General features: G+C 71.3%; 45 protein-coding genes, 1 tRNA gene and 2 pseudogenes (1 of these 48 running past the window's edge). 15 read left to right on the top strand and 33 right to left on the bottom strand.

Annotated features, from left to right (window positions below):
• Positions 1-31: 31 nt before the first annotated feature.
• The 5 genes from ACWZEH_RS24870 to ACWZEH_RS24850 form a co-directional block, all read right to left on the bottom strand.
• A tRNA-Gln gene (locus ACWZEH_RS24870) sits at positions 32-103 on the bottom strand.
• A 91-nt stretch (positions 104-194) separates the two neighbouring features.
• Positions 195-926, bottom strand: a complete 732-nt coding sequence (locus tag ACWZEH_RS24865; RefSeq protein ID WP_456193324.1) for an HAD family hydrolase — start codon at positions 924-926, stop codon at positions 195-197.
• 75 nt (positions 927-1,001) lie between these two features.
• Positions 1,002-2,501, bottom strand: a complete 1,500-nt coding sequence (gene gltX / locus ACWZEH_RS24860; RefSeq protein WP_456193323.1) for a glutamate--tRNA ligase — start codon at positions 2,499-2,501, stop codon at positions 1,002-1,004.
• A complete protein-coding gene (locus ACWZEH_RS24855; protein WP_456193322.1) occupies positions 2,485-3,270 on the bottom strand; it encodes a fumarylacetoacetate hydrolase family protein in 786 nt (261 codons plus the stop codon). Before ACWZEH_RS24855 ends, gltX begins: the two co-directional genes overlap by 17 nt.
• Positions 3,271-3,504: 234 nt before the next feature.
• Positions 3,505-3,678, bottom strand: coding sequence for a hypothetical protein (locus tag ACWZEH_RS24850; RefSeq protein ID WP_456193321.1), 174 nt, complete (start codon positions 3,676-3,678; stop codon positions 3,505-3,507).
• 632 nt (positions 3,679-4,310) lie between these two features.
• Here ACWZEH_RS24850 and ACWZEH_RS24845 point away from each other — a divergent pair.
• The 8 genes from ACWZEH_RS24845 (at position 4,311) to ACWZEH_RS24810 (ending at position 15,044) form a co-directional block, all read left to right on the top strand.
• Positions 4,311-8,174: a sensor histidine kinase gene (locus tag ACWZEH_RS24845; RefSeq protein WP_456193320.1), complete on the top strand. Its 3,864-nt coding sequence runs from the start codon at positions 4,311-4,313 to the stop codon at positions 8,172-8,174.
• A 9-nt stretch (positions 8,175-8,183) separates the two neighbouring features.
• On the top strand, positions 8,184-8,597 hold the full coding sequence (locus ACWZEH_RS24840) for a roadblock/LC7 domain-containing protein (RefSeq protein ID WP_257850117.1): 414 nt from the start codon (positions 8,184-8,186) through the stop codon (positions 8,595-8,597).
• Between the two features lie 111 nt (positions 8,598-8,708).
• Complete coding sequence (locus ACWZEH_RS24835) at positions 8,709-9,104, top strand: DUF742 domain-containing protein (RefSeq protein WP_042167979.1); 396 nt, start codon at positions 8,709-8,711, stop codon at positions 9,102-9,104.
• On the top strand, positions 9,085-9,675 hold the full coding sequence (locus ACWZEH_RS24830) for a GTP-binding protein (protein ID WP_266073989.1): 591 nt from the start codon (positions 9,085-9,087) through the stop codon (positions 9,673-9,675). Before ACWZEH_RS24835 ends, ACWZEH_RS24830 begins: the two co-directional genes overlap by 20 nt.
• Before the next feature lie 374 nt (positions 9,676-10,049).
• Positions 10,050-13,391, top strand: a complete 3,342-nt coding sequence (locus tag ACWZEH_RS24825; RefSeq protein WP_456193318.1) for a sensor histidine kinase — start codon at positions 10,050-10,052, stop codon at positions 13,389-13,391.
• Positions 13,392-13,401: 10 nt separating this feature from the next.
• The gene (locus ACWZEH_RS24820; protein ID WP_042168317.1) at positions 13,402-13,815 is read left to right on the top strand and encodes a roadblock/LC7 domain-containing protein; all 414 of its coding nucleotides are present in this window, start codon (positions 13,402-13,404) and stop codon (positions 13,813-13,815) included.
• Between the two features lie 94 nt (positions 13,816-13,909).
• A complete protein-coding gene (locus ACWZEH_RS24815; protein WP_456193316.1) occupies positions 13,910-14,482 on the top strand; it encodes a DUF742 domain-containing protein in 573 nt (190 codons plus the stop codon).
• The gene (locus tag ACWZEH_RS24810; protein WP_266073984.1) at positions 14,463-15,044 is read left to right on the top strand and encodes a GTP-binding protein; all 582 of its coding nucleotides are present in this window, start codon (positions 14,463-14,465) and stop codon (positions 15,042-15,044) included. Before ACWZEH_RS24815 ends, ACWZEH_RS24810 begins: the two co-directional genes overlap by 20 nt.
• A 152-nt stretch (positions 15,045-15,196) precedes the next feature.
• Here ACWZEH_RS24810 and ACWZEH_RS24805 read toward each other — a convergent pair whose 3' ends face one another.
• The 3 genes from ACWZEH_RS24805 to ACWZEH_RS24795 form a co-directional block, all read right to left on the bottom strand.
• A complete protein-coding gene (locus ACWZEH_RS24805; protein ID WP_456193315.1) occupies positions 15,197-15,391 on the bottom strand; it encodes an acyl-CoA carboxylase subunit epsilon in 195 nt (64 codons plus the stop codon).
• Between the two features lie 92 nt (positions 15,392-15,483).
• Entirely contained in the window at positions 15,484-17,067 is a 1,584-nt protein-coding gene (locus ACWZEH_RS24800; protein WP_456193314.1) for an acyl-CoA carboxylase subunit beta, read from the bottom strand.
• A 221-nt stretch (positions 17,068-17,288) separates the two neighbouring features.
• Complete coding sequence (locus tag ACWZEH_RS24795; RefSeq protein WP_456199805.1) at positions 17,289-18,146, bottom strand: SDR family NAD(P)-dependent oxidoreductase; 858 nt, start codon at positions 18,144-18,146, stop codon at positions 17,289-17,291.
• A 230-nt stretch (positions 18,147-18,376) separates the two neighbouring features.
• On the opposite strand from ACWZEH_RS24795, the pseudogene ACWZEH_RS24790 reads away from it, so the two are divergent.
• A pseudogene (locus ACWZEH_RS24790) lies at positions 18,377-18,793 on the top strand (cobalamin B12-binding domain-containing protein); the annotation flags it as partial.
• 456 nt (positions 18,794-19,249) lie between these two features.
• Positions 19,250-19,855, top strand: coding sequence for a YceI family protein (locus ACWZEH_RS24785; RefSeq protein ID WP_456193313.1), 606 nt, complete (start codon positions 19,250-19,252; stop codon positions 19,853-19,855).
• A gap of 361 nt (positions 19,856-20,216) precedes the next feature.
• Here ACWZEH_RS24785 and ACWZEH_RS24780 read toward each other — a convergent pair whose 3' ends face one another.
• The 7 genes from ACWZEH_RS24780 to ACWZEH_RS24750 form a co-directional block, all read right to left on the bottom strand.
• Positions 20,217-21,566 (bottom strand): hypothetical protein, encoded by a 1,350-nt coding sequence (locus tag ACWZEH_RS24780; protein WP_456193312.1) that lies wholly within the window; start codon positions 21,564-21,566, stop codon positions 20,217-20,219.
• A gap of 157 nt (positions 21,567-21,723) precedes the next feature.
• Positions 21,724-23,328: a citramalate synthase gene (cimA, locus tag ACWZEH_RS24775; RefSeq protein WP_456193311.1), complete on the bottom strand. Its 1,605-nt coding sequence runs from the start codon at positions 23,326-23,328 to the stop codon at positions 21,724-21,726.
• Between the two features lie 463 nt (positions 23,329-23,791).
• Positions 23,792-24,880 (bottom strand): branched-chain amino acid aminotransferase, encoded by a 1,089-nt coding sequence (locus ACWZEH_RS24770; protein ID WP_456193310.1) that lies wholly within the window; start codon positions 24,878-24,880, stop codon positions 23,792-23,794.
• Positions 24,881-25,130: 250 nt separating this feature from the next.
• Positions 25,131-26,174 (bottom strand): 3-isopropylmalate dehydrogenase, encoded by a 1,044-nt coding sequence (locus tag ACWZEH_RS24765; protein WP_456193309.1) that lies wholly within the window; start codon positions 26,172-26,174, stop codon positions 25,131-25,133.
• Positions 26,175-26,278: 104 nt separating this feature from the next.
• Positions 26,279-26,410, bottom strand: coding sequence for a hypothetical protein (locus ACWZEH_RS24760; RefSeq protein ID WP_456193308.1), 132 nt, complete (start codon positions 26,408-26,410; stop codon positions 26,279-26,281).
• Positions 26,411-26,750: 340 nt separating this feature from the next.
• Positions 26,751-28,391 carry an L-glutamate gamma-semialdehyde dehydrogenase gene (gene pruA / locus ACWZEH_RS24755; protein WP_456193307.1) on the bottom strand — a complete coding sequence of 547 codons (1,641 nt, stop codon included), beginning with the start codon at positions 28,389-28,391 and terminating at the stop codon, positions 26,751-26,753.
• 54 nt (positions 28,392-28,445) lie between these two features.
• A complete protein-coding gene (locus ACWZEH_RS24750) occupies positions 28,446-29,372 on the bottom strand; it encodes a proline dehydrogenase family protein (protein ID WP_456193306.1) in 927 nt (308 codons plus the stop codon).
• Positions 29,373-29,511: 139 nt separating this feature from the next.
• On the opposite strand from ACWZEH_RS24750, the gene ACWZEH_RS24745 reads away from it, so the two are divergent.
• The gene (locus ACWZEH_RS24745) at positions 29,512-30,759 is read left to right on the top strand and encodes a PucR family transcriptional regulator (protein ID WP_456199803.1); all 1,248 of its coding nucleotides are present in this window, start codon (positions 29,512-29,514) and stop codon (positions 30,757-30,759) included.
• Positions 30,760-30,774: 15 nt separating this feature from the next.
• Here the strand turns inward: ACWZEH_RS24745 and ACWZEH_RS24740 are convergent, their stop codons facing one another.
• Positions 30,775-31,371 carry a TetR/AcrR family transcriptional regulator gene (locus ACWZEH_RS24740; RefSeq protein ID WP_456193305.1) on the bottom strand — a complete coding sequence of 199 codons (597 nt, stop codon included), beginning with the start codon at positions 31,369-31,371 and terminating at the stop codon, positions 30,775-30,777.
• A 78-nt stretch (positions 31,372-31,449) separates the two neighbouring features.
• Here ACWZEH_RS24740 and ACWZEH_RS24735 point away from each other — a divergent pair, with 78 nt between their 5' ends.
• Positions 31,450-33,015: an MFS transporter gene (locus ACWZEH_RS24735; RefSeq protein ID WP_456193304.1), complete on the top strand. Its 1,566-nt coding sequence runs from the start codon at positions 31,450-31,452 to the stop codon at positions 33,013-33,015.
• Positions 33,016-33,247: 232 nt separating this feature from the next.
• Here the strand turns inward: ACWZEH_RS24735 and serA are convergent, their stop codons facing one another.
• The 6 genes from serA to ACWZEH_RS24705 form a co-directional block, all read right to left on the bottom strand.
• The gene (gene serA, locus ACWZEH_RS24730; protein ID WP_456193303.1) at positions 33,248-34,837 is read right to left on the bottom strand and encodes a phosphoglycerate dehydrogenase; all 1,590 of its coding nucleotides are present in this window, start codon (positions 34,835-34,837) and stop codon (positions 33,248-33,250) included.
• A 264-nt stretch (positions 34,838-35,101) separates the two neighbouring features.
• Complete coding sequence (ilvC, locus tag ACWZEH_RS24725) at positions 35,102-36,100, bottom strand: ketol-acid reductoisomerase (RefSeq protein WP_456193302.1); 999 nt, start codon at positions 36,098-36,100, stop codon at positions 35,102-35,104.
• Positions 36,101-36,218: 118 nt separating this feature from the next.
• Positions 36,219-36,743: an acetolactate synthase small subunit gene (gene ilvN / locus ACWZEH_RS24720; RefSeq protein ID WP_042167943.1), complete on the bottom strand. Its 525-nt coding sequence runs from the start codon at positions 36,741-36,743 to the stop codon at positions 36,219-36,221.
• 28 nt (positions 36,744-36,771) lie between these two features.
• Positions 36,772-38,664 (bottom strand): acetolactate synthase large subunit, encoded by a 1,893-nt coding sequence (locus ACWZEH_RS24715; RefSeq protein ID WP_456193301.1) that lies wholly within the window; start codon positions 38,662-38,664, stop codon positions 36,772-36,774.
• A gap of 228 nt (positions 38,665-38,892) precedes the next feature.
• Positions 38,893-42,021: a putative bifunctional diguanylate cyclase/phosphodiesterase gene (locus ACWZEH_RS24710; RefSeq protein ID WP_456193300.1), complete on the bottom strand. Its 3,129-nt coding sequence runs from the start codon at positions 42,019-42,021 to the stop codon at positions 38,893-38,895.
• 332 nt (positions 42,022-42,353) lie between these two features.
• Positions 42,354-43,304 (bottom strand): 2-hydroxyacid dehydrogenase, encoded by a 951-nt coding sequence (locus ACWZEH_RS24705; RefSeq protein ID WP_456193299.1) that lies wholly within the window; start codon positions 43,302-43,304, stop codon positions 42,354-42,356.
• 75 nt (positions 43,305-43,379) lie between these two features.
• On the opposite strand from ACWZEH_RS24705, the gene ACWZEH_RS24700 reads away from it, so the two are divergent.
• Complete coding sequence (locus tag ACWZEH_RS24700) at positions 43,380-44,378, top strand: aldo/keto reductase (RefSeq protein ID WP_456193298.1); 999 nt, start codon at positions 43,380-43,382, stop codon at positions 44,376-44,378.
• 344 nt (positions 44,379-44,722) lie between these two features.
• A complete protein-coding gene (locus ACWZEH_RS24695) occupies positions 44,723-45,886 on the top strand; it encodes a PQQ-dependent sugar dehydrogenase (RefSeq protein ID WP_456193297.1) in 1,164 nt (387 codons plus the stop codon).
• 72 nt (positions 45,887-45,958) lie between these two features.
• Here the strand turns inward: ACWZEH_RS24695 and ACWZEH_RS24690 are convergent.
• From ACWZEH_RS24690 to ACWZEH_RS24665, 6 genes and pseudogenes are all read right to left on the bottom strand, one after another.
• Positions 45,959-46,036: pseudogene (locus tag ACWZEH_RS24690) on the bottom strand (DUF6191 domain-containing protein); the annotation flags it as partial.
• Between the two features lie 15 nt (positions 46,037-46,051).
• Positions 46,052-46,201: a hypothetical protein gene (locus ACWZEH_RS24685; RefSeq protein WP_456193296.1), complete on the bottom strand. Its 150-nt coding sequence runs from the start codon at positions 46,199-46,201 to the stop codon at positions 46,052-46,054.
• A gap of 407 nt (positions 46,202-46,608) precedes the next feature.
• Entirely contained in the window at positions 46,609-47,223 is a 615-nt protein-coding gene (locus ACWZEH_RS24680; RefSeq protein ID WP_456193295.1) for a hypothetical protein, read from the bottom strand.
• Positions 47,224-47,258: 35 nt separating this feature from the next.
• Positions 47,259-47,828 carry a GNAT family N-acetyltransferase gene (locus ACWZEH_RS24675; RefSeq protein WP_456193294.1) on the bottom strand — a complete coding sequence of 190 codons (570 nt, stop codon included), beginning with the start codon at positions 47,826-47,828 and terminating at the stop codon, positions 47,259-47,261.
• Positions 47,806-50,052 (bottom strand): MMPL family transporter, encoded by a 2,247-nt coding sequence (locus tag ACWZEH_RS24670; protein WP_456193293.1) that lies wholly within the window; start codon positions 50,050-50,052, stop codon positions 47,806-47,808. Before ACWZEH_RS24670 ends, ACWZEH_RS24675 begins: the two co-directional genes overlap by 23 nt.
• A gap of 155 nt (positions 50,053-50,207) precedes the next feature.
• Positions 50,208-50,546 (bottom strand): hypothetical protein, encoded by a 339-nt coding sequence (locus tag ACWZEH_RS24665; RefSeq protein WP_456193292.1) that lies wholly within the window; start codon positions 50,544-50,546, stop codon positions 50,208-50,210.
• Between the two features lie 188 nt (positions 50,547-50,734).
• On the opposite strand from ACWZEH_RS24665, the gene ACWZEH_RS24660 reads away from it, so the two are divergent.
• Positions 50,735-51,541, top strand: a complete 807-nt coding sequence (locus ACWZEH_RS24660) for an SAM-dependent methyltransferase (RefSeq protein ID WP_456193291.1) — start codon at positions 50,735-50,737, stop codon at positions 51,539-51,541.
• A gap of 126 nt (positions 51,542-51,667) precedes the next feature.
• Here the strand turns inward: ACWZEH_RS24660 and gatB are convergent, their stop codons facing one another.
• The 5 genes from gatB to ACWZEH_RS24635 all read right to left on the bottom strand — a co-directional run.
• Positions 51,668-53,182: an Asp-tRNA(Asn)/Glu-tRNA(Gln) amidotransferase subunit GatB gene (gatB, locus tag ACWZEH_RS24655; protein ID WP_456193290.1), complete on the bottom strand. Its 1,515-nt coding sequence runs from the start codon at positions 53,180-53,182 to the stop codon at positions 51,668-51,670.
• 15 nt (positions 53,183-53,197) lie between these two features.
• On the bottom strand, positions 53,198-53,437 hold the full coding sequence (locus ACWZEH_RS24650) for a hypothetical protein (RefSeq protein ID WP_456193289.1): 240 nt from the start codon (positions 53,435-53,437) through the stop codon (positions 53,198-53,200).
• Positions 53,434-54,927, bottom strand: a complete 1,494-nt coding sequence (gene gatA, locus ACWZEH_RS24645) for an Asp-tRNA(Asn)/Glu-tRNA(Gln) amidotransferase subunit GatA (protein ID WP_456193288.1) — start codon at positions 54,925-54,927, stop codon at positions 53,434-53,436. The genes ACWZEH_RS24650 and gatA overlap by 4 nt, the downstream gene beginning before the upstream one ends.
• A 5-nt stretch (positions 54,928-54,932) precedes the next feature.
• Entirely contained in the window at positions 54,933-55,229 is a 297-nt protein-coding gene (gene gatC, locus ACWZEH_RS24640) for an Asp-tRNA(Asn)/Glu-tRNA(Gln) amidotransferase subunit GatC (protein ID WP_042167914.1), read from the bottom strand.
• Between the two features lie 271 nt (positions 55,230-55,500).
• Positions 55,501-57,671, bottom strand: partial view of a putative bifunctional diguanylate cyclase/phosphodiesterase gene (locus ACWZEH_RS24635; protein WP_456193287.1) — the 3' portion only. It continues 175 nt past the right edge of the window; only the last 2,171 of its 2,346 coding nucleotides appear in the window; its start codon lies off the right edge, out of view; its stop codon occupies positions 55,501-55,503.

The following is a 57,671-nucleotide window of genomic DNA, read 5'->3' as shown; positions in this document are numbered from 1 at the left end:
AGATCCGCACTTTGCAGATGAGCTCTGCGAGCTGGCCTACCTGGACTCGAACCAAGACTAACTGAACCAGAATCAGTCGTGCTGCCAATTACACCATAGGCCACTGGAACGCAAGCCCCGGAGGGTTCTTGTTCTAGCTGTGCGCTTGAGGGCTTCAACCTTCCGGCCCGGGCCCCCTCGACGCAGGAAGAACATTACCCGATGCCGGTCGGGGCTCCAAAACGGGTATCCGCGCGGAGGAGCGCGGGGAGTTCGCCGAGGGAGACGATCCGGCGCGGGCCCACGGGCGGTTCGGCGGTCGCGTACGCCCCGCCCCGGTCGATCCACACCGACAGCAGCCCGGCCTCCGCGGCGCCCCGGCCGTCGATCTCGGGATGGTCGCCGACGTACGCGACCTGGTCGGGCGGCAGCGCCAGGGCCTCGCAGGCCGCCAGGAACGCGCCGGCCTCGGGCTTGGAGACACCCAGCTCGGCGGCGCACAGGATGGCCTCGAAACGGTCGTGGACGCCCAGGGCACGCAGCTTGGGGTCCTGGACGTGCAGGCTGGAGTTGGACAGCACGGCGTGCCGGTGACTGTCGGCGAGCGCGTCGAGGACCGGCAGGACGTCCGGGAAGAGGGACCAGGCGGACTCGTAGTGCACCAGGTAGCGCCGGAACCAGTCGTCGGCCTCGTCGTCGCTCAGCTCGCGCCCCAGGAAGACCCGGGTACGGTCGCGCCGCTGGGTCTCGAAGTCGACCTCGCCCGCGGCGAACCGGGCCCACTGGAGATCGGTCACCTCCCGCCAGCGCAGCAACGCCTCCTCCACGGAGGCGTGCCCGGCGAGCAGCTCCTCGGCGAGGAGATGTGCCCGCATGCCTTCGCGGTCGGCGGAGGTGTAGTCGAAGAGGGTGTCGTCCACGTCCCAGACAACTGCTCGGATCGCCATGCAACCGACGGTACCCACAACGGCCGAGGGGCGGCACCCCGTACTTCCGGGTGCCGCCCCTCGGCCGGGACGGGACTACGCGTCGAGCTTCGCCAGGGCCGCGTCGATGCGGGTCAGGGTCTGCTCCCTGCCCAGGACCTCGAGGGACTCGAAGAGGGGCAGGCCGACCGTGCGGCCGGTGACGGCGACGCGGACCGGGGCCTGCGCCTTGCCGAGCTTGAGGCCGTGGGCCTCGCCGGCGGCCAGGACGGCCTCCTTCAGGGACTCGGCCGACGTCCAGTCGGCCGCGTCCAGCTTCTCGCGGGCGGTGCGCAGCAGGGCGTCGGAGCCCTCCTTCATCGCCTTGGTCCAGGAGACCTCGTCGAAGACCGGCTCCGGCAGGAACAGGAAGTCGACGTTGTCGGTGATCTCGGAGAGGACCTTGAGGCGGGTCTGCGCGTGCGGGGCGACGGCCTGCCACTTGGCCTCGTCGAAGGCCTCCGGGGCCCAGGGGGCGACGGGGGCCTTCAGCCAGGGGCGGCAGCGCTCGGTGAAGTCCTTCACGTCGAGCATGCGGATGTGGTCGGCGTTGATCGCCTCGCACTTCTTGAGGTCGAAGCGGGCCGGGTTGGGGTTGACGTCGGTGACGTCGAAGGCCGCGACCATCTCCTCGACCGTGAAGACGTCCTGGTCGGCGGAGAGCGACCAGCCGAGCAGGGAGAGGTAGTTGAGCAGGCCCTCGGGGAGGAAGCCGCGCTCGCGGTAGAGGTTGAGCGAGGACTGGGGGTCGCGCTTGGAGAGCTTCTTGTTGCCCTCGCCCATGACGTAGGGCAGGTGGCCGAAGGCCGGGGTCCGCTTCGCGATGCCCAGCTCGGTCAGCGCCTTGTACAGGGCGACCTGGCGGGGGGTGGAGGAGAGCAGGTCCTCGCCGCGCAGGACGTGGGTGATGTCCATCAGCGCGTCGTCGACCGGGTTGACCAGGGTGTACAGCGGGGCGCCGTTGGCGCGCACGATGCCGTAGTCCGGGACGTTCTCCGGGGTGAAGGTCAGCTCGCCGCGGACCAGGTCGGTGAAGGTGATCGTCTCGTCGGGCATCCGGAAGCGGACGATCGGCTCGCGGCCCTGGGCCTTGTACTCCTCGACCCGGGCGTCGGTCAGCTCACGGCAGTGGCCGTCGTAGCCGGAGGGCCTGCCGGCGGCGCGGGCGGCCTCGCGGCGGGTGTCCAGCTCCTCCTGGGAGCAGTAGCAGCGGTAGGCGTGACCGGCGGCCAGGAGTTTGTCGGCGACGTCCCGGTAGATGTCCATGCGCTGCGACTGGCGGTACGGCGCGTGCGGGCCGCCGGTCTCGGGGCCCTCGTCCCAGTCGAAGCCGAGCCAGCGCATCGCCTCGAGCAGCTGGTCGTACGACTCCTCGGAGTCGCGGGCCGCGTCGGTGTCCTCGATGCGGAAGACCAGTGTGCCCTGGTGGTGCTTGGCGAACGCCCAGTTGAACAGGGCGGTACGGACCAGGCCCACGTGGGGGTTGCCGGTGGGCGACGGGCAGAAACGGACGCGTACGGGGGAAGGGGAGCCTGATGCGCTAGCCACGCTTGACAACCTTGTTGGTGAGAGTGCCGATGCCTTCGATGGTGACGGCGACCTCGTCGCCGACGTTGAGGGGGCCGACGCCGGCCGGGGTGCCCGTGAGGATCACGTCGCCGGGGAGGAGCGTCATCGCCTCGGAGATGTTGACGATCAGATCCTCGATGGAGTGGATCATCTCGCTGGTGCGGCCGAGCTGGCGCTGTTCGCCGTTGACCGTGAGCTGGACGGTGAGGTCGCCGGCGGCGGCGATGTCCAGGTCCGTCTCCACCCAGGGGCCGAGGGGGCAGGAGGTGTCGAAGCCCTTGGCGCGCGCCCACTGCTTCTCGCGCCGCTGGACGTCGCGGGCGGTGACGTCGTTGGCGCAGGTGTAGCCGAAGATCACGTCCTTGACGCGCTCGCGCGGGACCTCGCGGCAGAGCCGGCCGATCACCACGGCCAGTTCGGCCTCGTGGTGCACCTCCTCGGAGAAGGAGGGGTACTGGATCTGGTCGCCGGGGCCGATCACCGAGGTGGCGGGCTTGAAGAAGGCGAACGGGGCGTCGGGCGCCTCGCCACCCATCTCCCTCGCGTGTTCGGCGTAGTTGCGGCCGAAGGCCACCACCTTGTTGGGAAGCACCGGGGGCAGCAGCCTGACCTTGCTCACCGGGACCTTCGTACCGGAGAGTTCGAAGTCCGTGAACGGGATGCCCTTGATGATGTCCAGGACGAGCTCGTCCTGCTGGTCGCCCTCGACCGCGCCGAAGGCGACGTTCCCGTCGATGGAGAATCTGGCGATGCGCACGGGATTCTTGGCCCCTTGACCTTGACTGAACTGGCTGGAGTCTGACGCCCCAGGCTAACGCGGCAGGGGGCGCGTGCCTCGCGCATCACCCGCGTGCAGCACGGAGCGGCGCCCCCTGGGGAGGGGACGCCGCGGGGCCTCTTTGGCCGCTCGGAATGTCTCCGGGGCCTTTGAGTGTTCCGGGGCCGGTGCCCGTACCAGTCGGTGCCGGTACCGGAAGGCCGGAAGGGGGGACTAGCTCGCGGCGCCGGCCGCGGTCGGCATCTCCATGAGGATGGTGCGCCTGGGGTTGGCGGTCTGGGCCGGGAGCTCGACGGTGTGCTCCTGCTGGACCGGCGTCTGCAGTTCGGCGGCGCCGTCGAGGTGGGCCAGCGTCGTGCGTCGCGGGTTGGCGATCTTGTGGAACATCGTCGTCTTCACTGTTTACTCGGCCCTGTCCTGTTCACGGGCGTCCGGCGGGGTCCGGGGACCGCCCCTCGGGCGCGGGTTGTCTGTTTGCCATCTCTGTAAAGCGTCAGGCTAGACATGCGTTTCCCATCGACCGCCACGGGAGACCATCACGGACGTGTGAGTTTGCTCACGAATTGGGGGGCAAATCACACAATCCGGGCCGCTTTCCCGCGTGAGTGAAACGGACATTGGGCGCCTGAAGCAGTCATTCCGCTCCTGATCATCGCGACTGGGACACCGGATCGACCCCGGATCCACTCGGCGCAATCACCCCTCTTCACCCCCTTTGTTCGAGATCATTTCCCACGGGGGGTCACCTCTCCCTCACGCGGTGTCATGTAAGTCACTGCATACCCCGTGGGCCTTGTTGGGAGATCCCGCACTGTGCTGGAATTCCAGCGACCGCCGCAGATTCCGATCCGGCGCACAGGGGGCGCACGAACGCGCCATCGTGGCGGTGAGCCAAGGGGGAACCCGCGCCGGTCACTCACGACCACCACGGGGGCGTATTCAGGGCGCCCCTATGACGCCGACACCGTGTCCCGTTCCGTTCACGCGGAGGGGCGCCTGGTCCAGAGGTTGCGACGCTAGTGCAGGGACGTTTCAAGAGGGATGGCAGCGCTTCGGCGGAGCCGGAGCACGGCGGGAATGGCCCCATGCCCGCCGGCTCCTCGCCCCAGCACGCCCAGAACCAGAACCAGGGCCCGGCGGTGAACGGTGAAGGCGGCGAACGCCCCGGCGCCAGGTCCGCGGGACCGGAGGGTGCTCCCCCGGCTCCCTCGAAGCCTCCGAAGAGCTCCACCGGCCCGGGGCCGCGCATAGCCCTGCGCAACTGGCGGATCTCCACCCGACTGGTGTCGCTGCTCGCGCTCCCGGTGGTCGCGGCCACCTCGCTGGGCGCCCTGCGTATCAACCAGTCGATGGACGACATCCAGCAGCTCGACAACATGAAGCTGCTGACCGACATGACCCAGCAGGCCACCGAGCTCGCCGCCGCGCTCCAGGAGGAGCGCGACCAGTCGGCCGGCCCGCTGGCGCACGGCGGCAAGGCCACCGACTTCGGGGTCAAGGGCCACCGCGAGAAGACCGACCGTGCCCGGAAGAACTTCCTCGACAGCTCCGAGGAGATCAACAACGCCAGCCGGGACGGCAATCTCACCGGTGTCCGCGACAACCTTGTCCAGCTCGCCGGCGACCTGGGCGACCTCGAGAAGATCCGCAACACGGCCTATGTGTCGGAGGGCAACTCCACCCAGACCGTCGAGGCGTACCACCGTCTGATCGAGAACCTGATCGGCCTCTCCCAGGACATGGCCGAGGCGACCAGCAACTCCGAGATGATCCAGCGCACACGCGCCCTGGGGGCCTTCTCCGCCGCCAAGGAGTACGCGTCGATCCAGCGCGCGGTCCTCGCGGCGGCCCTGCCCGCCAACAACACCAGCTTCGGCGACCTCGCCGAGAACGACCGGCTCTACGCCGAGTCGGCGCTGGAGAGCCAGAAGTCCGAGGTGCGCAGCTTCAAGAGCATCTACGGCGAGGACTCGGCCACCGAGCTGCTGCTGCCCATCGAGGACGGCAACGCCACCATCCAGGCCACCGACAAGTACGCGGGCCGGGCCCTGGCGTCGGCCAGCGGCCTGGAGTCGATGGACAAGCGGTCCTACCGGGACTGGCTGGACGACAGCTCCACCAAGCTCCAGCAGATGAAGAACGTCGAGCACACGCTGCTCGAGGAGATGGAACAGAAGGCCCGTGAGCTGCGCAGCGCCACCGAGCGCGACGCGATCATCTCCGGTGCGCTGATCCTGATCGTGCTCGGTGTCTCGCTGGTCGGCGCCTTCGTCGTGGCCCGCTCCATGATCCGCTCGCTGCGCCGCCTCGAGGACACCGCGACCAAGGTCGCCCAGGAACGTCTGCCCGAGCTGGTCAAGCAGCTGTCCGAGACCGACCCGCAGGACGTCGACACGTCCGTGGAGTCGGTCGGTGTGCACTCCCGGGACGAGATCGGCCGTGTGGCCGCGGCCTTCGACGACGTGCACCGCGAGGCGGTCCGCCTCGCCGCCGAGCAGGCCCTGCTGCGGGGCAACGTCAACGCGATGTTCACCAACCTCTCGCGCCGCTCCCAGGGTCTGATCCAGCGCCAGCTGTCGCTGATCTCCGAACTGGAGTCCCGCGAGGCCGACCCGGACCAGCTGTCCTCGCTGTTCAAGCTGGACCACCTCGCCACCCGTATGCGCCGCAACGGTGAGAACCTGCTGGTCCTCGCGGGTGAGGAGCCCGGACGACGGTGGACCCGCCCGGTCCCGCTGGTCGACGTGCTCCGTGCCGCCGCCTCCGAGGTGGAGCAGTACGAGCGCATCGAACTGGCCTCCGTGCCGGGCACCGAAGTGGCCGGCCGGGTCGTCAACGACCTCGTCCACCTGCTCGCCGAGCTGCTGGAGAACGCGACGTCGTTCTCCTCCCCGCAGACCAAGGTCAAGGTCACCGGTCACGCGCTGCCCGACGGCCGTGTGCTGATCGAGATCCACGACACCGGTATCGGTCTGTCGCCGGAGGACCTGGCGGCGATCAACGAGCGGCTCGCCTCGCCGCCCACCGTGGACGTCTCCGTCTCCCGCCGCATGGGTCTGTTCGTGGTCGGCCGGCTGTCGCAGCGACACGGCATCCGCATCCAGCTCCGCCCGTCCGACTCCGGTGGTACGACCGCGCTGGTCATGCTGCCCGTCGATGTCGCGCAGGGCGGCAAGAAGCCCCAGGGCAAGCCCGGTCAGCCGAGTGCCGGCGGTCCCGCCGCCGCGCAGGCCGCGGCCGGTGCCGCGGCGGCCCGCCGGGCCGCCGGTGGCGGTCAGTCCGGCGGCGGTGCCCTCGGTGCCGGTGCGTCCGGCGGTGGCCGGCTCGCCGCCGGCCAGGGTCCGCGGGCCGCGCTGCCCGGACGGGACGGCCAGGGCCGGCCGGGTGCCCCGGGAGGGGCGCGTGGCCAGCAGGGCAGGTCGTCCGCTCCGTCGCTGTTCGAGCAGGGCGGCGCTCCGTCGCAGGGCCGACCGGCCCCGGCCGGCGCGGGTGCCGGCTACGGCGGCCAGGCTCCGGGCGCCCCGCAGGGGATGCAGTCCCCGGAGCAGGGCGGTGCACAGGGCCAGGACATGTTCGGCGGCGGCCGGGGCGACGTGCCCCAGCAGCGGAGCAACGGCAACGCCGAGCGGGGCCGTCGTCCGCAGTTGCCGCCCCGCGACAACGGCCCGCGCGCCGAGCTGCCCGGCGGCGACCAGCAGCCGCGGGTGCCCAGCTGGAGCGACGAGAACGCCCAGCCGCCGGTGCCCCGGGCTCCGCTGGACGCTCCGCGCGGCCACGACGAGCCGGACGCCGCCCGGACGAACGCCATGCCGCGGTTCGACGACCAGCACGGCGCCGGTGCGACGGCCGAGATGCCCCGGTTCGACGACCGGCAGGGCTCCGGCGCCCCCCGTCACGGCGCTCCCGGTGGCGACGCCCCGCAGCACACCGGCCAGTACGGCCGGCCCGGTGCGAACGATGCCCAGGACCCGGGCCAGTTCGTCCGCGGTGACCTCTACGGCGCCCCGGCGGACCGCTACAACGGCCAGGGCAACGGACAGAACCCGTCCCACACCGGTCAGTTCCCGGGCCAGCAGGGCTACGACACCGGGGCCTACGACACCGGGGCCTACGGCGACGGCTCGTACGACAACGGTTCCACCGGTCAGTACCCGGCCCAGCAGGGCGACGGCGCTCCCGCGCGCTACCCCGCCCCGGAGCGCCCGAACCTCGCGGATCCGGCCTCCACCGGCCAGTTCGAGCGTCCGCAGACGAACGGGACGCAGGGGGCCGGCTACGGCAACCAGCGTCCTGCGGCACCGCAGCAGCGGCCCGACCGCCCCCAGCAGGGGCAGGGGGCCGCCGCCCCGCAGCGGCCCGACAACGGCCGCGGGCAGAGCGACGCCTGGGCACTGCCTCCGGCGTCCGGTCCCGGCGACGGGCGCACCCCCCTGTACGACACCCTGGAGACCAACTGGTTCCACGGTGCCCGGGAGGAGCAGGGCAATCCCCCGGCTCCGGCCCAGCAGCCGCAGCAACAGCAGCAGCCGCAACAGCAGCCATCGCAGCAGCCGCAGGGGCCGACCGGTCCGCAGCGGTCCGTTGCAGCCACCTGGCGCAGCTCGCCCAACGACGAGCTGGTCCGGCAGGCCGAACGCGTCCGGCAGCCGGCCGCGGGTGGCGTCACCACCTCCGGTCTGCCACGCCGGGTGCCCAAGGCGAACCTCGTCCCGGGCACGGCTCAGCAGCAGTCCCACCAGAGCGGTCCGCAGGTCTCCCGTGCGCCCGATGACGTGCGCGGCCGGCTGACCAATCTCCGTCGAGGTATCGCACAGGGTCGTCAGGCCGGTTCGTCCACCCAGACCGGCAGCTTCCCCCGACCCACTCACCAGCAGGAGCGTTAGTTGAGCCCGATGAGCCAGGCGGCACAGAATCTCAACTGGTTGATCACCAACTTCGTGGACAACACCCCCGGGGTGTCCCACACCGTCGTCGTGTCCGCCGACGGACTCCTCCTGGCGCTGTCCGAGGGCTTCCCGCGCGATCGCGCGGACCAGCTCGCGGCCGTGGCATCGGGACTGACCTCCCTGACCGCCGGCGCCTCCCGCATCTTCGAAGGCGGCGACGTCGCACAGACGGTCGTCGAGATGGAGCGGGGTTTCCTCTTCCTCATGTCCGTCTCGGACGGTTCGTCCCTGGCCGTCCTCGCTCACCCCGACTGCGACATCGGCCTCGTCGGCTACGAGATGGCACTCCTGGTCGACCGTGCGGGAGCGGTCCTCACCCCGGACCTGCGGGCTGAGCTACAGGGAAGTCTGCTCCACTGATCGGCCCCGGCACCACCCGTCTCACCAAATCACCGTCCGGCCGCCACATTCCCCCCACCGGCCTCGTCAGACGGCTTGACCGACCGACTTGCTGTCCCGCCCGGAGGATCCATGACCCCGCCCACCGCCTCTCATGATCCGTACGCGGAGCCGTACGAGGACGAGGGCGACCAGCCACTGGTACGTCCCTACGCGATGACCGGTGGCCGGACCCGGCCGCGCTATCAGCTCGCCATCGAGGCACTGATCAGTACGACGGCCGATCCGGCAGCGCTCATGGGGCTCCTCCCGGAGCACCAGCGCATCTGCCATCTGACCCGTGAGGTGAAGTCGGTCGCCGAGGTCTCGGCGCTCCTGAACATGCCGCTGGGCGTGGCCCGGATCCTGGTGGCGGACCTCGCGGAGGCGGGTCTCGTCGCCATCCACCAGCCGGGCGGCGACGAGACCACCGGCGCACCGGACGTGACACTGCTCGAAAGGGTGCTCAGTGGACTTCGCAAGCTCTAGCGGCGGGACGGTCTCCGAAAGCCGTTCCACCACCTCCGCGAAGATCGTGGTGGCGGGCGGCTTCGGCGTGGGCAAGACCACGTTCGTCGGTGCCGTGTCGGAGATCAACCCGTTGCGTACCGAGGCCGTGATGACGTCCGCTTCGGCGGGCATCGACGATCTCACCCACACCGGGGGCAAGACCACCACGACGGTGGCCATGGACTTCGGCCGTATCACCCTGGACCAGGACCTGATCCTGTACCTCTTCGGTACACCCGGCCAGGACCGCTTCTGGTTCATGTGGGACGACCTGGTGCGCGGCGCGATCGGCGCGGTCGTCCTGGTGGACACCCGCCGGCTGGCCGACTGCTTCCCGGCGGTGGACTACTTCGAGAACAGCGGACTTCCGTTCGTCGTCGCCCTCAACGGCTTCGACGGACAGCAGCCCTACCAGCCGGAAGAGGTGCGCGAGGCCCTGCAGATCGGCCCCGACACTCCGATCATCACCACCGACGCCCGGCACCGCTCGGACGCCAAGAGCGCGCTGATCACTCTGGTCGAGCACGCCCTCATGGCACGCCTGCGATAACGCGGCAGCGCCCGTATACGGCAGTTGTCGTAGACGCGTCGGGGCCGGCCGTGTCCAAGGACACAGCCGGCCCCGGTGTTCATAACGTTTCGGCAGAGGAATCGGCCGAGGTCGCCACGCGACGCGTTCGAGCCGTACCGCTGTGCGCACGACCGCCCCGTCATTTGGCGGGGCTCACTCTTTTTGACCGTTTTATCTGCGGCTTACATCACGCCGGAACCTTCCCTTCCGCTGTTTGGAAGAGAACTGGTCGGCATGCTGGAATGCCTGAACTGCCCATTGGTCAAAGACGCACTCAGCAGTCGTTGGCCCGCCGGGCTCTGAGACACTGCGGCACAACGTTGGTGCCGACCCGCTGAGAGGTTGTTGGTCGAGTGAGGCGAAGCACGCGAAGTCCCGAGCCGTCGGCCAGGGGCAACTTCACCCCGCCGCCGCGCACAGCGGCCCCCGTGCGCGACACGGAACCGACGGCCGTGCCCGCCCCGAGCGGCGGCCGCCTCTCCCCCCGCAACTGGCGGGTGGCCACCAGGCTGAACGCGATCCTGCTCATACCCGTGCTGGTCGGCCTCGTCATGGGCGGCTTCCAGGTGAAGGGCTCGATCGACACCTGGCAGGAGGCCGAGGACGCGGAGAACACCGCCCGTCTGGTGCGGGCCTCCCTCACCTACGCCGACGCCCTCTATCTGGAGCGTGACCTCACCGCGGCTCCGCTGCTGCGGGGCGAGGGCCAGGACGACCCGACCGTCGTCAAGGCGCGCGCCGCGACGGACCAGGCCGCCGACGACTTCGACGTGGCGGCCCAGTCCATGCCGGACAAGCCGGGCCTGCAGCGCCGGCTGGAGCTGCTGCGCGAGGCCGAGCCCGGGCTGACGCAGCTGCGCGAGGCCGCGTACACCTCCGAGCTCAAAGGGGTGGAGACCGAGGAGGGCTACGTCCGGGTGGCCAACCCCCTGATGCAGTTCGCCAACGAACTCGGTCTGGGCACCGGCAACATCACCAGTTACGGCCGTACGGTCTACGCGATCTCGCTGTCCAAGGCGGCGGTATCGCTGCAGCGGTCCATCGGTACGCATCTGCTGGTGAAGCCCGGCCCCACCGACAGTCAGCTCGCCAGCCAGCGCGTCGCGCTCTCGTCCTACGCCTACCTCGAGGGCATCGCCGTCCAGGAGTACATGGGCGGTGGCACCGAGGCCGACGCCGACAACCTGGCGCAGACCCGTAAGGACATCGAGGCCGAGGCTGCGGCCCTGGCCAGGGAGAACTCCGCCTCGAACCCGGACTACGTGCCGCCGCCCGAGAACCCGGTCACGCTGATCACCGAGGTCGCGCGGCTCAACACCACGGACCCGGCCGCCCGCACCGAGATGGCCGGCCGCGGCATCACCGCCGAGAACTACTGGGCGGTCAACACCCTCAAGTTCGACGGCTACCGTGAGATCGAGGCGGACCTCGCCGACACCGCGGTGGAGGACGCGGCCGCCATCGCCAGTGACGCGCAGCGCGACGCCTTCGTCACCGGCGGCGCCGTCGTGATCGCCCTGCTCGCCGCGTTCGTCCTGGCCGGCATGGTGGCCCGCCAGATGAGCCGCTCCATGCGTCAGCTGCGCAACGCCGCCTTCGGCATCGCCGAGCAGCGGCTGCCGATGCTGGTCGACCAGCTCTCCCGTACCGACCCCGGCCGGGTCGACACCCGGGTCGCCCCGATCCCGATCAACTCCACGGACGAGATCGGCGAGGTCGCCCGCGCCTTCGACCAGGTCCACCGCGAGGCCGTACGGCTCGCCTCCGAGCAGGCTCTGCTGCGGGGCAACATCAACGCGATCTTCACCAACCTCTCGCGCCGCAACCAGTCGCTGATCGAGGGCCAGCTGACCCTGATCACCGGTCTGGAGAACAACGAGGCCGACCCGGACCAGCTGGAGCACCTCTTCAAGCTGGACCACCTGGCCACCCGTATGCGCCGCAACGGCGAGAACCTGCTGGTCCTCGCCGGTGAGGAGCCGGGCCGCCGCTGGGACCAGCCGGTTCCGCTGGTCGACGTGCTGCGTGCCGCCTCCTCCGAGGTGGAGCAGTACGAGCGCATCGAGCTGTCCGGCGTCCCCGAGGCCGAGATCCACGGCCGTGCGGTGACCGACCTCGTGCACCTGCTGGCCGAGCTCCTTGAGAACGCCACCACGTTCTCCTCACCCCAGACCAAGGTCCGTGTCACCGCGACCCGTCTTCCCGACGGCCGCGTGATGATCGAGATCCACGACAAGGGCATCGGCCTGACCGCCGAGGACTTCGCGGACATCAACCACAAGCTGGCCAACCCGCCGACCGTGGACGTCGCGATCTCGCAGCGCATGGGTCTGTTCGTGGTCGGCCGGCTGTCCGACCGGCACGGCATCCGGGTCCAGCTGCGCCCCTCGGGCGAGCAGGCCGGTACGACTTCGCTGGTCATGCTGCCGGACGCGATCACCCATGGCGGTGGTGGCGAGACGCAGCCCGCCCCCGACGAGTTCACGGTCTCCCAGATCATCCCGGAGCAGAACGCCTACCCGGGCGAGGACTTCAGCCGGCAACAGCAGCAGCAGCCGATGCGCACGGCGGCGGAGCTCGGCTTCGACGACAGCCGCTACGAGGCCCCGGACGACATCCGCGACCTGGGCCCGGTCGGCCGTTCCCGGATGCGCGAGGAGCGCCGGGCGGCCCTGGACCCGCAGAGCGAGCCGCCCGTACCGTCCGGCCCGCAGGCACCCGGCGAGCGGGACGGCTCCGAACAGGCCGCCTACCCCGACGGGTTCTCCGCCGCGCCGCAGGGTTACGGCGACGTCCAGAGCGCCACCGGCTCCCAGAACTTCGAGGGCGCACCGGCCGGTTACCCCGAGCAGGAGCCCGCCGGTTTCGACCAGCAGACGTACGGCAACGGGCAGCAGACGCAGTACGAGGCACAGCAGCAACAGGCGTACGACGAGTCGTACTACGCGCCGGGCGCCCGCCTGCCGCAGAACGACTCCTTCTCCTCGAACGGCGGTTACCCGGACGGCTCCTACGCGGAGCCGGTCCAGGACGATCGCACGACGGACGGCCAGGCCGGCCCCGGGGCGTCCCCGGCCTTCGGTGAGCAGCGTCCGCAGGACGACTGGCCGCAGCAGGACGGCTACCAGAACGGCTACCCGGCGCAGTACCCCGCGGCGTCCCCGGAGGCGGAGTCCGCACCGGCCGCTGACGCGACGGCGCAGGACAGCGTAGGCTTCGACCGTCCGGGTCCGGCCCACTCCGCCTCCCAGGAGCTGACCGACGCCGGGCTTCCGCGCCGTGGGGCCTCCACGGGCGGCGCCGGTGACAAGCGGCGTGCGCACCAGGAGCCCACGGCTCCGGCTCCCGCCGCCACCTCGGCTCCGGCCCAGCAGGGCGACGGCGACAGCTCCTGGCGTTCGGCGAACGACGAGCGCTGGCAGCAGGCGTCCTCCCTGCGGAGGCCCAAGGCGGGCGGGGTGACCTCATCCGGGCTGCCGCGGCGGGTCCCCAAGGCCAACCTGGTCGAGGGCGCCGCCGAGACCACTCCTCAGGGAGGCCCCCAGGTCTCCCGCGCCCCGGAGGATGTCCGGGGCCGGCTGAGCAACCTGCGGCGCGGCGTCCAGCGAGGCCGCAGCGCAAACAGTGAAACGAACGGCCAGGCCACTGGGAATCACCGCAGTGGTCCTGACAGCACCTACAACCAGGAGCGTTAGTGTGAGCCCGATGAGCCAGGCGGCACAGAACCTGAACTGGTTGATCACCAACTTCGTGGACAACACCCCGGGGGTGTCCCACACGGTGGTGGTCTCCGCCGACGGACTCCTTCTGGCGATGTCCGAAGGATTTCCCCGCGACCGCGCGGACCAGCTCGCGGCCGTGGCCTCCGGGCTGACGTCGCTGACGGCAGGCGCCTCCCGGATCTTCGAGGGTGGCAGCGTGAACCAGACGGTTGTGGAGATGGAACGGGGGTTCCTGTTCCTCATGTCCATTTCCGACGGTTCCTCGCTCGCCGTTCTCGCACATCCCGATGCGGACATCGGTCTCATCGGGTACGAAATGGCCCTCCTGGTCGATCGTGCCGGTACGGTCCTGACCCCGGACCTCCGCGCTGAGCTTCAGGGGAGCCTGCTCAACTGACAAACGGACGGTGCGGTTTCGCGTCCCGTGGCCGTAAGGTCTTGGGACGCGGCTTCCACGTGATGGATGCCAGGCACAGTCGGAGGAGGAGAAAGTGGCTACACCACCAGGCGGATCGTCTACGGGCAACTGGTCGTACGACCCCGCGCAGGGGCACGACGACGGTTCCCGGAACCGGTACGGCTACCCCTCTTCGCCGAACCACGGCCAGCCGTACGCGCCGCAGGGCCCCGGCCCTTCGCCGTACGAGCAGCCGCATGTGCCGCACACCCAGCCCGTGCAGCCGCAGCGCCGCACCCCCGAGCCGGCGCCCGCCGGGACGTCGAACAGCCCCCTGGTGCGCCCGTACGCGATGACGGGCGGCCGCACCAGGCCGCGGTACCAGCTCGCCATCGAGGCGCTGGTGCACACCACCGCGCAGCCGCACCAGATGCAGGGCCAGTTGCCCGAGCATCAGCGGATCTGCCACCTCTGCCGGGAGATCAAGTCGGTGGCCGAGATCTCGGCCCTGCTGACCATTCCTCTCGGTGTGGCCAGGATTCTCGTCGCCGACTTGGCGGAGGCAGGACTGGTCGCCATCCATCAGCCCGGCGGCGACGAGAGCGCCGGCGGCCAGCCAGACGTGACATTGCTCGAAAGGGTGCTCAGTGGACTTCGCAAGCTCTAGCGGCGGTCCTTCCCGCTCCACCACATCCGCGAAGATCGTGGTGGCGGGCGGCTTCGGCGTGGGCAAGACCACGTTCGTCGGCGCTGTCTCGGAGATCAACCCGCTGCGTACCGAGGCCGTGATGACGTCCGCTTCGGCGGGCATCGACGACCTCACCCACACCGGGGACAAGACCACCACGACGGTGGCCATGGACTTCGGCCGTATCACCCTGGACCAGGACCTGATCCTGTACCTCTTCGGTACACCCGGCCAGGACCGCTTCTGGTTCATGTGGGACGACCTGGTGCGCGGCGCGATCGGCGCGATCGTGCTCGTCGACACGCGGAGGCTCGCCGATTGCTTCCCGGCCGTCGACTACTTCGAGAACAGCGGACTTCCGTTCGTCATCGCCCTCAACGGCTTCGACGGACAGCAGCCGTACAACCCGGACGAGGTGCGTGAGGCGCTGCAGATCGGGCCCGACGCCCCGATCATCACCACCGACGCCCGGCACCGCTCGGACGCCAAGAGCGCGCTGATCACTCTGGTCGAGCACGCCCTCATGGCACGCCTGCGGTAGCGGGGCGGCCGGGCCGTACGGCCGGCGGACACGGCGAGGCCCCCTCCGGTCCGGAGGGGGCCTCGCCGTGTCGTGGTGCGGCCCCGCGGTGGGCGGACGCGGCAGGGGGCCCGCCCGGGCGGGCGGGCCCCCTGCAGGGCGTACTTGCGGGCTCAGCGCCAGCTGTGCGGGGCGCGGAAGCCGGGCTCGCGCTCGAGGCGGCGCCAGCCGGCCCTGGCGCGGCCGGGGTGGGCCGGGGCGTCGTGGACGGGGCGGGCGGCGGCGCGGGCGAGGAGGATCGCGGTGATGGCGGCGACTTCCTCGGGTCCGGCGTGGCCCTTCTCGACGCGGATGTCAGGTGTGCTCATGGGTGTCAGTCTCCCTGGGAGAGAGGTCCGCGGGGTTGCCGCGACGGGTCCGCCGGGTTACCGGGGCGGATTGGCTTCGGCCGGCCGGCCGTCTACTGCGGCGGGTTGCCGTGCTTGCGGGAGGGCAGGTCGGCGTGCTTGGTCTGCAGCATCGCCAGGGAGCGGATCAGCACCTCGCGGGTCTCGGCGGGGTCGATGACGTCGTCGACCAGACCGCGTTCGGCCGCGTAATAGGGGTGCATCAGCTCGGACTTGTACTCCTTGACCATACGTGCCCGCATGGCGTCCGGGTCCTGGGCGTCGGCGATCTGACGGCGGAAGATGACGTTGGCCGCACCCTCCGCTCCCATCACGGCGATCTCGTTGGTGGGCCAGGCGTAGGTGAGGTCGGCGCCGATGGACTGGCTGTCCATGACGATGTAGGCGCCGCCGTACGCCTTGCGCAGGATCAGCGAGATCCTGGGGACCGTCGCGTTGCAGTAGGCGTAGAGGAGCTTGGCGCCGTGGCGGATGATGCCGCCGTGCTCCTGGTCGACACCCGGGAGGAAGCCGGGGACGTCCAGGAAGGTGAGGATCGGGATGTTGAAGGCGTCGCACATCTGGACGAAGCGGGCGGCCTTCTCGGACGCCTCGATGTCCAGCACGCCGGCCAGCGCCTGGGGCTGGTTGGCGACGATGCCGACGACCTGGCCGTCCATCCGGGCCAGCGCGCAGACGATGTTCCGCGCCCAGCGCTCGTGGACCTCGAGGTACTCGCCGTCGTCGACGATCTCCTCGATGACCTTGGTCATGTCGTACGGACGGTTGCCGTCGGCCGGGACCAGGTCCAGCAGGACCTCGCTGCGACGCTCGGCCGCGTCGCCGTTCTCGGCCCTCGGGGGGTTCTCGCGGTTGTTCTGCGGGAGCAGCGAGAGGAGGTAGCGCACCTCGGCGATGCACGTCTCCTCGTCGTCGTAGGCGAAGTGGCAGACGCCGCTGGTCTCGGCGTGCACGTCCGCGCCGCCCAGGCCGTTCTGGCTGATCTCCTCGCCGGTGACCGCCTTGACGACCTCCGGCCCGGTGATGAACATCTGCGACGTCTCGCGGACCATGAACACGAAGTCGGTGAGGGCGGGGCTGTAGGCCGCGCCGCCCGCGCACGGGCCGAGCATCACGCTGATCTGCGGGATGACACCGGACGCCTTGGTGTTGCGCTGGAAGATGCCGCCGTAGCCGGCGAGCGCCGAGACGCCCTCCTGGATCCGGGCGCCCGCACCGTCGTTGAGGGAGACCAGCGGCGCGCCCGCCGCGATGGCCATGTCCATGATCTTGTGGATCTTCGTGGCGTGGGCCTCGCCCAGCGCGCCGCCGAAGATCCGGAAGTCGTGGGCGTAGACGAAGACCGTGCGGCCCTCCACCGTGCCCCAGCCGGTGATCACACCGTCCGTGTACGGCTTCTTCTCCTCCAGACCGAATCCGCTCGCCCGGTGCCGGCGCAGCTGCTCGACCTCACGGAAGGAGCCCGGGTCCAGCAGCAGTTCGATGCGCTCCCGGGCGGTCAGCTTGCCCTTGGCGTGCTGCGCCCGGGTCGCCTTCTCACTCGGGCCGGCCAGTGCCTGCGCACGGATCTCGTGCAGTTCGGCAACGCGTCCGCGCGCGTCGGTCGGCTCACCCGGTGCGTCATCCAAAACGGTCATGCTGCGACCTTACGAAGCCCAACCGGAAATGCCAGCCGTCGACTCCTCACAGTCTCCGGGGTGTTTTCCTGGTAGCACCGGACAGAACCATGCCGGAATGCAGCCATTCCGACTGCTCAGAGGACTTTCGGCTTGTAGGGGTCACACAAAGGCGCCACCTGAGAGTCGCCTCACATTCATCGACGGCTCCTACCCCCACGGGAGTGACACGCGGCCGCGGCTCAGCCGAAGCGGTTCAGGAGTCTGCGGTAGAGACCGGGAGCGAGGGCGCGTACCCGGGGCGGGAGGGTGAGCCAGGTGGGGATGTAGGCGTCGTCACGGCCCTGGCAGACGGCGTCCCAGACCGCGCCCGCGACCCGGCCGGGCGAGGTGGGGCGCGGGAGCGAACGATGGTACGGCCTGCCGCGGCGGGCGAAGAAACCCGTCTCGACGGGGCCGGGCACGACGAGCGTCACCCCCACGCCCGTCCCGCGCAGTTCCTGCCGGAGCGCCTCGGCGAAGGCGGCGAGTCCGGCCTTGGCGGCGGAGTACACCGCCTCCTCCCGTACGCCCACGGCGCCGGCCACCGAGCCGACGAGCACCACCCGGCCGCTGCCGGCCGCCACCATGGAGGGCAGCACCTCCCGTACGAGGTGCAGCGTCGCGTTGAGGTCCAGGAACAGTACCCGGTCGATGTCGGTGTGCGGCATGGTCAGGAACGGCCCCGCCCAGCCGATGCCCGCCCCCGCGACCAGCACGTCGATCCGTCCGGTCTCCCGCAGTGCGGCCTCCGCCAGCATTTTCGCGCCCTTTGGCGCGGCGAGGTCGGCGGGCAGGAGGACCGCCGAGGTGCCGGACGCCGTCTCCTCCAGCCGTCGCCGGTCCTGGCCGCTGAGCAGCAGCTGCCAGTCCTCGGCGGCGAAGCGCCGCGCGGTGGCCGCGCCGATGCCCGAGGACGCGCCGGTGACGAGGGCGACGTGCCGGTCCGTGCGTGGCGGCGGCCCGTGGCCGCGCTCCGCCGCCGGGGCGGAGGCAGGGGCGGCGCCGCGTGCGAGGTCCGCCGGGGGGTCGTAGGCAAAACCGGAGCCGGTGGTGGTCACAAGTCGGTCTCCCATGTGCTGTCGCTGCGGGTCGTCGTCATCCAGGACACCCCCACCGCGGTGCACCTCGCCAGTGCAAGAGTCCGTCCGCCCGGCCGGTTTTGACGCGCGCCGTTCCCCGTCAGCGGGCGGTGCCCCGGCGCCCGGCGGTTGGTACGCCGCGCCGCAGGATCACTCCTGCGTGCCGCGGGATGCGGCCGGCCGGGCGTACGGGCGGGCACGCGGCCGGCCTGTCCGACACGAAGGGGACGTCCTTGCGCACCCGGTCCGTCCGGCTCGAACCACTCGGCCTGGAGCGGGTGGAGGTGCCGCCCGTGCGGCCGGTCGCGAGGTCCGGGTCCTCGACCTCCAGATGCCCGGCCACAACCGGCTGCGCGACGAGGTGCGGTCGTTCCGCCCTGAGGCTCTCGGCGTCTCCCTGAACCATCCGGCGAACATTCCCGAGGCGCTCGTACCGGCCGCGCGGGTGAAGCGGGAGGTGCCGGGCTGCTTCGTGTTCCCCGGCGGGCGCAGTGTCCCGTTCGGCGCCGAGGAGGTTCCCGCACAGGCAAAGGGCGCGGTCGACGCGGTGTCCGGGGAGAGGGGAACCGGCGGTGGCCCCGCTGCCGGAGACGGCGAGCGAGGCTGTGGGCCGGGCACCGGGCGTCGCGCCGGGGCAGCAGAGCCGCGCGACGCGGGTGGTACGGCGCGAGGTCGCAGACGTCCTCCGCGCCGCCGGCCGGCCGCACGGCCGCCGAGCGAGCACCGGCCGGGGCATGACGAACCGGACGCGCGGGGACAGAGGCCCGTTCCGCTCGCGCTCACCGGGGAAGTGGACGGTCAGGTCGAGTGGCATACCGCGGGAGTCCCCGGGCAGGCGCTCCGGGAGGCGGCAGGCGCTCCGCGTGAAGCGCTCCCGGCACTTCCGACCCGGCCGCCCGACGTGTCGCGCCGCAGCAGCTCCACCAAGACCGCCGCCGAGGGCATGACCGGCGAGTACCGCGCCATCCGGCGGTTCCATCGCGACACTCTCGCGGAAGATGTTGAAACTTGAAGAGAATGGCTCTACGGTGGACCCTGTCGAGTTAGTTGAACATTCAACGTGATCTCTCAGGAGGAACACCATGGGCATCTTCGGCCGCAAGGACGACGACACAGCCACCGCGACCACCACCGCGGTGAACCCGGACCTGGCCGCGCTGACCGGCGAGTACACGATCGACCCCGCGCACAGCACGTTCGGCTTCGTCGCCCGGCACGCCATGGTCACCAACGTCAAGGGCGGCTTCCAGGACTTCACCGGCACGCTGCACCTCGACGGCACCGACCCGTCCAACTCCACGGCCACCGTCGACGTGGTGATGGACAGCATCGAGACGGGCAACGCCGACCGTGACGGCCACCTGAAGAGCGCGGACTTCTTCAAGACGGACGAGTTCCCGACGATGACCTTCCGCACCACCGAGGCGGAGGCCCTCGGCGGCGACGACTACCGCATCACCGGTGACCTGACCATCCTGGGCACCACCCGGCCGCTGACCATCCACCTCGAGTTCAACGGTGCCGCGAAGGACCCCTTCGGCAACGAGCGCGTCGGCTTCGAGGGCAAGGCGGAGATCCTGCGCTCCGAGTGGGGCCTGACCTGGAACGCGACCCTGGAGACGGGCGGCGTCCTGGTCTCCGACAAGATCAAGCTGAACTTCGACATCTCGGCGATCAAGCAGGCGTGAGCTTCGCCGCCCCCTCGGGAGCACCTGGGTTCAGAACGGCAGTGGCCCGGAGCCGGATACGGCGTCCGGGCCGGCGCCTGCCGGGCCATGACGCCCGGCCCTGAACCCGCTCCCACCGCGTGCACCACTCCACCCCGCCCACCGCAAGCCGTCGAGCCCGCCCGGCGTGCAGGCGAGGCGCGACCTCGTGCCGCCGCCCCCGGTCGACCAGGTGGCGCACCCCCACCACAGGCGTGCCTGGACCACCCGCTCTCCCCGGCCGCGCGCACGTTTGCCCCCGTGCCGGAGGAGCCGGGAAGCGCGGCCCCACCTCCACCGGCCCGCCCACGGCGCCGCGATCAGTCCCACGCCGCCGTCCGCGTCAGAAACCTCCGCCGAAGTCCCCGCCGCCGAAGCCACCGCCACCGCCGAAGTCTCCCCCGCCGAAACCGCCGGTGAAGTCCCCGCTGTCGAAGTCGGCGCCGGAGACGTCTCCACCGCCGTACCCACCGAAGTCGCCGTAGCCGCCGCCGTAGTCGGCACCGTAGGCGGGGCTCGCCATCATGCTGCCGAGCATCGTGCCGACGAGCAGACCCGGCAGCATGCCACCGCCGAAGTAGCCGCCGGCCCAGGGACCGTAGGCCGGGCCCGCCTCCCAGTAGGGGCGGCGGCCGGAGTCGGTGTCGACCTCGCGGGCCACCGGCTCCAGTCCGTCGGCCAGGCGGTCCCGGTCCGCGGCGCACACCGGGACCTCCCGCGCGGTGCCGCTCTGCGGCGTCCAGCGGGCGTCCGCGACCGACGGGCCGTGACGCGGGTCGAAGAAGCAGGGCGGACGGCGCTCCGGCAGCGGCCGGCCCTCACGGCGTGCGGCGAGCACGGCCAGCGCGAAGCGGCCGTCCTGCACGGCCTGGGTGACCGCCCGGACGTCCTTTGGCCTGCCCGCCCCGTCCATCAGCTGCTTGGACAGTTCGTAGGAGTCCAGCGCGCGCTCGTAGTCCGCGCGCATGGCGTCGTCGGCGCCGGGCTCGCCGGGGTGGAAGTCGAGCCGGTCGAGTTCCTCGCCGAACGCGGTGATGTCCTCGTCGACCACCACCCGCAGCTTCTCCAGCGCGGCCCGCTGCTCCTCCTCGTGGCGCCTGCGGTTGCGGCGGACCACGGTGTACGCGCCCGCGCCGCCCACCGCCACCACCGCGCCGACGGCGATCAGCCCGCCGACCGGCACCTCGCCGCCGCCCTCGTTCCAGGAGGCGGGCGCCGAGCCGCCGATGTTGCGCAGGGCGTCGTCGACGAAGTCGTTCAGCTGGGCCTTGGCGTCGCCCGCGCCCTGCGCGGAGGTGACCAGGTTCCCCACGCCCTGACGGCTCAGCACGCCGCTGTCGGCGCGCGCGTCGAACTCGTCACCGAGGCGGACGCCGTACAGTCCGGTGATCCCGGTCTCGGTACGCAGGTTCCGGAAAAGGTTCTCGGCGGGGTATCCGGCCGGGAGAACCGCGACGAAGACGGGTTTGTCCGCGTCCTCGATCTTGGCCGCGAGGGCCTCGGCGTCCGACTCGGACAGGATGCCGGTCGCCTCGGGATCGACGTAGACGGGACTCTCGCGCAGGGCCTGGGCCACGGTCGAGAGGTCGGTGGCCGCGTGCGCACCCGGCGCCCCGGCCATCAGGACCGCCAGAACGGCGGCCACCGGCACGATCAGCAGGCGTACGAGGGTACGCGTCAGCGCGTCCTTCATATGTTCGAAGCTACCCGAACCGGGCCGGAAACGGACATCCGGCCCGGCAGGGATTTCCCGCACGGCCCGCGCGACCCTCGCAGCACCGCGCGTCACCACGCGGCACCGCACACCGCACACCGCCACGGACCGTCCCCGCCGGGCCGGACCCGTCGTGTCAGGACGCCGGTTCGACCCCGGCGCGCAGCAGGCCGTACGTGTACGCGTCCTCCAGGGCCTGCCAGGACGCGGCGATGACGTTGTCCGCGACGCCCACCGTCGACCACTCCCCCGCGCCGTCGGACGTGGAGATCAGGACCCGGGTGGTGGACTGGGTACCGTGCTTGCCCTCGAGGATGCGGACCTTGTAGTCGACGAGCTCCAGTTTGGCGAGCTGCGGGTAGATCCGCTCCAGGGCGACGCGCAGGGACCGGTCCAGGGCGTTGACCGGGCCGTTGCCCTCCGCGGTGGCGACGATGCGCTCGCTCTTGGCCCACAGCTTCACCGTGGCCTCGTTGGCATGGGTGCCGTCGGGGCGGTCCTCGACGATGGCGCGCCAGGACTCGACGTCGAAGTACTTCAGCGGCCTGCCCTCGGCCTCCGCGCGCAGCAGGAGCTCGAAGCTCGCGTCAGCGGCCTCGTAGGTGTAGCCCTTGAGCTCGCGTTCCTTGACCCGCTCCACGACCCGGCCGACCAGTTCGCGGTCGTCTCCGAGGTCGATGCCGAGCTCCTTGCCCTTGAGCTCGATGGAGGCGCGGCCGGCCATGTCGGACACCAGCATCCGCATGCCGTTGCCGACCTGCTCGGGATCGATGTGCTGGTACAGGTCGGGGTCGACCTTGATCGCGGAGGCGTGCAGGCCGGCCTTGTGGGCGAAGGCGGAGACGCCCACGTAGGGCTGGTGGGTGGAGGGGGTCAGGTTGACCACCTCGGCGATGGCGTGCGAGATGCGCGTCATCTCCCTCAGCCGGCCCTCGGGCAGGACCTGCCGGTCGTACTTGAGCTCCAGCGCGGCCACCACCGGGAACAGGTTGGCGTTGCCGACGCGCTCGCCGTAGCCGTTGGCCGTGCACTGCACGTGGGTGGCGCCCGCGTCGACGGCGGCGAGGGTGTTGGCGACCGCGCACCCGGTGTCGTCCTGGGCGTGGATGCCGAGCCGGGCGCCGGTGTCGGCGAGCACCGTGGAGACGACGGCCTGGATCTGGGCGGGGAGCATGCCGCCGTTGGTGTCGCACAGGACGACGACGTCCGCGCCGGCCTCGGAGGCGGCGCGGACGACGGACTTGGCGTACTCGGGATTGGCGCGGTAGCCGTCGAAGAAGTGCTCGCAGTCGACGAACACCCGGCGCCCCTGCGCCTTGAGGAAGGCCACGGTGTCGCGGACCATCGCCAGGTTCTCGTCCAGAGTGGTGCGCAGGGCCAGTTCGACATGGCGGTCGTGGGACTTGGCGACCAGCGTGATGATCTGCGCGCCGGAGGCGAGGAGCGCTCTGACCTGCGGGTCCTTTGCGGCGGTGGTGCCGGCGCGGCGGGTGGCGCCGAAGGCGACCAGCTGGGCGTGCCGGAAGTCGATCTCCTGCTGGGCACGGGCGAAGAACTCGGTGTCGCGCGGGTTCGCGCCGGGCCAGCCGCCCTCGATGAAACCCACGCCGAAGTCGTCCAGGTGCCGTGCGATGGCCAGCTTGTCGGCGACGGTGAGGTTGATGCCCTCACGCTGGGCGCCGTCGCGCAGGGTGGTGTCGAAGACGTGGAACGAGTCGTCGGGCTCGCTGGTTGCGGTCATGGTCTGAAGGCTCCTGATGTTGGATCTCGGTCTACCGGAATGACCGGTTCCACCGCCCCCCATGCTCCCTCGCGCCCGGTCCCCGGCTTGAGGTGGGCCAGGAAACAGAAAAACCTCTCGCGGGTGCGAGAGGTCTGCGCGCGGGTCGAGGACGACGGTGTCCGCCCGTACGTTGTCGTACGTGCGGTCACTGCGGACCGGCGCGCCTGCTGCCAATAATCGTGGCGAACGAGAGCACGGGGGGAAGTCTGGCACAGAGCGGTCCCGCGATCACCGTCCGTCTCAGGATGCGGGCGCTGGGTGTCCGGTCCGCGGCGGCCGGGGAGGCGGGAGCGGGGTATCGGGGCCGGTGGAGCCGGGACCGCTGCGGCCGGCCCGGACCGCGCACCCGCCGGACCGCCGCGGTGCGCGGTCCGGCGGGTGCCCAGGGGCTGGAAGACTCACCAAGATCTTCATGAGTCTTCTAGCCCAGCGGGTGCATCCAGCCGTGCTTGTCCTCGGCCGTGCCGCGCTGGATGTCGAGCAGGGCCTGGCGCAGGCGCAGGGTGACCTCGCCGGGCTCGCCGCCGCTCTGCTGCCACTCGCCACCGGCCCGCTTGACGGTGCCGACGGGCGTGATGACGGCCGCGGTGCCGCAGGCGAAGACCTCGGTGAGGGTGCCGTTCTCGGTGTCGCGCTGCCACTGCTCGACCGAGACCCGCTCCTCGACGGCCTCGTAACCGAGGTCGCGGGCGACGCTCAGCAGCGTGTCACGGGTGACGCCCTCCAGGATGGAGCCACTGAGCTCGGGGGTGACGATCCTGTCCCCGTAGACGAAGTACAGGTTCATGCCGCCGAGCTCCTCGACCCAGGAGTGCTCCACGGCGTCGAGGTAGCAGACCTGGTCGCAGCCCTTGGCGGCGGCCTCGGCCTGGGCGAGCAGGGAGGCCGCGTAGTTGCCGCCCGTCTTGGCGTCGCCCATGCCGCCGGGGACGGCGCGCACCCGGTCCTCCGAGACCCAGATGGAGACCGGCCGCACACCTCCGGGGAAGTAGGCGCCGGCCGGAGAGGCGATCACCAGGAACAGGTACTCGTTGGCGGGCCTCACGCCCAGGCCGACCTCGGTCGCGATCATGAACGGGCGCAGGTAGAGGGATTCCTCGCCGCCGTGCGCCGGCACCCAGGCCTTGTCCTGCCCGACCAGGGCGTCGCACGCCGCGATGAACGTCTCCACCGGCAGCTCGGGCATCGCGAGGCGGCGGGCGGAACGCTGGAACCGCTCGGCGTTCTTCTCGGGACGGAAGGTGGCGACGGACCCGTCGGGCCTGCGGTAGGCCTTCAGGCCCTCGAAGATCTCCTGCGCGTAGTGCAGGACGTGGGTCGCCGGGTCGAGGGGGATCGGCGCGTACGGGACGAGCTGCCCGTCGTGCCAGCCCCGGCCCTCGGTCCACTTGATCGTCACCATGTGATCGGTGAAGTGGCGGCCGAACCCCGGATCCGCCAGGATCGCCTCCCGCTCGGTGTCCGAGAGGGGGTGGGCGGAGGGCTTGAGCTCGATCGTGGGCGTGGTCATGAGTGGGTGTCCTTCACCGGTTGTAGTGACGGGCCGCGCTCACGCCCGTACGGCCGGTGGCCAGTGGCAGGACGTCCGAGCATTCCCTCAATCCGCGGCTCCGCGTTCGATTATCGCCCGGAGGCGGCGGCGGAGGAAATACGGGGTGAATGCGGCCCGGTGGTCGATGGTGACACCCGGCGGGGACATGCGGAAGCCGCCGGGTGGTCGCGACCGGCGGCTTCGAGCGGTGTCGAGTGTGCGCGCCAGGTCAGCCGGCTACGCGTACGGCGAGCGCGTCGCCGATCTCGGAGGTGCTGCGTGCGGGCAGGCCGCCGCGCTCCGCGAGGTCGGCGGAGACGGCGTCCTCGATACGGGCGGCCTCGGCGTCGTGGCCGAGGTGGCGCAGGAGGAGGGCGACGGACAGGACCGTGGCGCTGGGGTCGGCCTTGCCCTGGCCCGCGATGTCCGGTGCCGAGCCGTGCACGGGCTCGAACATGGACGGGAACGCGCCGGACGGGTTGATGTTCCCGCTGGCGGCGACGCCGATGCCGCCGGAGACGGCTGCGGCGAGGTCGGTGATGATGTCGCCGAAGAGGTTGTCGGTGACGATCACGTCGAAGCGCTCGGGCTGGGTGACGAGGTAGATCGTCGCGGCGTCGACGTGGATGTAGTCGGTGGTGACCTCGGGGTACTCCTCGGCCACCTTGTCGAAGACGTTCGTCCACAGGTGGCCGGCGAAGGTCAGCACGTTGTTCTTGTGGACCAGGGTGAGCTTCTTGCGGGGGCGGGCCTGGGCGCGGGCGAAGGCGTCGCGGACGACGCGCTCGACACCGAAGGCCGTGTTCACGGAGACCTCGGTGGCGACCTCGTGCTCGGTGCCCTTGCGGATGGTGCCGCCGTTGCCGGTGTAGGGGCCCTCGGTGCCCTCGCGGACGACGACGAAGTCGATCTCCGGCTGCCCCGCGAGCGGTGTGGCCACACCCGGCAGGAGCTTCGACGGCCGCAGGTTCACATGGTGGTCGAAGGCGAAGCGGAGCTTCAGCAGGAAGCCCCGCTCCAGGACGCCGGAGGGGACGCTCGGGTCGCCGATGGCGCCGAGCAGGATGGCGTCGTGCCGCTTCAGCGCGTCGAGGTCGGCGTCGGTGAGGGTCTCACCGGTGGCGTGATAGCGCTGGGCGCCGAAGTCGTACTCCTTGGTCTCCAGCTTCACGTCCTGCGGGAGGACGGCGGAGAGCACCTTCAGGCCTTCGGCCACCACTTCCTGGCCGATGCCGTCACCGGGGATCACTGCGAGATTGATGCTGCGAGACATGCGGGCACCCTACTCCTCGTCCCATGCTCTGACACGGACTGTCCGGGATGCGGACATCCACGGGGGAGGAAGCCGCGGTGCGGTGCAGTGCGGCCCGGCGCGGCTCAGTGGCCGGTCGAGCCGCCGTTGTCGCGGCGGTCGAGGGCGCGCTGGAGGGCGGCGGCGGCGTTCTTGCGGTCGGACTCGCTCGCGGGGGCGGCGTGGCGGACACGACGGCGGACAGTGGTCTCGGCCATGGGGAATCGACTCCTTCGACAAGCCGGGAATGCGCGGGGGCACAGCGGGGGAAACGCGTCACCGGAGGGGGCGGGGAGCGGGGGCCGCAGGGGTTGCCTGCACGGGGCCCGGCTCGCTACCGCCGTTCGCTTGATCGAGCGAGACGTTCGGCTCCTACAAAAATAAGGGGGCCCGGCGCATCTGTCTGCACAATTACTCGGACTTCCTACTATCTGAGACGGCGGCCCCGGTCACACCGCGGCGACCTGCGAAAACGTCGGACGGGCCAGGCCTGTACGACCTGGCCCGTCCGACGGGGCTGCGGCAGCGGTACGGGGGGGCGCCCGGTGCCGGGGGGCGTCAGCCCATGTGCGGGTACGCGTAGTCGGTCGGCGGGACCAGCGTCTCCTTGATGGCGCGGGTCAGCGTCCAGCGCATCAGGTTCTGCGGGGCGCCGGCCTTGTCGTTGGTGCCCGAGGCACGGCCGCCGCCGAAGGGCTGCTGGCCGACGACGGCGCCGGTCGACTTGTCGTTGATGTAGAAGTTGCCCGCCGCGTAGCGCAGCTTCTCCATCGTGTACGCCGCCGCCGCGCGGTCGCCCGAGACGACCGAGCCGGTCAGCGCGTAGTCGGACACCGACTCCATCTGGGTCAGCATCGCGTCGTACGCGTCGGCCGCGCTGTCGTCGTAGACGTGGACGGCGAGGAACGGGCCGAAGTACTCGGTACGGAAGACCTCGTTCTCCGGGTCGGAGCACTCGACGACGGTCGGGCGGACGAAGTAGCCGACCGAGTCGTCGTAGGAACCGCCCGCGACGATGGTGCAGGACGGGTCCCCCTTGGCCCGGTCGATGGCGGCCTTGTTCTTGGCGAAGGACCGCTCGTCGATGACGGCGCCGATGAAGTTCGACAGGTCGGTGACGTCGCCCATGGTGAGGTAGTCGACCTCGGCGGCGAACTCCTCCTTGAAGCCGTCGTTCCAGATCGACGCCGGGATGTACGCGCGCGAGGTGGCGGAGCACTTCTGGCCCTGGTACTCGAAGGCGCCGCGGGTCAGGGCGGTCTTGAGCACGGCGCGGTCGGCGCTCGGGTGGGCGACCAGGAAGTCCTTGCCACCGGTCTCGCCGACCAGGCGCGGGTAGGTGCGGTACTTCTCGATGTTGTTGCCGACCGTCTTCCACAGGTGCTGGAAGGTCTTGGTCGAGCCGGTGAAGTGGATGCCCGCGAGGTCGCGGTGCTCGAGGGCGACCTTGGAGACCTCGATGCCGTCGCCGGTGACGAGGTTGATGACGCCCTTGGGCAGCCCGGCCTCCTCCAGCAGCCGCATCAGCAGCACGGCGGCGTGGGTCTGGGTCGGGGACGGCTTCCACAGCACGACGTTGCCCATCAGCGCGGGCGCGGTGGGCAGGTTGGCGGCGATGGCGCTGAAGTTGAACGGTGTGATCGCGTAGACGAAGCCCTCCAGCGGGCGGTGGTCCATGCGGTTCCACACGCCCGGCGAGTTGGCCGGCGGCTGCTCGGCGAGGATGCCGCGCGCGTAGTGGACGTTGAACCGCCAGAAGTCGATCAGCTCGCAGGGGCTGTCGATCTCGGCCTGCTGCGCGGTCTTGGACTGGCCGAGCATGGTGGAGGCGGCGATGGTCTCGCGCCAGGGGCCGGACAGCAGTTCGGCGGCGCGCAGGATGATCGCGGCCCGGTCGTCGAAGGACATCGCGCGCCAGGCCGGGGCGGCGGCCAGGGCGGCGTCGATCGCGTCCTGGGCGTCCTGCTGGGTGGCGTTGGCGTAGGTGCCCAGGCGCGCCTTGTGGTTGTGCGGCTGCACGACGTCGAACCGCTCGCCGCCGCCCATCCGCTTCTCGCCGCCGATGGTGCAGGGCAGGTCGACGGGATTGTCGGCCAGTTCCTTGAGCTTGGCCTCCAGCCGGGCGCGTTCGGGCGAGCCGGGGGCGTAGCCGTGCACCGGCTCGTTGACGGGCGTGGGGACCTGGGTCACGGCGTCCATGGTTTCCGTACTCCTTGACTTGAGCGGTGAGTGCTTGAGCGGTGGTGCTCGGGCTCAGCCCTTGCTGACCATCGAGCGCAGGAAGAAGCGCAGGTTCGCCGGCTTCTCCGCCAGACGGCGCATGAAGTAGCCGTACCAGTCGGTGCCGTAGGCCGTGTAGACGCGCATGCGGTGGCCTTCGGCGGCCAGCCGCAGGTGTTCCTCGCCGCGGATGCCGTAGAGCATCTGGAACTCGTACTCGTCGAGCTTGCGGCCGGCGGTGCGGGCCAGTTCCTGGGTGATGGAGATCAGGCGCGGGTCGTGGGACCCGATCATCGGGTAGCCCTCGCCCTCCATCAGCGTCCGCAGGATGCGCACGTACGCCTTGTCGATCTCGTGCTTGTACTGGTGGGCGACCTCGGCGGGCTCCTTGTAGGCGCCCTTCACCAACCGTACGCGACTGCCGTTCGCGGCGAGGCGGCGCGCGTCCTCCTCCGTGCGGAAGAGGTAGGCCTGGATGACGCAGCCGGTCTGCGGGAAGTCCCTGCGCAGCTCGTCGTGGATGGCGAACATCGAGTCGAGGGTGGTGTGGTCCTCGGCGTCGAGGGTGACCGTGGTGCCGGTCGCGGCGGCGGCCTCGACGACCGGACGGACGTTGGCGAGCGCGAGTTCGTGACCGCCGGGGAGCGCCTGGCCGAACATCGACAGCTTCACCGACATCTCGGCGCGGGTGCCGAGCTCCAGCGGGCCGAGCCGGCCGATGAGCTCCAGGTAGGCGTCACGCGCGGCGGTGGCCTGCTCGGGGGTGGTGATGTCCTCGCCGACGACGTCCATCGTCAGCTCCAGGCCGTTGCCGGTGAGCTCCTCGATGACGGGCAGGACCTCGTCCACGGTCTCACCGGGGATGAAGCGGTCGACGACCTGCTTGGTCACCGGGGCCGCCGAGACGAGGCGACGCATCCGGTCGCTGCGCGAGGCGGCGAGAATCACGGGACCCAGCACGGGGCACCTCCACAAGCTGCGAAATGGCCGTGACCCGTCGCTTCGGGTACGGCACGGAGAACCACCGTGAAACCTAGGGATCCATCCGATCGTGGGCCATCGACAGCTGTCACGCATCCGTACCACCGATCTCAGACAGATGTATGAAGGCGGCGCGGTTCTACGGGACAATGCCGGGGTGACGTCGGAACACAGGGATGACTACCAGGAGCTGGTGGACGAGATCTCGGAGCTGCTCGGCGCTCCGGCGACCCTGGAGAACCGTGACTTCGAGCTGCTCGCCTTCGGCGCGTACGACAGCGAGGGCGAGCTCGATCCGTCCGCCCTCGACCCGGTGCGCACCCGCTCGATCCTCACCCGCCGTTCGACGGCCGCCGTCCGGGCCTGGTTCGAGGGGTTCGGCATCACCCGCGCGACGGGCCCGGTCCGTATCCCGCGCACTCCAAAGGCGGGTGTGCACCGGGGCCGCGTCTGTCTGCCGGTACGTCATCGGGGCGTCGTCCTCGGCTATGTCTGGCTGCTCGACTACGAGCCGGGCCCCTCCGGGGAGCAGCTGGGCGCGGCGATGGGGGTGACCGCCCGGATCGGGGCGCTGCTCGCCGACGAGGCGCAGCACGGTGCCGATCTGACCCGCGAGCTGCGGGCGGTGCTCGGCGCGGAGCGCGACGGACAGCGTGACCTCGCGGTCGCCGAGCTCCGCTCCGCCCTGGGCGGCCGCGCCGAAGGACCGTACACGCTGGTGTGCGTGGCCCCGTGGCCCTCCGCCGGCCCCGAGGACGCCCCGTCGGTGCGTACGGTGCCGGGTGCCACGGCCCTGTGCACCCTGCCGTGGGGCGCCTCGGACGTGTCGCTGGTCCTGCTGTTGCGGCTGCGCGCCCCGGACGTGCTGACCCCGGCGACGACGGCCGCCGGCCGGCTGCTCGAGCGAACCCGCGCGAGCGGTCCCGGACACCGGTCCGCCGCGCCGGGGGCGACCGCCTCGGCCGCCGGGATCGCCACGCCCCGCTCCGGCCTCGTCGGACTGTCCACCGCCTGGGGCGAGGCGTCGGCGGCGGCCCGCGCGGCCCTGGCCGAGCCCCGCCTGGGCCCGGTCGCCCGCTGGTCGTCGATCGGCCCCTACCGGCTCCTGACCGCGCTGCCCCGTCGGGCCGCCCCCGACCCCGCCGTCGGCCCCCTGCTCCTCCCGGTGCACCGGGAACTCGCCCGGACCGCCGAGACCTACCTCGACCATGCGGGCCAGGCCGGCCGCACGGCCGCCGGGCTGGGCATCCACCGCCAGACCCTGTACTACCGCCTGTCCCGGATCGAACAGATCACGGGCCTGGACCTGGACGACGGCGAGGACCGGCTGCTGCTGCACATGGCGCTGAAGGCGCACCGCCTGTGAGGACCGAAAGACGCGTCAGCGCCGTCCGGCGGCCTCGAGCACCTGGCGCAGGCCCTCGGTGAGCCGGTCGGCGTCGGGTGCGTTCTCCCGGTCGAACGACCACTGGACCATCAGCCCCATCAACAGCGTGACGTAGAAGCCGCCGAGCGTGTCCACGGTCTCCTTCGGGACGTCCTCCTCACGGCCGCCCATGAAGAGCGTGACCAGGCCGCGCGCGCCCTCCCGCTGGGCTCGGGCCAGGTGGTCCCGCACTTCGGGCATGTCGTCGCCCATGGCCACGATCTCCATGCTGAGCCGCCACAGCGAGCCGGGGCCGCGCATGGTGCCGATGATGTTCGACCACACGTCGGTGAACCGCTCCAGCGAGCCGGGCTCACCGCCGGGCTCACCGCCGGGCCCGCCCTCCGTGCCGCCGTCGAAGGCGACGGACATGTCCTCCACCAGTTCGACGTATGCCTGCGCGAGCAGGGCGTCCTTCGAGCCGTAGTGGTAGCCGATGGACGCCAGGTTGGTGCCCGACTCCTTGACGATGTCGCGCGCCGTGGTGTGCATGAACCCCTTCTGCAACAGACAGCGCTTGGCGCCCTCGAGCAGATCTTCGCGGTGTCCCATGACGACACCCTACTCTCGGCCCATACAAACGTCCCATACAGATGTTTTATACGAACGTCATAGACGAGCGTATAAAACATGCGTACAGTCACCGGCATGATGACCAACCACCCGCCGGGTGCCTTCCCGACCGCTCTGGCCGGCCGCCGCGAATGGACCGCGCTCGCCGTGCTGATGCTTCCGCTGCTGCTGGTCTCGATGGACGTCTCCGTCCTCTACTTCGCTATCCCGGAGATCACCGCGGATCTGGCGCCGAGCGGCACCCAGCAGCTGTGGATCTTCGACATCTACGGCTTCGTCCTGGCCGGCCTGCTGATGACGATGGGCTCCGTGGGCGACCGGATCGGCCGCCGCAGACTCCTGCTGATCGGCGCGGTGGCGTTCGGCGCCGCCTCCCTGGCGGCGGCGTACGCGAACAGCGCCGAGACCCTGATCGCCGCCCGCGCGGTCCTGGGCATCGGCGGTGCGACCCTGATGCCCTCGACGCTGGCACTGGTTCGCTCGCTCTTCACCGACGCCGGACAACGGGCGCAGGCCATCGCGATCTGGTCCGCCGTGATGACCGCCGGTGTGGCGCTCGGCTCCGTGCTGAGCGGCGTGCTGGTGGAGTTCTTCTGGTGGGGTTCGGTCTTCCTGGTCAACCTGCCGGCGATGGCCCTGCTGCTCGTCCTCGGCCCGATCCTGCTGCCCGAGTCGAAGGACCCCGGACCCGGCCGCTTCGACTGGCCGAGCATCCCGCTGTCGATGGCCGCCGTGCTCCCGGTCGTCTACGGCCTCAAGGAGATCCCGTCCAAGGGCTGGAACGTCCAGTACGTCGTGTCGGTGACCGTGGGTCTGCTCTTCGCGGTCCTCTTCGTCCACCGGCAGCGGACGTCCCTCTCGCCGATGATCTCCCCGGCCCTGTTCCGCGGCCGCGGCTTCGCCCCGGCCGTAGCCCTCAACGTCGTCACGTTGTTCGGGATGATGGGTTCGGCGTTCTTCACCACGCAGTACCTGCAGTCGGTGCTCGGCATGAGCGCGATGGAGGCGGCCCTGTGGGCGCTGGTGCCCTCGGTGCCCGTCGGCTTCGCGGCCCCGTTCGCGGCCCGTCTGGTGCGGCGGGGTGTCGAACGCGTCCACGTGGTGACGGCGGGCTTCGCCACCGCTGCGTGCGGCTTCGTACCACTGATGTTCGTGGGCACGGACACGCTGGTGCTGGTGCTGGTCGGCTGCGGGGTCCTCGCCTCGGGGGTCACCATGGTGGTGTCCCAGATCACGGATCTCGCGCTGGGCACCGCCCCGGTGGAACGGGCGGGTTCGGCCTCCTCCCTGATGGAGACGGGCGCGGAGTTCGGCGGCGCACTGGGCATGGCGGTCCTCGGCTCCATCGGTACCGCCGTCTACCGCCACGACGTCCCCGAGACGGCCCCGGCGGCGGCCCGCGAGACGCTGGGCGGCGCGCTGGCCGTGGCCGACCGGCTGCCGGGGCGCGCGGGGGACGCCCTGGCGGCGGCGGCCCGGGAGGCGTTCGTCCAGGGGATGCAGACGGCGGCGGTCGCGGCGGCGGGCATCCTCGCGGCGGGGGCGGTGCTGGCGGCCGTGACGCTGCGGAGAGTCCCCGTGCGGGAGGAGACCACCGCGGAGGCGGAGAAAGCCGCCGTTTAGAGCCGGCCCGGCTTGGAGCCGGTCCGGCGGAGGCGGTGAGGCCCCTCCCGCACGAGCGCAGTGGAGCGTGGGGGGGGGCCGGCCGCCGAGGACAACACCGCCGGGGGCCCTGCTCGCAGGGCTGGGGAAAGGTCGTGCCGGACGTCGCCGGTGCGCGGGGATGTGCCGGACAGGCCCGGCGCCTTTCGGACCGAACGGGGGCCCGGGAGCGGAGCTCCCGGGGACGGTGGTCTCAGACCAGTTCCACCGAGCGGGCCGACGTGGCACCGATCTCCGCCGCGAGCTCGGCCAGGACCGCGGAGGGCACCGTGTCGTCGACGGTCAGGACGGCGAGGGCCTCGCCGCCGGCCGCGGCGCGCGCGACCTGCATGCCGGCGATGTTGATGCCGGCCTCGCCGAAGACCCGGCCCACGGTGCCGACGACACCGGGGCGGTCCTCGTAGCGCAGCACGGCCATGTGGTCCGCGAGCGCGAGGTCCACGTCGTACTCGCCGACCGCGACGATCTTCTGCACGTTCTTGTGACCGGCCAGCGTGCCGGAGACCGCGATCTCCTCGCCGTCGGCCAGGGTGCCGCGCACCGTGATGACGTTGCGGTGGTCGGCGGACTCGGAACTGGTGGTCAGCCGGACCTCGACACCCCGCTCCTGGGCGAACAGCGGCGCGTTCACGTAGGACACCGTCTCGTCGACGACGTCCTCGAAGACGCCCTTGAGCGCGGAGAGTTCGAGCACCTTCACGTCGTGCTGGGTGATCTCGCCGTACACCTCGACGTCGAGACGGACGGCGACCTCGCCGGCCAGCGCCGTGAAGATCCGGCCGAGGCGCTCGGCCAGCGGCAGGCCCGGCTTGACGTCCTCGGCGATGACGCCGCCCTGCACGTTCACCGCGTCCGGGACCAGCTCGCCGGCGAGCGCGAGGCGCACCGAGCGGGCGACGGCGATGCCCGCCTTCTCCTGGGCCTCGTCGGTGGACGCGCCGAGGTGCGGGGTGCAGACGACCTGGTCGAACTCGAAGAGCGGGGAGTCCGTGCAGGGCTCCTTCGCGTACACGTCCAGGCCGGCGCCGGCGACGCGGCCCTCCTTGAGCGCCGCGTACAGCGCCTCCTCGTCGACGATGCCGCCGCGCGCGGCGTTGATGACGCGCACGCTCGGCTTGACCTTGCGCAGCGCCTCGTCGCCGATCAGGCCGAGCGTCTCGGGGGTCTTGGGCAGGTGGACGGTGATGAAGTCGGAGACCTCGAGCAGCTCGTCCAGCGACAGCACCTTGACGCCCATCTGCGCGGCCCGCGCGGGCTGCACGTAGGGGTCGTAGGCGACGACCTTCATGCCGAAGGCGGACATGCGCTGCGCGACGAGGGCGCCGATCCGCCCCAGACCCACGACTCCGAGGGTCTTCTCGGCGAGCTCGACGCCCGTGTACTTGCTGCGCTTCCACTCGTGGTTCTTCAACGCGGCGTTGGCCTGCGGGATGTTGCGCGCGGTGGCGATGATCAGACCGCACGCGAGTTCCGCGGCGGTCACGATGTTCGAGGTGGGCGCGTTGACCACCATCACGCCGGCCTTGGTGGCGGCGGAGACGTCGACGTTGTCCAGGCCGACGCCGGCCCGCGCGACGACCTTGAGCTTCTTCGCGGCGGCGATGGCCTCGGCGTCGACCTTGGTGGCCGAGCGGATCAGGATCGCGTCCACCTCGGCGATGGCCGGCAGCAGTTCGGCGCGGTCCGCCCCGTTGCAGTGGCGGATCTCGAAGTCCGGGCCGAGCGCGTCCACGGTCGCGGGCGACAGTTCTTCGGCGATGAGTACGACAGGTTTCGAGCTCACGTGAGTCCTCACATGTCCAATGCGGACGGCCGTCCCGACGGCCGCATGCGGTGAAGAAGTGCTAGCCGCGTGGAAGACGCACGACGCTGTGGGCCTGACGCGTATGTAGTGCAGCAGTCTAGTGGCGCCGAGGGCGTCGTCTTACGCCGCTTCAAAAGGATCACCCGTCCGTGGCAGGACGGGACGGACAACGCCGTACCACCGACGTTACCCCGGGTTCGGCCGGGGGCCGGAACGCGTCGCTCCGGCTCCCGGCCGTGCGGCTCACGCCTCTTCGTCGACCCAGCTCATGAGCTTGCGCAGCTCCTTGCCGGTGGTCTCCAGCAGGTGCTCGCTGTCCTGCTTCTTGTACTCGTTGTACTTCTTCAGACCGCCGTGGTACTCGTCCATCCACTGCTGCGCGAAGGTGCCGTCCTGGATCTCGGCGAGGACCTTCTTCATCTCGGCCTTGGTGGCGTCGGTGATGATCCGCGGGCCGGTGACGTAGTCGCCCCACTCGGCGGTCTCGGAGATCGACCAGCGCATCTTCTCCAGGCCGCCCTCGTACATGAGGTCGACGATCAGCTTCAGCTCGTGCAGGCACTCGAAGTAGGCGATCTCCGGCTGGTAGCCGGCCTCGGTCAGGGTCTCGAAGCCCGCCTTGACCAGCGCCGCGGTGCCACCGCAGAGGACGGCCTGCTCACCGAACAGGTCGGTCTCGGTCTCCTCGGTGAAGGTCGTCTTGATGACGCCGGCGCGGGTGCCGCCGATGCCCTTCGCGTACGACAGGGCCAGCGCGAAGCCGCCTCCCGTGGCGTCCTGCTCGACGGCGGCGATGCAGGGAACGCCGCGGCCCTCCTCGTACTGACGGCGCACCAGGTGGCCCGGGCCCTTCGGGGCGACCATGCAGACGTCCACGCCGGCCGGGGGCTTGATGAAGCCGTAGCGGATGTTCAGGCCGTGGCCGAAGAACAGGGCGTCGCCGTCCTTCAGGTTGTCCTTGATGTGCTCCTCGTAGACCTGGGCCTGGATCGGGTCCGGGACGAGGATCATGATGACGTCCGCCTCGGCGGCGGCCTCGGACGGGCTCACCACACGCAGGCCCTGCTCCTCGGCCTTGGCCCTGGACTTCGAGCCCTCGTGCAGACCGACGCGCACGTCGACGCCGGAGTCGCGCAGCGACAGGGCGTGGGCGTGGCCCTGGCTGCCGTAACCGATGACCGCGACCTTGCGGCCCTGGATGATGGACAGGTCGGCGTCGGCGTCGTAGAACAGCTCGGCCACTTTGGGTTCTCTCCTTGTGTGCGGGTGTCGCGTCCCACCGTATGACGGTGGGAAGAGGGGAAGGTTCGGAGTCTCGGAATACGGGCGGCCGGGGTGTCGCCGACCGCCCGCTTCCGTCCTAAGCCGACCGGTCGAGCGCACGCAGCGATCGGTCGGTGATCGAACGGGCACCGCGTCCGATCGCGATCGTTCCGGACTGGACCAGTTCCTTGATGCCGAACGGTTCCAGCATCTTCAGCATGGCGGACAGCTTGTCGCTGCTGCCGGTGGCCTCGATGGTCACGGCCTCCGGGGAGACGTCCACGGTCTTGGCCCGGAAGAGCTGGACGATCTCGACGATCTGGGAACGCGTCTCGTTGTCGGCGCGCACCTTCACCAGAACGAGTTCGCGCTGGACGGCCTGGCCGGGTTCGAGCTCGACGATCTTCAGCACGTTGACGAGCTTGTTGAGCTGCTTGGTCACCTGCTCCAGCGGGAACTCGTCGACGCTCACCACGATGGTGATGCGGGAGATGTCGGGGTGCTCGGTGACGCCGACCGCGAGCGAGTCGATGTTGAAACCGCGGCGGGAGAACAGTGCGGCGATCCGGGCCAGGATGCCGGGGGTGTTCTCCACCAGCACGGAGAGCGTGTGCTTGGACATGTCGTGTTTCCTCTTCGCTCTTCCTGGCTCAGTCGTCTTCGTTGTCGCCGAAGTCGGGACGGACGTCGCGGGCGGCCATGATCTCGTCGTTGGAGGTGCCGGCGGCGACCATCGGCCACACCATGGCGTCCTGGTGGACGATGAAGTCCACGACGACCGGGCGGTCGTTGATCGAGTTCGCCTCCTCGATGACCTTGTCGAGGTCCGCCGGGTCCTCGCAGCGGATCGCGTAGCAGCCCATGGCCTCCGACAGCTTGACGAAGTCGGGGACGCGGGTGCCGGCGCTCCGCTCGGTGCCGGGGCCCACCGCCGAGCCGCTGCCCAGATCGGTGGGGGCACGGCCCGCCCCGATGGGGCCGGAGTGCAGCACGGTGTTGGAGTAGCGCTGGTTGTAGAACAGGGTCTGCCACTGGCGGACCATCCCGAGGGCGCCGTTGTTGATGATGGCGACCTTGATCGGGATGTTGTTCAGGGCGCAGGTGGTGAGTTCCTGGTTGGTCATCTGGAAGCAGCCGTCGCCGTCGATCGCCCAGACGGCCCGGCCTGGCTGTCCGGCCTTGGCTCCCATGGCCGCCGGGACGGCGTAGCCCATGGTTCCGGCGCCACCGGAGTTCAGCCAGGTGGCGGGCTTCTCGTACTGGATGAAGTGGGCCGCCCACATCTGGTGCTGGCCGACACCGGCGGCGAAGATCGTGTCCTCGGGCGCCAGCTGTCCGATGCGCTCGATGACCTGCTGCGGGGAGAGCGAACCGTCCTCGGGCTGGTCGTAGCCCAGGGGGTAGGTGTCGCGCCAGCGGCTCAGGTCCTTCCACCAGGCGGTGTAGTCGCCGCGGTTGCCCTCGGCGTGCTCCTTCTGGACGGCCAGGACGAGGTCGGCGAGGACCTCGCGGGCGTCGCCGACGATCGGCACGTCGGCGGCGCGGTTCTTGCCGATCTCGGCCGGGTCGATGTCGGCGTGGACGATCTTGGCGTACGGGGCGAAGCTGTCCAGCTTGCCGGTGACGCGGTCGTCGAAGCGGGCTCCGAGGGCGACGATCAGGTCGGCCTTCTGCAGCGCGGTGACGGCGGTGACCGCACCGTGCATGCCCGGCATTCCCACGTGCAGCGGGTGGCTGTCGGGGAATGCGCCGAGCCCCATCAGGGTGGTGGTGACGGGAGCCCCGGTGAGTTCCGCGAGGACCTTCAGCTCGGCCGTGGCGTGGGCCTTGAGGACGCCGCCGCCGACGTAGAGGACCGGCCGCTTCGCGGAGGTGATGAGCTTGGCGGCCTCGCGGATCTGCTTGGCGTGCGGCTTGGTGACGGGCCGGTAGCCGGGCAGGTCCATGGTGGGCGGCCAGGAGAAGGTGGTCCGCGCCTGGAGGGCGTCCTTGGCGATGTCCACGAGCACCGGGCCGGGACGGCCGGTGGCGGCGATGTGGAAGGCCTCGGCGATCACCCGCGGGATGTCCTCGGCCTTGGTGACCAGGAAGTTGTGCTTGGTGATCGGCATGGTGATGCCGACGATGTCCGCCTCCTGGAAGGCGTCCGTGCCGATCGCCTTGGAGGCGACCTGGCCGGTGATCGCGACCAGCGGCACGGAGTCCATGTGCGCGTCGGCGATCGGGGTGACCAGGTTGGTGGCGCCGGGACCCGAGGTCGCCATGCAGACGCCGACCTTGCCGGTGGCCTGCGCGTAGCCGGTGGCCGCGTGGCCCGCGCCCTGCTCGTGCCGGACCAGGACGTGGCGCACCCGGGTGGAGTCCATCAGCGGGTCGTAGGCGGGAAGGATCGCACCGCCGGGAATGCCGAATACCGTGTCGGCGCCGACCTCCTCGAGCGAGCGGATGAGGGACTGCGCGCCCGTGACGCTCTCGGGGGCGGACTGCTGTCCTCCGGATCGGGGCCGCGGCTGCGGGTGGGCCCCGGTGGCCTGCTCGGTCATCGGCTTCTCTTCTCGATGCTGAGGGTTTTCGCGAGGTTCGCGCGGTGTGCGTGGACGGTGCGACAGGTGCTGGTGCAACAAAAAACCCCTCGTGCCATGAGGCAAGCGAGGGGAGCGCGTCGGGCGGGAGCGTTGAGCAGGCGATGCTCAGCGTCGGCCGACGCGCTGTCCAAGTACGAGAATTCGGGTGCGCATGGCACTGACCTTCCCCCCGGCGCGCACCGACTGTCAAGTGGGTGGGACGGGAGTCTCATCATGTGAGCGCAGGACCGCACCGGTACGGAGCACCGAGGCGACCCCCGACGCATACCCTCCCGAGCCACCGGAACCGCCGGAACCGCCGCCCGCGTACACGGGTTCGGCCGGTCCTTGCGGCACCGGACAGTGGCCTGCGCCCAGTGCTCTGCGCAGCCGGTACTCGTCCAGCGGCCCGGAGAAGGCCATGCCCTGACCGTGCGTGCACCCCATCGCGCGCAGGGCGACGACCTGCTCGGGCAGGTCCACCCCGTCGGCCACGGACTGCATGCCCAGGTCCCCGGCGATCCGCAGCAGCCCACTGGTGATCTTGTGCAGCCGCGCGGACTCGACCACGCCCTCGACCAGGCTGCGGTCGAGTTTCAGTACGTCGACGGGGAGGCGTCTGAGAGCGGTGATCGCCGCGCAGTTGCTGCCGAAGCCGTCCAGGGCGATCCGGACGCCGACCCGCTTGAGCGCGGTCAGCCGGCGCTCCAGCTCGTCCAGGGAGATCCGCGGATCGGTCTCGGCCACCTCGACGACCAGCGAGCCGAAGGGCAGTCCGTGCCGGGTGAGCAGGGCTTCGATGGAGCCGAGCGGCAGCGAGCGGTCGAGGAGCCGGCGGGCGCCCACCCGGACCGCCACGGGCACCGCCACGCCGGTCGCCTGCCGCTCGGCGGCCTGCTCCACGGCCTCCTCGAGCAGCCAGCGGCCCAGCTCGGAGGTCTTCTCGCTGTCCTCGGCGACGCGCAGGAACTCCGCGGGGGTGAAGAGCACGCCCTGCGAGGAACGCCAGCGCGCCTGGGCGCAGACCGAGGTGATCCTGCCGTCCTGGAGGGACACCACAGGCTGGTGCAGCAGCGCGAACTCGCCGTCGTGCAGCGCGGCGCGCAGCCGGGTGGCCAGCTCCGCCCGGCGGACGACGTCCTGCTGCATCTGCGGCCGGTACAGCTCCACCCGGCCCTTGCCGCCGGCCTTGGCCCGGTACATGGCGAGGTCCGCGTTGCGCAGCAACTCGCCCGCGCCGAGAGCGGGTTCGGCGAAGGCGACACCGATGGAGGCGTTGACCCGGACATCGTTGCCGTCGATGAGGTAGGGCTGGGAGAGGGTCACCCTGAGGCGGTCGGCGAGCTCCAGGATGTGCCGCTCGCGGGCCTCCCGGTCGCGGGCGCCGTCGCCCACGATCAGGGCGGCGAACTCGTCGCCGCCCAGCCGGGAGGCGGTGTCGCCCTTGCGGACCGCGTCCCGGAGTCTGCGGGCCGCGTGGATCAGCAGTTCGTCGCCGGCCTGGTGGCCGATGGTGTCGTTGACGGCCTTGAAGCCGTCGAGGTCGATGAAGAGCACGGCCGTGCCCCTGAGGGCGGCGCCCCGGTCGGAGGCCCGGCGGCCGGACAGTGCCTGCTGGACGCGCCGGGTGAACAGGGAGCGGTTGGGCAGGTCGGTGAGCGGGTCGTGCTCGGCGTTGTGCTGGAGCTGTGCCTGGAGCCGCACGCGCTCGGTGACGTCCCGGCTGTTGAAGATGAGGCCGCCGTGGTGCCGGTTGACGGTCGATTCCACGTTCAGCCAGCCGTCGTCGCCGGAGCGGAACCGGCACTCGATGCGCGTGGTGGGCTCCTCGGCCGGGCCGGCGGCGAGGAACCGGCGTACCTCGTGCACGACGCAGTCCAGGTCCTCGGGGTGGATGAGCTGCGCCAGCTCCGTCCCCACCAGGTCCTCCGCGGGGCGGCCGTACACGCCGGCGGCGGCCGGGGAGACGTAGCGGAGGATGCCGCTCGGCGCGGCGATCATGATGACGTCGCTGGATCCCTGCACCAGGGAGCGGAAGTGGTTCTCCTTGTGGGCCAGTTCCTGGGTGAGGGTGATGTTGTCCAGCAGCATGATGCCCTGGCGGACGACGAGCGCGAGCACCACGGTGCCGCCGGTGAGCAGGACCACGCGGTCGACGCTGCGGCCGTTGAGGACGGTGTAGAGGATCCCCAGGGTGCACACCGCGGCGGCGAGGTACGGCGCGAGCGCGCCGAGGGAGCCGGCGATGGGCCGGGAGACCGGATACCGCCCGCGGTCCCCTCCGGGGGCGGCCGGATGCCGGAGGTTTCGGTGGTGGGGGTACGGGTGGTGGGGGTACGGGTGGTGGACCGGGTCGTAGGCCGCGTCGTGGATCGTGTGGTGACCCGGATCGTGGGCGGCCCGGTGCCCGTTCGCCCGGGAGAGCGGTCCGCCGCGCGGTCCGGGCAGGTGCTCGCGCACCACGCGCGTGTGCCCCCCGTCCTCGGGCCGGCCGCCCCGAGGACGGGTCCAGGGCGCGTACGCCAGGAGCAGCGAACCGGCGAACCAGCCCGCGTCGAGCAGTTGCCCCGAGCGGTAGGTGTCGTGCAGCAGCGGGGAGGTGAACAGGGCGTCGCACATCACGGTGAGCGCGAGCGCGCCGATCGCGGTGTTGACCGCGGAGCGGTTGACCGCCGACCGCCGGAAGTGCAGCGCCAGCACCATACTGACCAGGGCGATGTCGAGCAGCGGATACGCCAGGGACAGCGCGGTGTGCGCCACGTCCTCGCCCCCGGCCTGCGCGGTCCGGGCGAGCGCGAGGCTCCACGCGAGCGTGAGCAGGGAGCCGCCGATCAGCCAGGCGTCCAGGCCCAGGCAGACCCAGCCGGCCTTGGTCACCGGCCGTTTGGCGAGCACCAGCAGCCCCACGATGGCGGGCGGCGCGAAGCACAGGAAGAACAGGTCGGCGTAGCTGGGGCTGGGCACGGGGAGCCCGAGGACCACCTCGTACCACCCCCAGACGAGATTGCCGAGGGAGGCCATGGCGGAGGAGATGCCGAACAGCAGCCAGGCGGGCCGGAAGCGGATGCGGGGGCCGCGCGCGTACAGGACGCAGGACACGGCGGCCGCGGCCGCCGCGGCGCTCAGTCCGAAATCACCCATGATCAGTGCGAGTCGGTCCGACCCCCAGCCGAAGGCCGCCCCGATCGCGTAGGCCGCGCAGACGACGGCGAGGGCGAGCTGCGGCAGCAGTCCCTGACGACGGGCCACGGCGGGCGGGCCGGGCAGCAGCGCTTCCGGGTCGGGGTGCGCCCGCACCGCTCCGTCGAGCGTGGTCGTGGCGGCCGGCGCACTCACCGGCCCCTCCCGGGACGGTCGCCGCTGCGGGTGGGGTGAGCGCGGGTACGGTGACCGCTGCGGTGATCCCGGCTGCGCGCGGTCGTGCGCCTGGGTCGCCGACGGCGGCTCAATCGCGTCGGATCGCTTGTCCATAGGCCGTGCATCGCCCGTCGCCCCCCTCACAGTCTGCAATGTCGATCCCCCGCGCCGATCGGTCAGCGGCGCTGCCCTGTCGGGACGATACACCAGTATCGTCACTCAGGGACATAGCTTCTCTACGCTCTGTAACGATCACTTGATATATGAGTACCCACCGCACCCGGAAAAACGCGGACGGTACTCGAAGTGGACTACAGGTCTGCCGCCCCCGTCACCAGGATCACGTTCCGAAGCTCTTTTCGGTTCAAGAACCGGTTCAACTGGTCCACCAGCAGCCGCTCGGCGCGTGGCCGGAACGCGGAGGTGGGTCCGCCGACGTGCGGGCTGATGAGGACGCCCGGCGTCCGCCACAGGGGATGCTCCGAAGGGAGCGGTTCGGGATCGGTCACGTCGAGGGCCGCGGTGATACGGCCGGTCGACACCTCGGTGAGCAGCGCCGAGGTGTCGACGACGGGTCCCCGGGCCACGTTGACCAGCAGCGCGCCGTCCTTCATCCGGGCGAGGAAGCCGGCGTCCACGAGGTGGTGGGTGGCCTCCGTGAGCGGGGTGGAGAGAACGACGACGTCCGCCTCGGGCAGCAGCGCGGGCAGTTCGGTGAACGGATGCACCGGGCCGCGCGCCGTGGTGCGTGCGGAGCGCGCGACGCGCGCCACCCGCGCGAGCTCGAACGGAACGAGCCGGTCCTCGATGGCCGCGCCGATGGCTCCGTAGCCCACGATGAGCACGTTCCGGTCGGCGAGCGCGGGCCGGAATCCGCCGAGCCACTCCCCCTTGTCCTGCGCCCGCACGAAGTCGGGCAGGCCGCGCAGCGAGGCGAGGATCAGGGCGAGCGCCAGCTCCGCCGTGCTCGCCTCGTGCACGCCGCGCGCGTTGCACAGCCGTACGCCGGGGCCCACGTGGCGCAGGCCCGGCTGGACGTGGTCGACGCCGGCGGACAGGGTCTGCACGACCTCGACCGAGCTCATCAGCGGCAACGGGCGCACCCCGACGTCACCGGGCTTCATGTACGGCACGACGTAGAACGCGCAGTCGGCCGGGTCCGCCGGGTACTCCTTCGCGCCGTCCCAGAACTGGTACCCCGGCCCCTTCGGAAGGCCCTCGATCTCGTCCGGCGGGATGGGAAGCCACACGTCAGCAGTCATGCAGCGGAGGCTACGTCAGGGGCCCGCGGCGCCAGAGGTTAGGTTGGGGTCCGGGATAGGGAGGGTCACGACCAGGTGGAGCGCAGGACGATCGGCGCGGCGGCGCTCGCGGTGGGGGCCGTCGGACTCGGGTGCATGCCGATGAGCTGGGCCTACAGCACCTCGCGGCAGCGCGGCGAGGACTCGCTCAGGGCGGTGCACCGGGCACTGGACCTGGGGTCGACACTGCTGGACACGGCCGACATGTACGGCCCGTTCACCAACGAACTGTTGCTGGGGCGGGTGTTGAAGGAGCGGCGCGGTGACGCCTTCGTGTCGACGAAGGTGGGGCTGCTGGTGGGCGATCAGCACATCGTGGCCAACGGCCGCCCCGGGTACGTGAGAAGGGCCTGCGACGCCTCGTTGCGCCGGTTGCAGACCGACGTCATCGACCTGTACCAGCTGCACCGGACGGATCCGGAGGTCCCCGTCGAGGAGACCTGGGGCGCGATGGCGGAGCTCGTACGGGCCGGAAAGGTAAGGGCGTTGGGGCTCTGCGCGGTCGGTGCGCGGTCCGCGCGGCGGCCGGGGGCCCGGCTGCACGACGCGACGGTCCGGCAACTGGAGCGGGTGCAGCAGGTGTTCCCGGTGAGCGCCGTGGAGGCGGAGCTGTCGGTGTGGTCGCCGGAGGCGCGGGAGGCACTGCTGCCGTGGTGCGCGGCGCGCGGTGTGGGTTTCCTGGCCGCGATGCCGCTGGGCAACGGCTTCCTGACCGGCACGCTGACGCCCGGTGGGGGTTTCGAGGCGGACGATCTGCGGGCCCGGCATCCCCGTTTCACCGCCGAGATGATGGCCGCGAACCAGCCGATCGTGGCCGGCCTGCGCCGGGTCGCCCGCCGGCACGGCGAGGATGTCACCCCGGCGCAGGTGGCTCTGGCCTGGGTACTGGCCCAGGGCCGGCAGGTGATCCCGCTGCCGGGTACCAAGCGGGAGCGGTGGGTCGCCGAGAACGCGGGGGCGGCGGACCTGCGGCTGGCGGAGGCCGACCTGGCGGAGATCGCGGACCTGCCCGCGGCCCAGGGGTCGTGGGACTGAGACGGAGGCCCGCGGGAGCGGGACCGGAGGTCACGGGCACTCGGGCCGCCGGCGCGGGACCGGGACCGGGACCGGGAGGCGAGGGTCGCCGGGCCGGGTCCGTGGGACCGGAACCCGGGGCGCAACCGGTCGGGTCGATCGTGACGGGCGGGCTCCGGAAGGGGGCGGGTCCTCGGGCCGTAGCCGTGGGAGCAGGCCCCGGGGCCCTGGACCGCCGGGCCGAAATCGCGGGGTCCGGGCCGGGGCCGGACGGTGAGCGGTGGTTCGGTCTCCCGTGATCGGGAACTTGTGGGGCGCGGGCGGTGTATGACAGGGAGAACCCGCCGCGTCGAAGGGACGACATCGTGCACCATCGAGCAGTTACGGCCGTGCTGGCCACCGCCGTGCTCCTGCTGACGGCCGGCTGTTCCTCCGACGACGGGGGGTCGCCGGGCGCAGACGACAGCTCCTCCCCGGGCGGTACGGCGGGGCGGTCGGCCTCCCCGGAGAGCGGCGCCGAGGAGACACCGCCCTCGAAGGGCTCGGCGAAGGTGCTCCGTACGGTCGGTACGGACCTGCGCTCCCCCTGGGGGCTCGCGCCCCTGGCCGACGGCGATCTGCTGGTGTCGTCGCGTGACGATGCCACGATCAGCCGGGTCGACGCCGAGACGGGCGAGACCTCCGAGCTGGGCGAGGTGCCCGGGGTGTCGCCGTCCGGCGAGGGCGGTCTGCTCGGCATCGCGCTCTCTCCCGACTACGCCTCGGACCGCATGGTCTACGCCTACTTCACCTCGGCCTCGGACAATCGCGTCGTCCGCATGATCTACGACGAGGGCAAGCCCGAGGGCGAGCGGCTGGGCGCGCCGGACACGGTGCTGCGCGGCATCCCCAAGGGTGTGGTCCACAACGGCGGCCGGATCGCGTTCGGCCCGGACCGGATGCTGTACGTGGGCACGGGCGAGAGCGGCGACACCGGCCTCTCCCAGGACGAGAAGTCGCTGGGCGGCAAGATCCTGCGGCTGACCCCGGAGGGTGAGCCGGCGCCGGGCAACCCGCTCCCCGACTCCGCCGTGTACTCGCTGGGCCACCGCAATGTGCAGGGCCTCGCCTGGGACTCCAGGCAGCGGCTGTTCGCTTCGGAGTTCGGCCAGAACACCTGGGACGAGCTGAACGCGATCGAGCCCGGCGACAACTACGGCTGGCCCGAGGCGGAGGGCACGTCCGACGAGGGCGGCTTCCACGATCCGATCGCCCAGTGGAGCACGGACGAGGCCTCCCCCAGCGGCATCGCGTACGCAAAGGGGTCGATCTGGATGGCGGGCCTGCGCGGGGAGCGCCTGTGGCGGATCCCGCTCAGGGGCACGGAGACCTCGGCGGACCCGCAGGCCTTCCTGGAGGGCGAGTACGGGCGGCTGCGCACGGTGGCGGCGGCGGGCGACGACAGGCTGTGGCTGGTCACCAGCAACACGGACGGCCGCGGCGACCCGGGCGGCGAGGACGACCGCATCCTGGAGGTCCAGGTGAGCTGAGGCCCAGGTGAGCCGGGGACGGCCGTCCGGTGCCGGTTCGGGGTGGTCCGGTGACGGGCGTACGACGACCTTTCCGGACGCGAGGTCTGTCGGCCCGCGTCCGGGACCGGCGTCGCCGGCGTCCTCCCGGGTCGGTTCGAGCCGGTTCCGCTCGTCCCGCTGCTGTCACTCGCCCCGGCGGGGCTCATACGGCTCGGGCGAACCGGTGGCGGCGTGGGCGGCGGCTATGGCTCTCGTACTCGGCGCCCTGCGCTCGTCGTCGGCCCGGCGGATGAGGTCGGCGGAGCGGTACTTGGCGATCTCGTACTCGTACACGGTGTGTTCCCTCTGGGAGTCGGTGTCCGGCGTCGCTTTCCGCGATGCCTCCACCCTCGTCTCCCGGGCAGGACCGCCGCATCGGGAGAATTCCGCATCTTCGGCGGCCGCAAGGACCCCTTAGGAGTTCCTTGCGCTATGAGCGTCCGATGCGGCCGCGTGGTCCGGTGCCGTGCGCCGCAAGGCGCCACAGAGCCCTCGTAACGGAGCTACCAGGGCTTTTCGGCAACGCGGCGAGGTGCGGTGCCGGACCACGCGACCCGGGCGGGCACAGCGCAAGGACCCCTTGGACACGGGTGAGGGGCCCCGGTCCGGCCATGAGGTGCTCGTGGCCGGACCAGGGCCCCTTTGGGACTGCTGCAGGAACCGTCCGAAGGCCCCGGTGCCTGCCGGGGACCCGCGACGGCTCAACCCGCGGCGGGCAGCCCCAGCAGGACGTCGGTGTACTTGAGTACGGCGAACAGCAGTCCGATGGCGCCGAATGCGACACCGGCCCAGGCGACCGACTTGATCCAGGGCGTCTGCGCGGCGCCGGGCGTCCCGAACGCGGGCCGGACGAGCACCGCCACGCCCACGATCAGCGCGGTGAGCGCGAACAGGCCGCCCCACAGCGCGCTGGTCTGCCAGGCGTCGCCGTAGACCTCCTTGATCTGGACGGCGACGGTCGAGTCCGCGGCGGTCTCCAGCTGGCCGACCAGGGTCTCGCGGGCGGCTGCCACCGTGCCGAGCCAGCTGCCGGTGAGCGAGACGACGCCGAGTCCGGCGGAGACGACGGCCGCGGCGCCCTGCCCGACCCCGGTGGCGCCCCGGGCCTCCGGCTCCGAGACCGCTTCCGGCTCCGTCCCCGGCTCCGTCTCCGGCTCCGTCTCCGGCTCCGTCTCCGGCTCCGTGGTGCCGCCGTCGACCGTGTCCGCGGCAGCGACCGCCCCGGCCCCAGTCTCGGTCCCGCTCCCGTCCGCGCCGGTGTCCGCGCTGTTGTCCTCGGCCTTGGCCGCTTTCTCGGTCTCGGTCTTGGTTCCCATGGGGCGCACCGTACGGACGCTCTCTGAGAAGTCCCTTAATGATCGCTGTGCGCCGCGCGCGCCGTCCGCCACTCGGGAGCCAGCACCGACCACACCTCCAGGTCGTGCCGTACTCCGTGGTGGAGGTGGGCCGCGCGCCGTACCCCGTCCCGGGTCATGCCGAGCCGGCGGGCCGTGTTGAGGCTGGGCTCGTTGCCGGCGGCGGCGACCCACTCCACGCGGTGGATGCCCCGCTGCTCGATCACCCAGTCGATCAGCACCCGCATGGCGCGCGTGACGAGCCCGCGGCCGGTGGCGGCCGGCTCCAGCCAGCAGCCGACCTCGCAGGTGCCGCCTGCGGCGTCGAAGTTCAGCGTGAGCACCCCGCCCACGAGCGTGCCGTCCAGCCACAGGCCGTGCAGCGCGGCCGTGTCGGCGGCGCGGAAGTCGGCGTACCGCTGGAGGGCCTCCCGCGCGGTGGGCACGTCGACGGCCTTGGAGCCGAAGGGGACGTACCGGTTGATGAATTCCCGGCCCCGCTCCAGGTGGGCGAGGAACTCCTCCGCGTGCCAGGGCTCCAGGGGACGCAGTTCGGCTCCGTCGTCACCCAGTCGTATCGCGTACATCCGTCTGCCGTTCCTCCCTGGTGAACACGTCCTCCACCCCGGTGTCGGTGGCGGCGGCCAGCCTCTCATGGGCGGCGCGGCTCTCCGGCGGCTCGATGCTGATCCGCGGCAGGATCCGGTCCAGCCGGGCGGGCAGCCACCAGTTGGCGCCGCCGAGCAGATGCATGAGCGCGGGGACGAGCAGGGTGCGCAGCACGAAGGCGTCGAGGGCGACGGCGGCGGCGAGCGCGATGCCGAACATCGCTATGACGCGGTCGCCGGTCAGGACGAAGGCGAGGAAGACCGAGATCATGATCACGGCCGCGGAGTTGATCACCCGGCCGGTCTCGGCGAGGCCGACCCGTACCGCGCGCCGGTTGTCCCCGGTCTCCAGCCATTCCTCGTACATCCGGCTGACCAGGAAGACCTGGTAGTCCATGGAGAGTCCGAAGAGGACCGACACCATGATCACGGGCAGGAAGGGTTCTATGGGGCCCCCGCTGCCGAGGCCCAGCAGTTCACTGCCCCAGCCCCACTGGAAGATCGCCACGACCACGCCGAAGGCGGCGGCGACGGCGGCCACGTTCATCGCGGCGGCCTTGAGCGGGATGACGACGGACCGGAAGGCGAGCAGGAGCAGCAGGCAGCCCAGGCCGACGACGACTCCGACGAACAGGGGCAGCTTGTCGACGATGACCTCGGCGAAGTCGTCGTAGCCGGCCGTCATACCGCCGACCCGCACGTCGAGGGCGGTTCCGGCCTCGGCGCGCGGCAGCACGTCCTCGCGCAGCCGGTCGACGAGGTCGCTGGTCCGCTTCGACTGCGGTGAGGACTCCGGTACGACGGTGAGGTACGCGGTACCGCCGTCGGCGCTGTGGACCACCGGCCCGACGTTCGCGACGCCCTCGGTCTCGCGCAGGGCGGGGCCGAGCGTGTCCAGGGCGAGCCGGTCGGCAGCGCCGTCGACCTCGGTCACGAGGGTGAGGGGGCCGTTCACACCGGGCCCGAAGCCGTCGGCGAGGAGGTCGTAGGCCTGGCGGGTGGTGGAGGTCTTCGGGTCGTTGCCCTGGTCGGAGGTGCCGAGATGGAGGGACCCGGTGGGCAGCGCGAGCACCGCCATGACGGCCAGGGCGAGCGCCCCGAGCAGCTTGGGCCTGCGTTCCACGAACGCCGCCCAGCGTGCGGCGAAGCCGGTCGGCGGTTCGGGCTGCGGGCCGGTCTCGGCCAGTCGGCGCCGTTCGCGGCGGCTGAGGGCGCGCATGCCGATGAGCGACAGCAGCGCGGGCAGCAGGGTGACCGAGGCGGCGACGGCCAGCACCACGGTGAGCGAGGCCGCGACGGCGACGCCGTTGAGGAAGTTCAGCCGGAGGATCAGCATGCCCAGCAGGGCGATGCACACGGTGGCCCCCGCGAACACGACCGCGCGTCCGGTGGTGGCGACGGCGTCGGTGGCGGCCTCGGCCACGGACAGCCCGCGCTTGAGTCCGCGCCGGTGCCTGGTCACGATGAACAGCGCGTAGTCGATGCCGACGCCGAGGCCGATCAGCATGCCCAGCATGGGCGCGAAGTCGGCGACGGTCATGACGTGCCCGAGCAGCACGATCGAGGCATAGGCGGTGCCGACGCCGACCAGCGCCGTGGCGATGGGCAGCAGCGAGGCGGCGAGCGAGCCGAAGGCGAGGAAGAGGACGACGGCGGCGACGGCCACTCCGACGGTCTCCGCGAGGTGCCCCTCCGGTGCCCCGGTCAGCGCGGCGGCGCTGCCGCCCAGTTCCACCTGGAGTCCGTCGGCCCGTGCGGCCCCGGCCGCGTCGAGCACGGCCGCCGCCTCGCCCTCGTCGATGTCCTTGGCCGGGTCGTCGTAGGTGACGGTGGCGTAGGCGGTGCGGCCGTCCGCGCTGATCCCTCCGGTGCCGTCGGCCCCGTACGGGCCGGCCACGGCGGCGATGCCGGGCAGATCCGCCATCCGGTCCAGGGTGCGGGTCATGCTCTGTTCGACGTCGGAGTCCCGGACGCTGCCGGACGGTGTGTGCCAGACCACGGTGTCGCTGTCGCCCGACAGGGCCGGGAAGCCCTCGCGCAGCAGTTCGGTGGCGTGCCCGGACTCGGTGCCGGGCACCTCGTAGTCGTTCGAGTACGCGTTCTGGGTCGCGAAGGCTCCCGCCGCGACCCCGCCGAGGGCGAGGAGCCACAGCAGAACGGTGATCAGACGGCGTCGGACACACCAGCGTGCGAGGGCTGCCACGAATCGTGCTCCCAGAGTGACGGTATGTGCATCTTTGGCCGGGAACAGTCACGCGTGACCGAACAGCCCGCAAAGAACGCATGAGCAATGAAGTGCACTCTTCCAGCCATGAATGATCCATTGCGGCGTTCGTGTCCTTGTTCACAGTTCGCAGGTCAGTCGAACTGATCCCCCAGCGCCATCACCATCAGCCCCACGATCAGCAGCCACAGCGCCCTGCGGGTCCGTCCGCGCGAGCCCAGGACGGCGGCGAGCGCGCAGGCGCCGGCGCCGCAGGCGTAGGCCAGCGGCACGAGGGCCGGGGTGGAGCCGGTGAGGCGGAGCAGCGCCGCTGCCGCCCCGGCCAGGCCGAGTACGGTCCCGGTACCGACCGCGGCCCACCGGGCCCGCCGGGCGGCCCGAAGGGCCTCTGCGCCCTGCTCGGCGTCTTCGGCGTCTTCGGCGTCTTCGGCGTGAGTGTCCGGGGGCAGGTCGGAATCAGTGCGTCCACTCATGGCGCGGGAGCGTAGCGCCCCATGCCCGGAAACCGGGATGCGGGGGGCCTGGGCGCCTGCTAGCGTCCGTCGGTCCGATGCTCCGCGGCATCCCGCCGCCCCGGCCGAAGCAGGTGCTTTGATGACGGTCCGCCCGATCTCCGACGCGAACCCTTCTTCCCGCACGGACCCGAGGAGTCCTTTCACCGATGTCGGACATCACATCGAGCACCCCTTCGCAAGACGACCTCACTGACCGCCTGACCCTGCCCCGCTACCCGCGCAGCGCCGCCTACGACGCCCGCTGGACCGTCGAGAACCAAATGGGCCCGCACGCGCTGTGGCTCCTGGAGTGGCTCGCCCCGGCCCTCGGCCTCGACACCCTGCGCCCCGGCGCCCGCGTGCTCGACCTGGGCTGCGGACGCGCCATGACGTCCGTCTTCCTGGCCAGGGAGTACGACGTCCAGGTCACCGCGGCCGACCTGTGGATCGGGCCCGGGGAGAACGCGCGCCGTATCGCCGGGGCGGGCGTCGCCGAGCGGGTACTGCCGGTCCTCGCCGAGGCGCACGACCTGCCCTTCGGCGACGAGAGCTTCGACGCGATCGTCTCCATCGACGCGTACCAGTACTTCGGCACCGACGATCTGTATCTGCCGTCGCTGGCCCGGCTGCTGAAGCCGGGCGGGCGGATCGGTGTCGTCGTCCCGGCGATGCGCGAGGAGATCGAGGGCAGCGAGCCGCCGGAGCACCTGAAGCCCTTCTGGGACCCCGCGTTCTGGTGCTTCCACACGCCCGGGTGGTGGCGGCGCCACTGGACCCGCAGCGGGGCCGTGGAGGTCGAGGCGGCCGACTGGCAGCCGGACGGCTGGCGGGACTGGCTGCTCTGGTGCGACGTCGTCGCCGAGGAGAGCACGGAGGAGTTCCACGTGCGGTCGAGCCGCGAGAGCGCGCGGATGCTGCGCGTGGACGAGGGCCGCGTGCTGGGCTTCGCCCGCGTGGTGGGGCGGCGGCCCTGACCGCGTGGGACGTGCGGCGCTGACCGCCCGGAGCGCCGGCCCCGTACGGGAGCCGGCCGCATGAAGGAGGGGGACGCGTCGAACCCGGTGCGTCCCCCTCTTCCGTTCCCGAGCGGCGCCTGAGGATCAGCCCTCGGCGACGCCCAGTTTCTCCAGGATCAGCTCCTTGACACGGGCCGCGTCCGCCTGGCCGCGGGTGGCCTTCATGACCGCGCCGACCAGCGCGCCGACCGCCGCCACCTTGCCGCCCCGGATCTTGTCCGCGACGCCCGGGTTGGAGGCGATGGCCTCCTCCACGGCGGCGGTGAGCGCGCCGTCGTCGGAGACGACCTTCAAACCGCGCTTCTCGACGACCTCGTCCGGCGTGCCCTCACCGGCGAGGACGCCCAGGATGACCTGGCGGGCCAGCTTGTCGTTCAGGTCGCCGGAGGTCACCAGCTCGGCGACCCGGGCGACCTGCTCCGGCGTGATCGTCAGCTCGTCGAGCGCCTTGCCCGACTCGTTGGCGCTGCGGGCGAGTTCGCCCATCCACCACTTGCGGGCGGAGGCCGCGTCCGCGCCGGCCCCGATCGTGGCGACGATCGGGTCCAGCGCACCGGCGTTGAGGATCGCCTGCATGTCGGTGCCGGAGATCCCCCACTCCTCGCGGAGCCGGCTGCGGCGCACCAGCGGCAGCTCGGGCAGCCCGGCGCGCAGTTCCTCGACCCACTCGCGGGACGGGGCGACGGGGACCAGGTCGGGCTCCGGGAAGTAACGGTAGTCCTCGGCCTCCTCCTTCACGCGGCCGGAGGTCGTCGACCCCGTGTCCTCGTGGAAGTGCCGGGTCTCCTGGATGATCGTCCCGCCGTCGTTCAGCACGGCGGCGTGCCGCTGGATCTCGAAGCGGGCCGCGCGCTCCACGGACCGCAGCGAGTTGACGTTCTTCGTCTCCGAGCGGGTTCCGAACTTCTCCCGGCCGTGCGGGCGCAGCGACAGGTTGACGTCACAGCGCATCTGCCCCATCTCCATCCGGGCCTCGGACACGCCGAGCGCCCGGATGAGCTCGCGCAGTTCACGCACGTAGGCGCGGGCGACCTCGGGGGCTCGCTCGCCCGCTCCCTCGATCGGCTTGGTGACGATCTCGATGAGCGGGATGCCGGCCCGGTTGTAGTCGAGCAGGGAGTGGGACGCGCCGTGGATACGGCCGGTGGCGCCGCCGACGTGCGTCGACTTGCCGGTGTCCTCCTCCATGTGGGCGCGCTCGATGTCCACGCGGAAGGTCTCGCCGTCCTCCAGCTGCACGTCGAGGTAGCCGTTGAAGGCGATCGGCTCGTCGTACTGGGAGGTCTGGAAGTTCTTCGGCATGTCCGGATAGAAGTAGTTCTTCCGGGCGAAGCGGCACCACTCGGCGATCTCGCAGTTCAGCGCGAGACCGATCTTGACGGCGGACTCGACCCCGGTCGCGTTGACGACCGGGAGCGCGCCCGGCATGCCGAGGCAGGTGGGGCAGGTCTGGGTGTTCGGGTCGGCGCCGAGCGTGGTCGAGCAGCCGCAGAACATCTTGGTCCTGGTGCCGAGTTCGACATGGACCTCGAGGCCCATGACGGGGTCGTACGACGCCAGCGCGTCCTCGTACGACACCAGGTCGGTCGTGGTGGTCACGGTGTAACTTCCCTCTCAGCCCAGCAGGACGTCGTCGTCGCCCAGCCGCTTCAGCTCGCGGTACAGGATGGCGAGGCCGGTGACGATCGCGACAGCGGACACGGTGGCGTCGATCAGGACCAGGGTGTCCTTCTCGTGCCGCGCCTTCTTGACACGCTTGGCGACACCGAACGCGCTGAACGCGGTACCGGCCATGGCCAGATACGTGCCGGACTTGGACTTCTTGAAACCCTTGGCCTTGGTCAGTGCACTCACAGCGACGGAGCCTCCTCGATCAGCGGGTGGCCCCACTTTTCCACGAAGGCCGCCTCGACGGCTGCGCCCACCTTGTAGAGGCGGTCGTCCTTCATGACCGGGGCGATGATCTGCAGTCCGACCGGCAGGTTGTCCTCGGGCGCGAGGCCGCAGGGCAGCGACATGGCCGCGTTGCCCGCCAGGTTGGTCGGGATGGTGCACAGGTCGGCGAGGTACATCGCCATCGGGTCGTCGGCGCGCTCGCCGATCGCGAAGGCGGTGGTGGGCGTCGTCGGGGAGACGATCACGTCGACCTGTTCGAACGCCGTGTCGAAGTCCTGCTTGATCAGCGTACGGACCTTCTGGGCGCTGCCGTAGTAGGCGTCGTAGTAGCCGGAGCTGAGGGCGTAGGTGCCGAGCATGATACGGCGCTTGACCTCGGGGCCGAAGCCGGCCTCGCGGGTCAGCGAGGTGACCTCCTCGGCGGAGTGCGTACCGTCGTCACCGGTCCGCAGGCCGTAACGCAGGCCGTCGAAGCGGGCGAGGTTGGAGGAGCACTCGGACGGCGCGATCAGGTAGTACGCCGAGAGCGCGAGGTCGAAGGACGGGCAGTCCAGCTCGACGATCTCGGCGCCGAGGTCCTTCAGCAGGGCGACGGTCTCGTCGAACCGCTGGATGACGCCGGCCTGGTAGCCCTCGCCGCGGAACTGCCTGACCACGCCGACCCGCATGCCGGTGACCGAGCCGTTGCGGGCGGCCTCGACGACCGGCGGGACCGGGGCGTCGATGGAGGTGGAGTCGAGCGGGTCGTGCCCGGCGATGACCTCGTGCAGCAGGGCCGCGTCCAGGACCGTGCGGGCGCAGGGGCCGCCCTGGTCGAGGGAGGAGGAGAACGCCACCATGCCGTAGCGGGAGACCGCGCCGTAGGTCGGCTTCACGCCGACCGTGCCGGTGACGGAGGCCGGCTGGCGGATGGAGCCGCCGGTGTCGGTGCCGATGGCGAGGGGGGCCTGGAAGGAGGCGAGCGCGGCGCTCGACCCGCCGCCGGAGCCGCCGGGGATCTTGGTGAGGTCCCAGGGGTTGCCGGTCGGTCCGTAGGCGCTGTTCTCGGTCGAGGACCCCATGGCGAACTCGTCCATGTTGGTCTTGCCGAGGATGACGACGTCGGCGGCCTTGAGCCGCTTGGTGAGCGTCGCGTCGTACGGCGGGATCCAGCCCTCGAGGAGCTTGGAGCCGACGGTGGTCGGGATGCCCTCGGTGGTGAAGATGTCCTTGAGCGCGAGGGGGACGCCGGCCAGCGGGCCGAGCTTCTCGCCCTTGGCGCGCTTCTCGTCGACGGCGCGGGCCTGGGCGAGGGCGCCCTCGCGGTCGACGTGCAGGAAGGCGTGCACCTTCTCGTCGACGGCCTCGATCCGGGCCAGGTGTGCCTCGGTGACCTGGACGGCGGTGAGTTCGCCGGAGGCGATCCTCGCGGCGGTCTCGGCGGCCGTGAGCCTGATGATGTCCGTCATGGGATTCAGTCCTCCCCCAGGATCTGCGGCACCTTGAAACGCTGCTGCTCCTGGGCCGGGGCGCCGGAGAGCGCCTGCGCGGGGGTGAGCGAGGGACGGACCTCGTCCGGGCGCATGACGTTCGTCAGCGGGAGCGGGTGCGAGGTCGGCGGTACGTCTTGGTCGGCGACCTCGCTGACGCGGGCCACCGCGCCGATGATGTCGTCGAGCTGGCCTGCGAAGTGGTCGAGCTCTTCGGGCTTCAGCTCCAGACGCGCCAGCCGGGCGAGGTGGGCGACCTCCTCGCGCGTGATGCCAGGCATGCAGCGTTCCTCTGGGTGAGTGTGCGGTTCGGGCTAGGACCTGCCGTCGTGTCCCGGGCGGCCGGGTGTGGCGCGACTGGCGGGAAGGTGACGACAGGCCCCAATCCTATGGGTCGCCGCCCCGTACCCGTGAAACGGTTTCCCCGCGCCCCCGAAAACGGTGCCGCCACCCGGACCCCGGACCCACAGCGTGGCTGGTGCGAAGCCGGTGGCCGGCCCCACGACGGGGCCAGTGCCAGGGCCGACGTCCGGCCCCGCGACGGACCCGGTGTCAGACCGGGCGGCCAAAGTCGTCGGCGGCTGCCGCGGGGAGGGCGGCCGCCGGGCGCTGCCAGCCGCGGGAGCCGCGGGCGAGGAGCCAGGCCGTGGTTTCGTCGGGCGGCATCGCGGCCGCGACCAGCCAGCCCTGGACGGCGTCGCAGCCGAGGTCGCGCAGGCGTTCCCAGGTCTCGTCGTCCTCGACGCCCTCGGCGACGACGAGCAGTCCGAGCGAGTGGGCGAGGTCGACGGTGCAGCGCACGATCTCGGCGTCCTCGGTGTCGACGGCCAGCCTGGCCACGAACGAGCGGTCGATCTTCAGCTCGCTGACGGGCAGCCGCCGCAGGTGCACGAGGGAGGAGTAGCCGGTGCCGAAGTCGTCGAGGGACATCTTCACGCCGTGCCCGGTCAGTCCGTTGAGGGTGTCGGCGGCGCGCTGCGGGTCCTCCAGGAGGACGTTCTCGGTGATCTCGAGCTGGAGTGCTCCCGCCGGAACCCCGTGCCGGGCCAGTCGCGCCGCGACGGAGCCGGCGAAGCCGGGGCTGTGGACGTCGCGCGGGGAGACGTTGACCGCGACCGGCGCGAACAGTCCCTGGGCACGCCAGCGGGCGACCTGCCCGAGGGCGGTCTCCAGCACGTAGTCGGTGAGCTGCGGCATCAGGCCGGAGGACTCGGCGATGGCTATGAACTCGTCCGGCGGCACCCTGCCGCGCTCCGGGTGCACCCAGCGGACCAGGGCCTCCAGGCCCGCGACCTGTCCGTCGAAGCGGACCTTGGGCTGGTAGTGGAGCTGGACCTCGCGCGCGTCCAGGGCCCGGCGCAGGTCGCCCAGGAGTCCCAGTCGGTCGGGGGTGTTGGAGTCCCGCTTGGACTCGTAGACCTCGACGCCCGTGCGGTCCCGTTTGGCCTGGTACATCGCCACGTCCGCGCGCCGCAGCAGGCCCTCCGCGTCGAGGGCGTGGTCGGGGAAGACGGCGACGCCCGCGCTGGCCTCCAGCACGAGGGTGAGGCCGTCGAGGTCGAGCGGCGAGCTGAGGGCGGACACCAGGCCGCGGGCGACCCGGGTCGCCGACGTGATGGAGTCGGCGACCGGCAGTAAGACGGCGAACTCGTCGCCACCGAGCCGCGCGGCCTCCGCCCCGCGCGGCAGGGCCAGCCTCAGCCGGTCGGCGATCTGCAGCAGCAGCCGGTCACCCGCGAGGTGACCGAGCGTGTCGTTGACCGACCGGAACCGGTCGAGGTCGATCAGCATGAGGGTGGCGCGGGCGCCGGCGCGCTCGGCGTCGTCCAGCGCGGTCCAGATGCGCTCGAGGAGCCACTGGCGGTTGGGCAGTCCGGTCAGCGGATCGCGCAACTGCTCCTCCGCGCGGGCCCTGGCCATCCACAGCGTGGAGTCGAGCGCGATCAACGGGATGGCGAACAGCGGCAGGACGACCGGCCGGGCGTCGGCGACCACGCAGATCAGCGGCGCTATGCCGAGCAGCGCCACCGCGACCAGGCCCTGTCTGACCAGGGCGGTGCGGGCGACCGTGGGCAGTCCGCCCCGCGGGACGTGCAGGTACCAGTGGAGGGCGCGGGTGACCACGAGATACGCGGCGGCGACGAGCACCACCTCGAAGGCCGTGTGCAGCCCCCAGGTGTCGGGGGTCGCCGGGGACTCGACGGACGGTACGGATCCGAGCAGGGCCAGCACCAGCGCGCCGGCGCCGATGCCGAGCAGGTCCACCGCGCCGTGCAGGATGCCGTGCCGCCAGCGGCCCCGCCGGGCCATGCCGACCAGCACGACCACGGTGAGGCTGACCATGCCTGCCGGGACCCAGCCGTAGAGCAGCAGCACGGCGAGGGTGACGGCGGCGCCCGAGCCGGTGCCGCCCCACCAGCGGGAGCGGCCCAGCATCACCAGGTGGCCGACGACGATCCCGGTCAGTACGGCCAGGGACCAGCCGACGCGGCCGGACGGGAAGAGCGCGTGACCGCCGGTGAACGCTCCGAGGACGCCGGCGCCGAGCACGAACGCGGCGGCCGAGACGACCGCGGTGGGCAACGCGGGCCAGGAGAGGTGCCGTTCCGCGTGCGCTTCGGACAGCCCGGGGCCGTCCGCCGACAGTCCGGTGGCGAGCGAGGGCGCTTCGGGGCCCCGTCCGGTGCCCGGCCGGCCGGCCGGCCGCCCCGCGGCCCGCTGTC

This window comes from Streptomyces yamdrokensis (genome assembly GCF_053890455.1).
This window is presented reverse-complemented; position numbering and strand designations above follow the sequence as displayed.

Bases quoted from the DNA above. Each gene is read 5' to 3' on its own strand.
- ACWZEH_RS24760 (WP_456193308.1), bottom strand. From the start codon at position 26,410: ATGGCCGAGACCACTGTCCGCCGTCGTGTCCGCCACGCCGCCCCCGCG.
- ACWZEH_RS24835 (WP_042167979.1), top strand. From the start codon at position 8,709: ATGACCCCGCCCACCGCCTCTCATGATCCGTACGCGGAGCCGTACGAG.
- ACWZEH_RS24805 (WP_456193315.1), bottom strand. From the start codon at position 15,391: ATGAGCACACCTGACATCCGCGTCGAGAAGGGCCACGCCGGACCCGAG.
- ACWZEH_RS24800 (WP_456193314.1), bottom strand. From the start codon at position 17,067: ATGACCGTTTTGGATGACGCACCGGGTGAGCCGACCGACGCGCGCGGA.
- ilvN (WP_042167943.1), bottom strand. From the start codon at position 36,743: ATGTCCAAGCACACGCTCTCCGTGCTGGTGGAGAACACCCCCGGCATC.
- ACWZEH_RS24820 (WP_042168317.1), top strand. From the start codon at position 13,402: ATGAGCCAGGCGGCACAGAACCTGAACTGGTTGATCACCAACTTCGTG.
- gatA (WP_456193288.1), bottom strand. From the start codon at position 54,927: ATGACGGACATCATCAGGCTCACGGCCGCCGAGACCGCCGCGAGGATC.
- ACWZEH_RS24705 (WP_456193299.1), bottom strand. From the start codon at position 43,304: ATGACTGCTGACGTGTGGCTTCCCATCCCGCCGGACGAGATCGAGGGC.
- ACWZEH_RS24660 (WP_456193291.1), top strand. From the start codon at position 50,735: ATGTCGGACATCACATCGAGCACCCCTTCGCAAGACGACCTCACTGAC.
- ACWZEH_RS24680 (WP_456193295.1), bottom strand. From the start codon at position 47,223: ATGGGAACCAAGACCGAGACCGAGAAAGCGGCCAAGGCCGAGGACAAC.
- ACWZEH_RS24865 (WP_456193324.1), bottom strand. From the start codon at position 926: ATGGCGATCCGAGCAGTTGTCTGGGACGTGGACGACACCCTCTTCGAC.
- ACWZEH_RS24785 (WP_456193313.1), top strand. From the start codon at position 19,250: ATGGGCATCTTCGGCCGCAAGGACGACGACACAGCCACCGCGACCACC.
- ACWZEH_RS24850 (WP_456193321.1), bottom strand. From the start codon at position 3,678: ATGTTCCACAAGATCGCCAACCCGCGACGCACGACGCTGGCCCACCTC.
- ACWZEH_RS24740 (WP_456193305.1), bottom strand. From the start codon at position 31,371: ATGGGACACCGCGAAGATCTGCTCGAGGGCGCCAAGCGCTGTCTGTTG.
- cimA (WP_456193311.1), bottom strand. From the start codon at position 23,328: ATGACCGCAACCAGCGAGCCCGACGACTCGTTCCACGTCTTCGACACC.
- ACWZEH_RS24715 (WP_456193301.1), bottom strand. From the start codon at position 38,664: ATGACCGAGCAGGCCACCGGGGCCCACCCGCAGCCGCGGCCCCGATCC.
- ACWZEH_RS24735 (WP_456193304.1), top strand. From the start codon at position 31,450: ATGCGTACAGTCACCGGCATGATGACCAACCACCCGCCGGGTGCCTTC.
- ACWZEH_RS24770 (WP_456193310.1), bottom strand. From the start codon at position 24,880: ATGACCACGCCCACGATCGAGCTCAAGCCCTCCGCCCACCCCCTCTCG.
- pruA (WP_456193307.1), bottom strand. From the start codon at position 28,391: ATGGACGCCGTGACCCAGGTCCCCACGCCCGTCAACGAGCCGGTGCAC.
- ACWZEH_RS24780 (WP_456193312.1), bottom strand. From the start codon at position 21,566: ATGAAGGACGCGCTGACGCGTACCCTCGTACGCCTGCTGATCGTGCCG.
- ACWZEH_RS24745 (WP_456199803.1), top strand. From the start codon at position 29,512: ATGTATGAAGGCGGCGCGGTTCTACGGGACAATGCCGGGGTGACGTCG.
- ACWZEH_RS24840 (WP_257850117.1), top strand. From the start codon at position 8,184: ATGAGCCAGGCGGCACAGAATCTCAACTGGTTGATCACCAACTTCGTG.
- ACWZEH_RS24665 (WP_456193292.1), bottom strand. From the start codon at position 50,546: ATGAGTGGACGCACTGATTCCGACCTGCCCCCGGACACTCACGCCGAA.
- ACWZEH_RS24765 (WP_456193309.1), bottom strand. From the start codon at position 26,174: ATGTCTCGCAGCATCAATCTCGCAGTGATCCCCGGTGACGGCATCGGC.
- gatC (WP_042167914.1), bottom strand. From the start codon at position 55,229: ATGCCTGGCATCACGCGCGAGGAGGTCGCCCACCTCGCCCGGCTGGCG.
- ACWZEH_RS24675 (WP_456193294.1), bottom strand. From the start codon at position 47,828: ATGTACGCGATACGACTGGGTGACGACGGAGCCGAACTGCGTCCCCTG.